Genomic DNA, 43,527 nt, shown 5'->3' with positions numbered 1-43,527 from the left:
CCCTGCCTCCCCTGCCTCCCCTGCCTCCCCTGCCTCCCCTGCCTCCCCTGCTCCCCTGCCTCCCCTGCCTCCCCATTACCCAAACAGAAAGCCGACAACCTCTTTTACGGAATGTCGGCGATTAGTGTGTTCCCTATTAATGACTCGGCTAGAGTTCAGTAATACTTAAATATTTACAAATTGGTTATATAAGTAAAACGATCTAAATCAATAAATTCAGTGATTCTTATCACTTAAGATAGAGAAATTTACTGCATTCATAGAAAAAATCTATTCCTAAAGATATATGACAACACATAATTTGGGACATTATTGTGACAGAAATTACACTTTTTAATTAAATTGAAACATTACCTTCGGACGAGGCTATGTCAGAAGGGGAAAGCGTGCGATCGCCTGTCTGATATCTTGCACCATTCTCAATAAACGTATTTTTGATATCTGAGGCACCCTACTAATATGCCAGTTGCGTCAGTCCTGTATCTGCCGGGGAACCCGTCTACCGCAGTGGCTCACCTCCTACCTCTTGCCTCCTGCTATACAATAATGCTCTGTACTATTGGTGCATTATTTCCATGACTGCTACATCTCCTGCTCCCTTTTCCCCTCAAGAAATTGCTGCTGAAGGTATTAAACCCGAAGAATATGCAGAAATTGTGCGTCGTTTAGGTCGTCATCCCAACAAAGCCGAACTGGGAATGTTTGGCGTAATGTGGTCTGAGCATTGTTGCTATAAAAATTCTCGTCCTCTACTCAAACAGTTCCCCACAACTGGCCCCCGCATCCTTGTAGGGCCTGGTGAAAATGCTGGGGTGGTAGACTTAGGTGAGGGACTGCAACTAGCATTTAAGATTGAGTCTCATAACCATCCCTCAGCCGTTGAACCATTTCAAGGAGCAGCTACCGGAGTCGGTGGTATTCTCAGAGATATCTTTACAATGGGGGCGCGTCCCATTGCTTTGTTAAACTCTCTGCGGTTTGGTTCTTTAGACGACCCCAAAACTCAAAGGCTGTTCTCTGGCGTAGTTTCTGGTATAAGCCATTACGGGAATTGCGTAGGTGTTCCCACTGTAGGCGGTGAGGTTTATTTTGACACAGCATACTCTGGGAATCCTTTAGTCAATGTCATGGCGTTAGGATTGATGGAAACACCAGAAATTGTCAAATCTGGGGCATCTGGTCTAGGGAATCCGGTGTTATATGTAGGTTCTACCACCGGACGCGATGGCATGGGAGGCGCGAGTTTTGCCAGTGCGGAATTAAGCGATGAATCTATAGATGACCGTCCGGCGGTGCAAGTAGGCGACCCCTTTTTAGAAAAGTCTTTAATTGAAGCTTGTCTAGAAGCATTTAAAACAGGTGCAGTAGTAGCCGCTCAAGATATGGGTGCGGCTGGTATTACCTGTTCTACTTCCGAGATGGCGGCCAAAGGTGGCGTAGGTATCGAACTTGACTTAGATAAAATTCCGGTGCGGGAATTGGGAATGGTTCCCTATGAATATCTACTGTCAGAGTCCCAAGAACGGATGCTGTTTGTCGCCCACAAAGGACGCGAACAAGAGTTAATTGATATTTTCCACCGTTGGGGACTACACGCCGTTGTTGCTGGTACGGTAATTGCAGAACCCATCGTCAGGATTTTATATCAAGGTGGAGTTGCAGCAGAAATTCCGGCGGATGCTTTGGCAGAAAATACGCCGCTTTATGAACGTGAGCTATTGACAGAACCACCAGAATATGCTATTAAAGCTTGGGAATGGTCGCCTGATACTTTGCCAACTTGCACCACAAACGGTATTGAAATTCAAGGTACTGTAAAAAGTTGGCATGACGTTTTATTAACTTTACTCGATACACCGACCATCGCCTCTAAAAATTGGGTGTATCGTCAGTATGACCATCAAGTGCAGAATAACACCGTTGTCTTCCCTGGTGGCGCAGATGCGGCAATAGTACGTTTACGTCCCCTAGAGAAGCAGGGGAGCAGGGGAGCAGGGGAGCAAGGGGGAACTGCTAATGCTCAAAGTGGTGTGGCTGCTACTGTTGATTGTAATTCTCGTTATGTTTACCTTGACCCCTATGAGGGAGCTAAGGCAGTAGTCGCAGAAGCAGCACGTAATCTTAGCTGCGTAGGTGCAGAACCTTTGGCGGTGACAGATAACCTGAATTTTGGCAGTCCCGAAAAACCCATTGGTTACTGGCAATTAGCAGAAGCTTGTCGAGGTTTGGCGGAAGGTTGTCGAGAATTGGCAACTCCGGTAACAGGGGGTAATGTTTCGCTGTACAATGAAACCCTTGATGCTCAAGGTAATCCTCAACCGATTTATCCAACTCCCGTTGTGGGGATGGTAGGGTTAATACCTGATTTAACCAAAATTTGCGGTCAAGGTTGGCAAGCTAGCGGAGATATCATTTACCTTCTGGGTTCATCTCCTAGCAGTTTGGGCGCATCTGAGTATTTAGCTAGCATTCACGGCACTGTCGCAGGTAGACCAGCTAAGGTAGATTTTGAATTAGAACGTCGTGTCCAAAAAGTTTGTCGTGAAGGTATCCGTGCTGGTTGGGTACGTTCAGCCCATGATTGTGCTGAGGGTGGTTTAGTTATTGCTGTAGCAGAATGTTGCTTGGCTGGTAAGTTGGGGGCGCAAATTTATCTAGAAGCCACTCAGTCACAACGTTTAGATGAATTACTTTTTGGTGAAGGTGGCACAAGAATTATTGTGTCTGTATCCCCTGCACAGCAAGAGATTTGGGAATCCTATTTACAGGAGCATCTAGGTGAAGAATGGCAACAATTGGGAACAGTGGGTAATATCGACACAGGATTGGGGGTTTTGACCACTGATAACCACAGCATAATTCAAGTTAGTATCGAACAGATGAGCGATCGCTATCAACATGCGATCGCTAGACGGTTAATTTATCTAAGAGAGTAGAGAGTAGGGAGTAGGGGAGATGAGGGAGGTGAGGGAGATGAGGGAGACAAGGGAGAAATTCTTTCCCAGTACCCAGTCCCCAATCCCCAATCCCCAGTCCCCAATCCCCAGTCCCCAATCCCCAGTCCCCAATCCCCAGTCCCCAGTCCTCCCAACTATTGATTAATTCCCTCAAACCAATAGCAACTTTGGACACATTTAAGGTACTGTTTTAATGGATGGTTAAAGATTTATTAAGATTAGCACCACTATCCGGTTCATAAAAATAATCCCAGTGACTTGACACCCCAACCAGGAGCAAAGCTAGCATGATTCCCATTGATTCCGTCACTTTGGATGAGTACGCCCAACATACCAACGACTCAATCAATAGTTTGGAAAATCGTCCTGACAAGCCAGAAGAAGCTTGCGGCGTTTTCGGCATCTACGCACCCGGACAAAATGTTGCCAAACTGACCTACTTTGGATTGTATGCCCTCCAACATCGGGGTCAAGAATCAGCCGGCATTGCCACATTTGAAGGGGAGCAAGTCCATCTACACAAAGACATGGGCTTGGTGTCTCAAGTGTTTAGTGAATCCATTTTGGAAGAGTTACCCGGTAGTATCGGCGTTGGTCATACTCGTTATTCCACCACCGGCTCTAGCCGCAGAGTTAACGCCCAACCTGCTGTAGTGGACACACGCTTGGGTAAAATAGCTTTAGCACATAATGGCAATTTAGTCAATACAATAGAATTACGAGAAGAGTTACTCAAGACCAATTGTAACTTAGTGACTACTACCGACTCAGAAATGATTGCCTTTGCGATCGCACAAGCCATTAACACAGGTGTAGATTGGTTAGAAGGTGCGATTCAGGCATTTCATCGCTGTCAAGGTGCGTTTAGCTTAGTAATCGGGACTCCCGTAGGTGTGATGGGTGTGCGCGATCCTAATGGCATTCGTCCCTTAGTCATTGGAACATTACCTAGTAATCCCGTCCGTTATGTTTTATCTTCCGAAACCTGCGGCTTAGATATTATTGGTGCAGAATATCTCCGCGACGTAGAACCAGGAGAAGTAGTTTGGATTACCGAAGAAGGTTTAGCTTCCTTCCACTGGAGTGAAAAACCCCAGCGCAAGCTGTGTATTTTCGAGATGATTTATTTTGCCCGTCCTGATAGCCAAATGCACAACGAGAGTCTGTATAGCTATCGGATGCGTTTAGGGCGACAACTAGCGAAAGAATCCTATGTAGATGCTGACATCGTTTTTGGTGTCCCTGATTCTGGCATACCTGCGGCAATTGGATTTTCTCAAGCTTCTGGTGTCGCTTACGGTGAAGGATTGATCAAAAATCGCTATGTTGGGCGTACCTTTATTCAACCAACCCAAACTATGCGCGAGTCGGGTATTAAAATGAAACTTAACCCGCTTAAAGATGTACTCGCGGGTAAACGGGTGATTATCGTTGATGACTCAATTGTGCGGGGTACGACAAGCCGCAAACTGGTTAAAGCCTTGCGTGAAGCTGGTGCAGCAGAAGTACACATGAGGATTTCTTCACCACCTGTGACTCATCCCTGCTTCTATGGTATTGATACAGATACCCAAGATCAGCTAATTGCGGCTACCAAATCTGTAGAAGAAATAGCCCAGCAGCTAGAAGTAGACTCACTAGCATATCTCAGTTGGGAAGGGATGCTAATAGCCACCGGAGAAGATACCAATAGTTTCTGTTCTGCTTGCTTCACCGGAGATTATCCGGTAGCGATTCCTGAACAAGTGAAGCGTTCTAAGTTGATGTTAGAGAAGGTGGTAGTTTAGGGACTAGAAAAGTAGGTTGGGTAAACTGTAAACCCAACTCGAACCATTAGCATCAATGTTGGGTTTGTAGTGAGGACTTTAGTCCTCAAAATGAAATCACTAAAGTGCTGACTACAAACCATAACTCTAGTCCAAAATTGCTACGCTCATCTGTGCTGGAGAAAATCCACTTTAGGTAACAACGGATCAGTTACAACACCCACACCAGTAAAACCCCAGCGTTGAAGCAAACTGCCTAACTGTGTACCAGGAATAGACTCTACAGCAAAGCGGTTTGCTACTTCTGCGGCGTGGGTATTGAGATAGGTTAAAGCGTCAAAATTTTCCCGAAATAGTAACAAATAACCCGATGTTTCCTCACCGGGGCGGGCTGTAAGATAACGACCGTCAGCTTTTGAACGTACTAGGTAATAGACTTCGGACAGCATGGGGAGGAATCAATTAAAAATTCAAAATTCAAAATTCAAAATTAAAGAATCTCTGGGACTGGGTAAGGGAGGTGAGGGGAATGAGGGAGCAGGGGAGCGGAGGAAGAAAAACTAATAACTAATGAATAATGGCCATTGACTAATGACTAAAATTATGCTTCAAGACGGATGCGGGGGTCGGCTACTTTCAGTAATAAGTCTGCCATTAAGTTGCCTACATTCAACAATACGGCACTCATGACTAGACTAGCCATGACTAAATATTGGTCTTTGGCAATTACCGCCTGTAAAGTTAATCTACCTAAACCCGGCCAGTTAAAGAACTGTTCAGCGATAAATGCACCACCTAATAAGCCGGCTAACTCAAAACCCAACAAAGTAATCAGGGGGTTGATCGCATTACGTAGCGCATGAACGTAAATCACGCGATTTTCTGGTAGCCCTTTGGCGCGTGCAGTTTGAATGTAGTCTTGCCTTAGCACATCTAATAATTCGCCGCGCATGATGCGTTGTAACCCAGCAAAACTGGTGATACTTAACGCTATAGTCGGTAAAATCATGTGCCAGCCAATATCTAGGATTTTACCAAACCAAGATAAATCAGCGTGATCAATGCTGGTCATACCACCGACGGGAAATAAAGGCGTGGTGTATTGGGCAAAGATCAGGAGAAACAGCACAGTTATAAAGCTGGGGAATCCTTGTCCGGTGTAGCTAATCACTTGTAAAATTCTGTCAGTGGCTTTATTTTGCTTGACAGCCGCCACGATACCCAAGGGAATTGCGATCGCCCAGGTGACAAATAAAGAAGCGATCGCCAACATTAAAGTAGCGGGTATTCTTTCCCATAGCAGAGACGCAACTGAACGCTGATAAACAAAACTCGTGCCAAAATCACCCTTGGTAAAAATCCGCCACAACCACAGCCCATACTGTTCTAGCCAAGATTTATCTAAACCAAACTGTCTTTTGAGTTCATTAATACGTTCCGGGGAAATTTTGGGATTTTGTCGCAGCGTATCTACATAGTCACCTGGTGATAATTTCATGATGAAAAACGACAACGCCGATGCTAACAATAAAGTTAACAACGCTTGTAAGATTCGCTTAATCACATAAATAAACGTTTCGCTGGTGACAAACCTGATCAACCAGTCCCAACTTCTATCCCAAGAAATTCGTGTAGATGTCACGTCGCTTCGCTCCGAATTCAAAATTCTCTCATTCAAAATTAATCAATGTGTAATCGTCATTAGTCAATTGCTAACTTTGAAACTATGGGTTATGGAGTATGAACTGTTGACTGTGGACTAATCATTAATATTCAACTACGGAAATAATCGGCACATCTGGTAGATATTTGCGCCCTTGTAAATCCCGTAGCTCGATGATAAACCCAAACCCGACTAATTCGCAGCCGATTTGCTGGACTAACTTAGCTGTAGCACTGGCTGTACCACCTGTAGCAATCAAATCATCTACAATCAAGACTCGGCTACCTGGATGTAAAGCGTCTTGATGCACTTCCAAACAGTCAGTACCATACTCTAGTTGATATTCAACCGAATGAACTGCTGCTGGTAGCTTACCTTTTTTACGCACAGGAATAAAACCAGCCCCTAATTTATAAGCCAAGGGGGTGCCAAAAATGAACCCCCTTGATTCCATACCCGCAACATAATCTATAGTCAAACCAGTCTCAATACATTTTTCTGCTAAAAAGTCAATAGTATATCGCAATCCATCGCGATCGCGCAGTAAAGTAGTGATATCACGAAACAAAATTCCAGGCTTAGGAAAATCAGGGATGTCGCGAATAAGAGATTTTAGATCCATAGTGCTGAGTTATTGGGTATTGGGTATTGGAGACTGGGCTGGGCATCGGGCAGAAGGCAGAAGGCAGAAGATTTTCCCCTGCTCACGGCAGTCCGCTCAAGTCGGGAAACCCGCCCACGGGGCTGCCTCCCCTGCTTCCTCATCTCCCACCCTACGGGTGAATCCTACGGAGACGCTACGCGTTCGCGTAGCGTCTCGTAGAGAACGCGGTAGCGTCTCGTAAGAGAAGCAAGCTACATCTTCCTCATCCCCAATCACCAGTCCCCATTCACCTGAAAAATCGTACACTATAATGTCATACGCTTGGGATCAATGCCTAGGTTTCGCCATCTATTGACGATACTGAGAATTTAAACCAAGCTAAGAGATGGATTTATACTCAAGACATAAAAGAGTAAAATTATGCTTTAAAAACTGAAATTTACGTATAGAACAACTTGAGAGTAGAACAACTATGTAAATGTATATATCTAGTAGCCTGACTACTGCCACCAGTTTCATCTTGCTGTTTGGCTAGATATCCTAAAGTTAGTTCTCCTAGTTTTATTTGATTTATTGGAGCCGCACAAGGTATTTGATCGAATGAATGTTTCTGCCAGCTTAACGCCGTTCAACAGTCCAACCCCCCCCTCATTACCGATGATTTTGGACGCTCTACCAGATCCTGCCATTCCTGGGCAGGGATGTCCGGCTAGAACTAGGATGCAAATTGATCTGATTTTACTGGCGATCGAAGCTTTAGAATTGGGTGGTTCGGAAGCCATCCTAGCTTTTGCTGAAGAATTAGATTTAAAAGGAATTATTAAAGACAGAGTGAACTTGTGGCGGATGCGCTCTTCTAACCCCATCCGCAGAGCGCATATTCGTCGCCCTTTAACCATTATGGAGGCAAAAGCCTTAGTGGTGATTGCCTGTTACATAGCACGGCGTTTAACAGTAGTTATCCGCCAAATGCTGATCATTTGTCAACAACTCAACGAAAAGCAAATTCCTTTAGAACAAAATTTACGCTTATCTACTTACCTAGAAAGGTTTAGAGCGCATTTTAAAAGCAGAATGAATGCTCGGCGCATTGGTGCTTTAGCATTAACTTCTGATGAAAAATTAAATGAATTAGCTATAAATCTCTTAGGACAACTGCTATTTTGTACTGGCACAGCTGGAATGCAGCGATTCTGGATCAGTCTATTTGATGGGGAAGTAGAATGAACATTCAAAGGAAGTACAGTTTACCTAATTGTACGGTGCTGTTAGAAGGATTAAGTGATGCTAATAGGGGCGCACAATTTCAGGAATTGCGCCCTGAACTGTCAATATTGGTAAATGCAGAATGTTATATATCTGGACACACCCAGCCTTTAGTGGGGGGAAGAGAATTTTTTGAAAGTTTGGTGCGGGCTGTGAGTGGTTATGCTCAAGAATTTTTAAGTAATGTGCCGAATCCACAAGCACATAACCAAGATTCTGAGTTAGTGGAGTTACAAAAAATCGACCATAACCGACATAGGCTGATAGTACATTATGAGAATGCACCAGAGGAATTTAATTCTCAGCATCAACAACCGATGCAAATAGATTTAAATACGGTACAGTTGTTTGATTTAGTGGAAGCTGTAGATCAGTTTTTTGCTGACACGCAAACTTTACCGGAGTTATCACTAGAATTACAACCAGTGACTAGACGTTATGGTGGTACCAGTCAAGTTGTATTAAAGCAAGCAGTACCCGCAACTGTTGGTGTTTCTAGTTTAGCTGTGGCAGCGATCGCCTTTAGTTTTGTTCCTGCCCCAGAAATGCGTCCCCCAGAAACCAAAACAGAGGAGCAAAGTTACACTACTCCGACAACCAATCCAACCACAACACCCACAACCACACCCTTAGCTGAAACAACACCAACCGCCACACCTACACCAACCACCACACCCTTAGCATCTGCACAACCCACACCAAACTTTCCCACAACTGCGACAGCTGCCACACAGCCGACAGTTCAAGATTTAGAAGCACTTTTAAATACAGTTAATGAAATAACCGATCCGTCTCAACTCAAAGCTTTAAATCGTCAAGTTTGGAACCAAATTGATCCAGTTTGGAATAGCCGTTCAGGAATTAATCAGGATTTAGTTTATCGCGTGGGTGTAGCTGCGGATGGTGCGATTGTGGGATATAAAGCAGTCAACCAACAGGCAAACACCGCTATAGAATTAACGCCTCTGCCTAACTTACTATACAATCCTGCTAGACGTACTCCCATCGCTAATGAGCCAATTGCCCAGTTTAGAGTAGTTTTTACTAGCAAAGGTGTGTTAGAAGTCAGTCCTTGGCGGGGTTATGCCAGCACACCCCAAGTCATCGGGGCTAAAATCACTGAACCGAATGCTATCAAAGCTTTAAACACCAAGCTATATGATACACTCCGGCAAACTGCAATTAGCACTCCCAACTATACCAAAGACTTAAAGTATCGGGTGGCGATTAATCAAGAAGGCACAATTGCCGATTATGAGCCACTCAATCAAGTCGCCTTTGACTATTTCCGCGAAACACCTTTACCAAAGATGTTTCAAGCAGTCTATGGCTCAAATGCAGCCGCTCCCAACAGTAGCGAACCTCTAGCTCACTTCCAAGTGATATTTAAACCTAATGGACAATTAGAAGTCAGTCCTTGGCAGGGATACGACTAATTGAGGAAGCAGGGGAGGCAGCCGCGTGGGCGGGTTTCCCGACTTGAGCGGACTGCCGTGAGCAGGGGGAAAAACTAATGACTAATGACTAATGAATAATGACTAATGACTAATGACTAATGACTAATGAATAATGACTAATGACTAATGACTAATGACTAATGACTTCAACGTGTAATTCTCCTCATATAATTTCCCCATAATTGGGCAGCTTGCGCGCTGCTCCCAGAGGTGGGAGAATTATCATCATTGCCGAGCCAGATACCTGTGGCTAATCGGCGACTGGGAATAAAGCCGATAAACCACAAGTCAACGTTTCTATCGGTTGTACCTGTTTTGCCTCCTTCCCCCAGTCCAATGGCCGCACTGCGTCCAGTACCCCTTGTGATTACCTGCTGCATCATATTCGTCATTTGAGCAGCAACACCTGTAGGTAGGACTTGCTTGTTGGCTTCTCGATTTTGGTCGAAGGAGTAGATGACACGGCAGGTTTTTAAATCATTGCGATCGCTACAATCACCACTATCTAAAATTCTACTAATAGCATGGGGAGGATTCCACACGCCACGATTTGCCACCGCCGCAAAAGCCCCTGTCATCTCTAATACATTAACTACACTTTGACCCAATATCAAACCGGGTACTGCTTCCAGTGATGACTTTACCCCCATGCGATGGGCTAAAGCTACCACCTTATCCAGCCCGACTTCCCTACCTATCCGCAGGGCTATGGGATTTTCTGAAAGTGCGTATCCCGTAATCATGTCTAAACTGCCACCAGCACCAGAACGACAGGGACGATAAGTAAAGCCTTGCCAAGTCAAAGGAGCGCAAGAATAACTCCTAGATGTTGGTATACCTTGTAACAGTGCCTGAGTGAAAGGAAAAATTTTAAAAGTAGAACCGGGTTGTCTTTTAGCTTGCACAGCCCGATTAAACTGACTGCGGCGATAATCAGTACCGCCCACCATGGCCAAAATACTACCTGTTCTGGTGTTCAGTGTCACCATTCCGCCCTGAGAAAACCGAAAACTAGCACCGGCGGTGTTGACGGCATTTTGTAAAGATGCTTCCGCCTGTGCTTGTATTCTTGGGTCTAGCTGAGTTTCAATTATGAAGTTTCCTTCCCTAGCTGCACCTTCACCGAGTATCTGTTCTAGTTCCTGAAACACATAGTCATAAAAATAAGGAGCGATAGTTTTAGCTTGCTGCTCACATACTTTTGGACTAACTTGGACAGTGGATCTTCTAGCGCGGTTGGCTTCCTCTGGGGAGATTTTGCCCATTTCCAGCATCCGTTTAATTACACGGTTGCGGTAGTCTGCTGCATCTAGCCGCCTGGGGCTATTCCCACAAAAATTAAATCCGTTGGGAGCCGGTAAAATTGCTACCAATGTTGCTGCTTCCGCTAGAGTTAAGTCTTTAGCTGACTTCTCAAAGTAATATTGAGCCGCATCCTCAAAACCAGAGGTATCTGCCCCTAGAAATACCCGATTTAAGTAAGTCAGCAGAATTTCATCTTTGCTGTAAAAAGTTTCTAATTTGAGGGCAACAATTGCTTCTCTTAACTTACGTCCTAGGGAGTCTTGCGCGCCTACATAGTCACGAAACAAACTACGAGCCACCTGTTGGGTAATGGTGCTAGCACCTTGCTGCACACCTCCGCTACGAGTATTAATGAACACTGCCCGTAGCACACCCAAGGGATCAACCCCAAAGTGCCAATTATAGCGACTATCCTCAGAAGCTATGACTGCCGCAGGTAAATAGGGGCCAAACTCTTCTAAATTTTTCTTGTCTACGTGTGCCACAATCCGAGGCTGACGTAAAGGAGTGCTACCATCGCCAGCATAAACGACTATAGGCGCGCGGCTAGCTGTAGGTAAAGGACGCACAGAAAATTTCAGCCATTCTACCCCAATCACCAATGCTAATAAGGCACTAACGCCACCAAGCCCATAACCAGCCCAAGTTGCGGCTTTCACATACAAAGGTGGTGGATCGAAATATTGCAATCTCACTGATGCTGCTAGTTCTGGGGGGCCTAGGGTGAAAATATCGCCATGACGTAGTTCTAAACTCTGAACTCGCCGTTTACCGCGATAGATACCATTTGTCGAGTTTTCGTCTTTGATCACAAACACGGGGGTACGTTGTGACGAATCCCGTGTTAAGGATAGATGAATTTGGCTGACAACTGGGTTACGAACGACGATATCACAGGATTTGGAACTGCGACCGAGGATATAGCGATCGCCCAACAATGGATAAGTTTCCGCCTTATCTGCCCCTGCATCCTGCACCCAGAGTTCTGGTACTTTGGCATTAGGCTTGAGTGCCAGTTTAGAAAAGTCAACCCTAGCTTGAATAGTATGTACAGCTTGAGTCAGTTGACCTAGTATAGTTTGTGACTTGTGGGGAGGTTGGGGAGAGTTCATTGGCTGTTTACATCACAGTTGTTAGACAAGAATCAGGTAAATAGCAGTTTTGATATTTGGTCTTACACCATTTTACTCCTCAGCCAAAAAATTAATTGGCTATACGGAATTATTCCCGATTTAATCTTACATCAATAGACTATATTTCTAGTAAATTTACTTACTGATTTCCAGTACCTGTTAATATAGATAAAATTCTTGATGCCGAACTGACAATGCTGATTGTCTCTAATGTGAATTGAGGCATCACCAGATATGGCATTTTGATTTTGGTATTGGGGAAAACCTCCTATCAATAAATCTGGTATTGAAATTTGATTGCTGTGAGATATGGCCATCCTATTTGATTGTTGAACAAGACTCAGTACACACCGAAACCCTTTTTTCCTGTCGCCTGTTGCCTGTTGCCTGTTCCCTGACCACACAAATAAATTCAAAAATCAAACCGGATGACTATATCCACATACTTTACAACACAAAAAACGTAGACATTTCGGAAGATTGAAAAAAAATCTCTAATTAGCTTTCAATGCGGTGGATTCACCGAGACCGGCGATGAGAAGTCGGTGTTTTTTGGAACGAGGCGATGAGTAGACAAACAATACCAATGCTAATGAATGAATCTGCCATATTAAACACAGCAAAGTTAATCAATCGAAAATCGAGAAAATCAACTACGTAGCCTAAAACAAACCTATCAATACCATTACCCATCGCTCCACCTAAAATCAAGCCGTAACCCAGCTGATCCCAGAGGCTTAACATGGGGCCAACAATTGCTACAGCTATTAAGACTAAACTGACTCCTAAAGATAGCCAACGCAACCACTCTACTTTGCCACTGAATAAACTAAAAGCTGCACCAGTATTAGTCACATAGGTAAAGTGAAATATACCTGGTAGTAGTGGTAGTGTCTCTCCTAGGCTAAAGGTTTGCACTACCCAGTATTTTGTCAGTTGGTCTAGGAAAAAAGCGATAAAAGCAGCTATCCAGAAGAGGCGATTTTTAAAACGCATGAAAGAAATTAGGGATTGGGGATTGGGGATTGGGGACTGGGGACTGGGGATTGGGGACTGGGAATTGGGGATTCAAGAAGAACTCGAAAGAATATCAGCATCATGACACTTTTTAGCCTCTAGCCTCTAGTCCCTAGCCTCCAGCCTGTCCATAACTAATAAAACATTAAATGCCGTAACAGATATGCTACTACGGTGACAGCACAGACTACAGCTAATTGCCCTGGGATGGCAAGCCAGGAGTAGGTGAGGATGGCTTGCATTAAGGGTATGCTGTCTGTAGTTTGCCACTGGAAAAAATCACTAATGACTAAATAAGTAATTCCGCAAATATGGACAGTTAACAAGCCACAAATACAGCTAAATGTTAGCGTTTCCAGCCTTGGTCTAGCGATAAAGGCTAAAAAGCCACAAATCCATGCACCAGGGATAAAACCTAGTAGATAGCCAAACTGAGACAACTTGATATAACCAAGACCGCCACCATCATAAAATACAGGCAGTAAGGTTAAGCCCATGACTAAATAAGCAATTTGTGACAATGCACCAGCATTCTGACCCCCTAAGCAGCCTACTAATAGTACCGCGCCAATTTGATAGGTGACACCTAAAGAAAAAGTTTGAATTCCATGCTGACCCCAACTCCAAGGTAATGTGATACTGTGGGCTTCGAGAAAGGTACCACCAATTGTCAGAAGTAAGCCAATCATAGACCATAGCAATTGATTGGAAGCGGCAAACATTGATTATGAGGCTCAAGGGAAAACCAACAGCAACCAGTATAGGCATTAATTTTGCAACTGGGACTCGTATTTACAGTCACGATGGTGATGTTGTCTGATTATGATAACTCAGATAAGATAGTCATATAATTAACATTAATACTGGGGTTTATGCGGACTTATCAGTTGGTTGATGAATGAATACGAACTGGATCAGCGATGTTTTGTGAACTTGTTGGAGGCGATCGCACCTCTAAATTTTTCAGTTTTCCGGTTTGGCTATTTTCATGAATATTTTTTCAAATCTGCACCGCATACCAGTCAAATCCGCGATCGCTACAGCCAATTATTGATTCCCATCCAATGATAGAGTTTTGTAAATGCTGATGATAGATGGTAGGAAGCATCAACAAATACATTGTTTACTGAAACTTTGTATAAAATTTAGCATAAAAATCATGATACCCTCATGGTAATTAAGTCTGAAAAAAAATCTGTTTTTTTTTCTTTTATTAACCTCACCTTAACCTTAAGTCCTACCTATAAGGAGTAGCTTAGAAAAGCCTATGTGGAAATTTACTCAAAACTGACAGCTATGCTTTCACATCTAAATTCCCCAAAAATGAACCGCATTCCAGCTATTGCTTCAGTATTTGCACTGACAATTAGCCTCGCTGCTTGTGGTGGACAGCAAGCCTCAGACAATAGTGCAACTAATGATGCCACCTCTGGGGTTGCTAAAGATGCTACAGCCTCCAGCCCTGCCAAGTTGGATCTTGGTGGTAATGTGGCATTGACAGGAGCAGGTGCATCTTTTCCGGCTCCCTTATATCAAAGCTGGTTCACAGACTTAAACAAAAAATACCCCAATTTGCAAGTCAACTATCAGTCAGTGGGTAGTGGTGCCGGCGTTGAGCAATTTCTCAAAGGTACAGTAGACTTTGGTGCCAGCGATGTGGCGATGAAGGATGAAGAAATCCAAAAAGTAGCGGCTGATAAAGGTGTGTTATTGCTGCCGATGACAGCTGGTAGCATTGTTTTGGCTTATAACCTGCCTGGTGTACAAGAGTTAAAGCTCCCACGGCCAGTTTATGTTGATATTCTCTTGGGTAACATCAAAACTTGGAACGACCCCAAAATTGCTGCTGCTAACCCCGGTGTCAACCTTCCCAACCAACCCATCACAGTAGTACATCGTTCTGATGGTAGTGGTACTACTGGTGTATTTACCAAACACCTGAGTGCGATTAGTCCTGATTGGAAATCCAAAGTAGGTGATGGCAAAACAGTAAACTGGCCAGTAGGTGTTGGTGCTAAGGGTAATGAAGGTGTTACCGCCCAAATTCAACAGACTCAAGGTGCAATTGGTTATGTTGAGTATGGCTATGCTAAACAAAATCAACTCAATGTTGCTGCTTTAGAAAACAAGAGTGGCAAATTCGTCGTACCTACAGATGAGTCAGCTTCTAAAACTCTAGAAGCAGTAACTTTACCAGAAAACCTCCGCGCCTTTATCACAGATCCAGAAGGTGCTGACTCATACCCCATAGTTACCTACTCGTGGATTTTGGCTTATAAAAACTATCCTGATGCCGCCAAAGGCAAAGCGATGGAAGCGATGATCGAGTATGGTTTGACTGAAGGACAGAAAGTTGCAGCCGAGTTAGGATATGTTCCTTTACCTCAAAATGTAGTTCAGAAAGTGGCGACGGCGGCAGATCAAATCAACCCAGATTACAAAATTGCTGTTGGTGGTAGCACCAGTGCTAGCAAGTAGGCTGACAAGATGAGTTAAACTCAGTCAGGAAAATCTGCATTTAGCATATTCAGCTATAGCCAATTTGGGAATAATCAACTCATCTGGTTGATCCCTGGCTAAACATTAACAGCCACAAAGCCGGAACAGCCTAGGTTGTACAAATCTCACATTAGGCGGCAAAAATTTGCTTTAGCTGGTTGCTTCTCACATTTATCTCGGATTTAATTTTTACAATCAGTAGTCATGGCGACAAATTCCTCAAATCTGCCATCAGCGATTAAAAGTCGCTCGGAATTAGAACAGTCTTTAGATCGAGGCTTTATTTGGCTGACGCGGATTTTTGCGCTAGCGATCGCTGGCACTTTATTATGGATAGCGTTGCAAGTCACTATTGAAGCTTGGCCTGCCATCAAAGAATTTGGTGCGAGTTTCTTAGCTAAAAGTGCTTGGAACCCAGTCAAGGAAGAATATGGGGTACTACCTCAAATTTATGGAACTCTGGTCAGTTCTTTTCTGGGTCTGTTACTCGCCGTGCCAATAGGTGTTGGTACAGCTATATTATTGAGTGAAGATTTTCTCCCACTGAAAATCAGAACGGTATTAGTGTTTTTAGTAGAACTGCTGGCAGCTATTCCCAGCGTTGTGTATGGTATCTGGGGGATTTTTGTGTTAATCCCGATCCTCACCGACTTGGGAAAATGGCTGCATAGTGCTTTTGGCTGGTTGCCAATTTTTAGCACTCCTCCCACGGGGCCGGGAATGTTACCGGCGGGGGTGATTCTGGCAATTATGACATTGCCCATCATCACAGCCATATCCCGTGATGCCTTAATTTCTGTACCGCCTAGTCTGCGGCAAGCATCTTTAGGACTGGGGGCTACTCGCTGGGAAACACTTTTACAAGTGATGATTCCGGCTGCCTTTTCTGGCATTGTCAGTGCTGTCATGTTAGCACTAGGACGAGCAATGGGTGAAACAATGGCTGTCACCATGTTGATTGGTAACGCCAACAATATCAACATCTCCCTGCTAGCACCAGCCAATACAATTTCTTCTCTATTAGCAAACCAGTTTTCAGAAGCGAGTGGTCTACAAGTAGCAGCTTTAATGTATGCTGCTTTAGTTTTGTTTGTTTTGACTCTGGCAGTCAATATTTTAGCTGAGTTGATCGTGCTGCGAGTCAAGCGAATATAGCAGAGTTGTGGATAAAATTATGACTGCTGATTTTCCCAAAAGGACTTTAACTCGCGCCTCTACTTCTCCCCGGACAATGTTTAATACTGCGATGACGGTATTGGCATTTATTTGTGGAGGATTGGCACTTTTGCCTTTATTGGCTGTACTTTCTTACGTGTTGATTCAAGGTTTTAGCAGCTTGAATCTGAGCGTATTTACCGAACTGCCACCCGCACCTTTAAGGGAAGGTGGAGGTTTTGGTAATGCGATATTGGGAACTTTATTAATGGTAGGTATTGGTGCATTAATTAGTATCCCAGTGGGTGTGATTGCGGCAATTTATTTAACAGAATTTAGCTCCGGTAAATTAGCAAGATGGATACGCTTTGCCACTAATGTTTTAAGTGGAGTACCTTCGATTATTGCTGGTGTATTTGCCTATGGTATTGTGGTATTGACATTAGTAAAATTTAATCTAGGTTCTTATTCTGCCATAGGCGGAGGATTTGCTTTATCAATCTTGATGTTGCCAATTATAGTTAGAACTACAGATGAAGCCTTACAGTTAGTATCCCAAGATTTGCGACAAGCATCTGTAGGGTTGGGAGCTACGAATTTTCAAACTGTTACCCAAGTTGTTTTACCTGCGGCCTTACCAGCAATTGTCACTGGAGCCACACTAGCGATCGCACGGGCGGCTGGAGAAACAGCACCTTTATTATTTACTGCTTTATTCTCGCCTTTTTGGCCTGATAGCCTGTTTAAACCCACAGCATCCCTCGCTGTTTTAGTCTATAACTTTGCTATTTCTCCCTTCAAAAATTGGCAATCTCTAGCCTGGGCTGCTTCGTTGATTTTGGTATTGATGGTGCTGCTCACCAGTATCATCGCTCGCTGGGCAACCCGGCAAAAAGCTTAAAGATTAATTCTCTCATAGCTGAGTCAGATTGCTCACTTATCCCTAAAAAGTAAACTAGACCATTTATGCCTACTCAAATTAGCACAGTGAACAATACAGAAACCGTATTAAAAACGGAAAATCTCAATGTCTACTATGGCAAGTTTCTGGCTTTGCAGAATATTTGGCTAGATATACCAAAAAATAAGGTGACAGCCTTTATTGGCCCTTCTGGTTGTGGTAAAAGTACATTGCTGCGTTGCTATAACCGTTTGAATGATTTAATTGAATCATTTCGGGCAGAAGGGAAAGTTTTTTATTATGACAAAAACTTGTATGCGCCGGATATCGATCCAGTAGAGGTACGTCGGCGGATTGGCATGGTATTTCAAAGACCAAACCCATTCCCCAAATCAATTTATGAAAACATTGCTTTTGGAGCTAGAATTAATGGCTACAAAGGTAATATGAATGAGTTAGTAGAAAGGAGTTTGCGCCAAGCCGCATTATGGGATGAAGTCAAGGATAAACTGCGGCAAAGTGGGTTATCTTTATCTGGTGGACAACAACAAAGGTTGTGTATTGCACGAGCGATCGCTGTACAGCCGGAAATTATCCTCATGGATGAACCTTGCTCTGCTTTAGACCCCATTTCTACCTTGCGAGTTGAGGAACTAATTCACGAACTCAAAGAACGCTACACCATTGTCATTGTCACCCACAATATGCAACAAGCTGCCAGGGTTTCTGACATGACAGCCTTTTTCAATGTCAGGTCTACAGAAACAGGTGGACGTATCGGCTACCTAGTAGAACACGACGCAACAGAAGTAATTTTCAACAACCCCAAACAGGAAGACACTAGAGACTACGTTAGCGGTAGATTTGGCTAAAAATTTTCAGTGTCTCATATTGCCAGATTGAGGGTTAATCAACAGGAATCAATCTGCTAACTATCGCTCATCTTTCTTCACTTTCCTTGACAACCCACGAATAAATTCACGCAATACATCCAATTTGGTTCTTGAGGTTTGTTGACAGTATGCCTCAAGAACTTCTAATTTTTGCTCATCTAATTACTTTAAATAATGTCCGGCTAATTACTTATGATAAGTTTTCGATGCTGATCTTTTCTTGTTCCCTGTTAAGAGTTCCCTGTTCCCTACCCCAACAGATGTTATGTTTGTGATGATAGCTGTTCATAATCATGCCTCAAGATTGATTGTTTTAAGCTTCAAATCAAACTTGCAACTTTTCGGATTTTTTTTGGCAAAGTTTGGCCGCGATCGCTCATCAAAGATGATGCCATATTAGGGCGATCGCGCACATAAAATGTTGCCTCTAACACTCCTGCTTTAAAACCTCAGACAGAATATCTAAAGCGGTGTGAATTTGCTGACTGTCAATCACTAAAGGTGGACAAAAACGAATAGCCGCTTTACCGCAACCGAGTAATAATAAACCACGTAAGAAGGCAGCTTGAATAATGCGATCGCGCAATCTGCTATCATCATGTCCTGCACCATCCAATAAATCCACAGCTACCATCAAACCTTTACCCCTCGGTAAAGACATCCTGGGGAATTTTTCATGCAGTCGAGTCAGTCCAGCTTTTAAGATTTCTCCCATTTGGGTAGCATTGCTCATCAAACCACTATCTAATAGTCGCAGCGTCGCAATAGCCGCCGCACAAGCTACAGGATTGCCTCCAAATGTGGTAGCGTGAGCACCAGGCGGCCAAGTCATCAACTCAGGACGGGCGATTATCGCACCTAAAGGTAAACCACTAGCAATTCCTTTAGCTGTAGTCATAATATCAGGCATCACACCCCAATGCTCAATGGCAAATAAGCAACCTGTACGCCCCATGCCTGATTGCACTTCATCGACTATCATTAATATGCCGTGACGATTGCAGATATCTCGAATTCTGGGCAAAAATCCGTCTTCCGGGACGATGTAGCCGCCCTCCCCTTGAATCGGCTCAACTACAATTGCTGCTACTTCCTGGGGCGGTAGGATGGTATTAAATAACTGTTGTTCTAAATAATCCAAACTGGCGTGAGTACCATAGGGAATATGTGTCACCCCAGGAACTAACGGCCCAAAATTAGCGCGTTGTACTGTTTTAGAAGCTGTGAGGGACATTGCGCCATAGGTGCGTCCGTGAAATGCTCCTAAAAAAGCGATAATCAGCGATCGCTTAGTGTAATATCGAGCTAATTTCATCGCCCCTTCATTAGACTCTGCGCCGGAATTGGTGAAAAATACCCTCGCACCATGAGGAAAAGGGGCGCGAATCGCCAAATGTTCCGCTAGTTCCACCATCGGCTCATAATAAAAATCTGTCCCCGACATGTGTACTAACCGCGCCGCCTGGGTTTGAATTTCCTTGACTACCTCTGGGTGCGCGTGTCCGGTGGCGGTGACAGCGATACCTGCGGTCATATCCAGAAATACATTACCATCTACATCTTCTAACATACAACCCTGACCGCGTGCTACAACTAGGGGATAGTCACGGGTATAAGAAGGAGACGTAACAGCGCGATCGCGTTCTATCATAGCCAAGGCTTTCGGCCCCGGTAAAGATGTCACTAAGCGAGGGTGATGAGGTAAAGGTCGATTAATCGGAACACTTAACATATTGTGTTAATCTTTTCCAAAATACGGATAATTTAACTGCGATGTGCAAATATTAACAGTAGCATTTGATGCTTTTTGGCTATAAATTACGCATTGACAACCTGATATTTCTATGTATTAGCGATTGTGCAGAAATCCAGCCAATTTTTCATTAATCCTGAGAAAGATATAAACTGAACTTTTGGTATAAGCATAGTAATTATGAGTGCAAGTTATAATGCACTGTTAGGTTGAGTTTCTCCCGAAGAATGGAAGAGGTTTCCAGCCTAAAGATATGCGTATTTAACGCATGAGCAGATTTATATTGCGAGATTCTTGACTAAATTATGAGTAACTTATTCAGCCATAAACTCAGACTAATAGTAGGTGTTGCTACAATATCAATTATAGGTTTGGCTAGTAGTTATCTATATCAGCAGACAAAAAATCACGATATAGCCACACAACAGCAGAATCAGCAAAAATTAAATTTAAAGCAGTTAGCTAATTTTCCTATCACTTCCGCAAACTTTTCTCAAACTTCTCTGCAATCAGTTGCTTTCACTGGGAATTTTTCTCAGAGTAGTTTAATTACTAATTCATCAAAATCTACTGAAAGTATCACGCAGCACCAAACACCGAAACCTGACCAAAATTTAGCAACAACATCAGTTAAATATCCAATTATTGATGAGTGGCGAAACTATAAATTTAGTGTCAACGGTAATCAGATTTTATCACCCGCACAACTACCAACAAAACAAGTTAAATTTAATCAATCGGATTTATTAAGCGTTCTTGTGAATACTAGAAAATATTTTCAAGAACACGGTGAAGATGATCCAGATATTTTACGCCCTGGACTCCTGAGTACCCAAAAAGTTACTACTAAAGATATACTGAAAACTTTAGATTTTATGATTGATGTTCTCCAAGAGGACATTGCTAACAATCGCATTACTCGCTTACAAAACCCGAACTTTATTAATAGACATTTTCGCGTCATCAGATGGAAACCATATAATCCCGCAAAACCTCACCAAAAGCAACTACGCCTGACTAAATATGCAGTGTTTACTCATCCAGGTTCACGCCAGAGAACCTCAACCTATAACACACCACTCTACAGTTTAAAAGATAATTCAACAGAAGATAAATTTTACACCAAGTATACAAAGCAAGATGTCTTATCGGGTATTTATGAACCCGGAGGTAAAGAATTCGGCAAAGTAGAACCATTAGCTTATTTAACCCGGAATGGTTTAGAAGAGGCGTTAATGCAAGGAACCATCCTCATCAATTTTTTAGATGGTTCCAAGGGCTTTTTTAACGTAGATAGAAATAACGGAATGTCTTATATCAAGGGTTTAAGGGCGACAGCACAAAAACGCTATTGGTATTTTAGACAAGTTGATGCTATCAAAGGCTATGGACACAAAATAGATGCGAAAATTTCGATTAAACCCGGTGTTACCTTTGCCGGTGATGTGTTAAATATTGGTTTAGGTAGAATCGTTGTCCTTGAGCATAATCAAGGAGGACGTAAACAGCTACAAATGGGAGTGATTGCAGATACAGGCGGAGCATTTTTACCTAACTTGTATCAACTCGATTTTTTAGCCGGTATTTTCCCCAATCAAACCGCTTTTCGCCGACATATCCGACAATTACCTGAGTATGCTAACGCCTATTTTTTGGTAAAAAAGTAAGTAGTTCAACTTAAAAAAATGTCAACACCAGATACCCGACTTCTTTGAGAAGTTGGGTATCTCTCCCATAATCGAGCAACAGCAAATAATTTTCGCTGCACCAACGCAAATTGGCAACTTCCATCTTTGACACTGACAATGGGATGAATTAAACTACCCCTTGCAAGCCGCACAAAACTCTCTGTATATGCACCAAACTGGACAAACTGCTACCCCAACCCGTGTGATAGGTTTAATTAGTGGCACATCTGTCGATGGTATAGATGCGGCTTTGGTGGAAATTTCTGGTACAGATTTGGATTTGCAAGTAGAGTTACTAGCCGGGGAAACCTATCCCTATCCTGAACAACTGAGAACAAAAATCTTGGATGTTTGCGCTGGTGCAGCCATTTCTATGGCAGAATTAGCAGAATTAGATGATGCGATCGCTCTGTGTTTTGCCCAAGCTGCCGAAAATATTCAAACAAAACACAAACAAGCAACTTTGATTGGTTCCCACGGTCAAACCGTATATCATCGACCGCCTGAGTATGGGAAACTGGGAAAAAATTCCCTTGGTTATACTTTACAACTCGGTCGTGGTTCCGTGATTGCCCACTTGACAAAAATTACCACTATTAGTAATTTTCGAGTAGCGGATATTGCTATCGGTGGTCATGGCGCACCCCTTGTACCTAGAGTAGATGCGTTTTTGCTCAGTCATCCTCAAGAGGGACGTTGTATACAAAATGTCGGTGGTATAGGGAATGTGACTTATATTCCCCCGCGTCGTGATGACTGGTTGAATAAAATTCGCGGTTGGGATACTGGCCCCGGTAATAGTTTACTAGATTTAGCCGTACAGCAATTAACAGACGGTGCTAAAACCTACGATGAAGATGGTAAATGGGCAGCTAGCGGTACTCCTTGCTATCCTCTGGTAGAGAAATGGCTAAATCAAGCATATTTTCACCTACATCCGCCTAAATCCACAGGTAGAGAGTTATTTGGTCTAGATTACCTGCAACAGTGTTTTCAAGATGCCGCACCCTATCAATTGAGTCCATCTGATATGCTGGCAACACTGACAGAACTAACTGCGGCTTCCATTGCCCATAGTTACCGCAGCTTTTTGCCAGAAATGCCCAACCGTGTATTTTTATGTGGCGGTGGCAGTTGTAATCTGTATTTGCAGCAAAGGTTACAGTTTTTGTTGGGAGAAGTACCAGTTTTAACTACCGATGATGTTGGCTTGAATGCTAATTTTAAAGAAGCGATCGCCTTTGCTGTTTTAGCTTATTGGCGACAACTGGGTATACCTGGCAATTTACCCGCAGTCACAGGCGCACCCGGTGAAGTCTTATTAGGAGAAGTTCACCGCATTGATGCTGAGTAACTCTACTCCCCAATCCCCACTCATCTGATACCTGACATTTGTGCAGTTACAAATATATCTTTGTAGCTAAGGACTACTCGTTCAAAGTAAGGAACACACAAGGTGGCTCATACTTTTTTATTGCAACCAGGACGCTGGACAATTCAAGGCAGTTGGCTAGAACGTCATGGACTGCCAATTAATGTGAAGGGTATGACCTTGGTAGCTTGGAATCGAGATAATTGGTTTACTATGGCTACAAAACTCATATTTCCAGGGAGCGATCGCCCAGATATATCTTTACAGTATAAGGGACGATTGCATGAGGGAGAACGTCAATATACTTTTTTAGTTCAGCATAGTATTTTAGGTCAGATTGAAGGTGAAGGCTGGATTGGGTTAGATACCATTGTGCAACGTTACTGGGTGATTAGCGATCGCCACCGTCGTAGTGGATTTGAAACCATGCACCGCAATTCTGATGTCACATATTCTCTCAGTAGCGGTGTCATGGCAGGTCATTTTTTAACCAGTACAATGGAAGCCAAACTAGAACTTCAACCCCTAAATAATTAGAGACTGAGGATAAATTCAGTTATCTCGTGCATCAAAATTGGGCAAACTAACATTACATCACAAGTGCAGAACATGAGGATACATCTATTGATATCTCGCACCATTCTCAATCAACCTAGGGTTGGCAATGCCCACAACGTAAAATTCAGGGTTTGAGCGAATTTTTAGGAGTGCATCGCCGCCGTGTAATTGCCATAACGCAACTGGTGCAAGATGTCAGTCTACTCATTTCCATCTTTAATTGCACTTTTCCACCCCAGCACTTCACACCTACTTCATAGGTAAGTGTAATTTACATTTGTTGAACATTGGAGTCGAATTTTCTATGTCAGACCCCAACATTGGTCGTGTTCTTAGCAACCGCTACCAGTTGCAAGAATTAATTGGCACTGGAGCAATGGGTAGAGTATATCGTGCTAAAGATGTTTTGTTGGGAGGCGTACCTGTTGCTGTCAAGTTTCTCGCCCTGTCTATGCAAAATGAAAAGATGCGACTGCAAGAACGTTTTGAGCGAGAAGCAAAAACCTGTGCTTTACTTGGGCAAAAAAGTATTCATATTGTGCGAGTCATGGACTATGGCCTAGATGAAAATCAAACCCCCTTCTATGTCATGGAATATCTACAAGGTCAAAGCCTCAACCAAATCATCCGGCAACAACCATTATCTTTACCTAGATTTGTGAGTATGGTACGCCAAATCTGCCTAGGTTTACAGTGCGCTCATGATGGTATCCCAGTTGATGGCTCAGTTTGTCCGATTATTCATCGTGATATTAAACCCAGCAATATGCTAGTCCTCCAAGATGCCAGTTTTGGGGAATTAGTGAAGATTTTAGACTTTGGGATTGCTAAATTATTACAGAGCGATGGTGATCACACAAAATTTTATTTGGGAACGCTGGCTTATTCATCCCCAGAACAGATGGAGGGCAAAGAACTAGATAATCGTTCTGATATCTATAGTTTGGGTGTAATGATGTTTGAAATGCTGACAGGCAAAATGCCATTACTGGCATCCACCCATTCTTTTGGCGCATGGTACAAAACACATCACCAACAACCACCACGCACTTTTAGAGAGGTTGCGCCTCACTTACTCCTGCCTCAAGAAGTGGAAAATTTGGTAATGAGTTGTTTAGCCAAAAAAGCCCAGGATCGCCCACAAAGTATTAGCGAAATCCTGCAAATTATCGAAAATATCGCCCAGCACCATCAAACTCGCCCCATTCCAGACGAGCATCCTCAACCTACTCATACCATCACCATTACGGCTGAACCTCAACAAAAGACAAAAGTTAACTCACCATTGCAGTTAGCTCCTGCCAAACTTAAAATCAGTTCTAGCAATTCTTGGCCGCAAAATAAACCAATTGCCAATATTGTTTTTCCTCAACCCATCAATGTTAATGGGGAGGTTGAACCAGCCCTATGGGTGATGCTACCACAACAGGACATTCTCAATTTTTTTGTTTGCAATCGCTATAATCAATTCCTCTTGATTACTACACCGCACCCCATGTTACTGTGGATTACTGTTCTCTACAACCGCCAACATGGTACTAAGTGGTTGCCTTATTACCTTGATCTGAAAACGAGTTTAGGTCAAGATACCGTCAGCTTACTGTCCCAAGTAGGTCATTATCGTCTCCTGTTCTTTGCGCGGGAATCCCCCCATCGCTCTTTTCATGTTCTAGTTGCTAGTATCGCTACTGCTCAACGTCAACGACTGCAACAGTGGCTCAACACAGCCAAAACCTTAGCCGGTACTGCTGAACCCCAACTGAGTAAAAACCTGCTGAAACAGGAATATGAAAAGATTAAGCCCCAAATTTTAGCCAAGCTAGAAGCCATTGACACCGATTCTGCCTTTGATATCTCTGGTTAGAGAATACTTGCTGCTGTTTGCCTTGACCTTGGCAGGATAATAAAATTGTGTTTTCTAGAAAAATGTAAACTTTTATAAAAATTAAATATATTTAGGTTGTAAGCACTATTGGGAATAAATATAATAAGCATTAGTGCTAGCTGCCAAACCGTGCCTAGTTACAAATCAGCAAGTTGTTGATCGTGCTTATAAACATTTGAGCAGTAAGGGTTCATAAGTACAGGTTCACAGTTGATTAGTAGAAAGTAACTAATGGTTGCAAACTACTGCTTTGGCAAATAAGTCGAAAGTCAGTGAAAACGCATGGAAATTACTAGCTAAATCAATTGCTGTTTTGCGCTTTTGGTTATCAGCTTTTCCTAGGTTGAGTTGAATTTGCTTGGAGTTGACGCCCCAGCATCCCCAGCCCCTTTCCTCTCTGGAACCGAGCAAGAGAAGGAGGTCGCCCACTGCGACACAAAAACTACTCTATGCCATAGTGGAGCCAGAATCTAAGCCCCACTGATGCTTCAGTAGCTCCTGATAAGTTGCCTCGCGCACGACCATTTGCTCATACAACTTCACCAAGAAGTCTTTAGCCTGCTCATGGCTCATGTTTTGCACCTGAGTAGCAAATGACCGAATGCTGAATTGCTGTTCCAATGAGAGTTGAATGGGTTGATTCATGGTTAGACTCCTAAACAGACAACGCTTAAAGTAAATTTCGGTGACAGAAGTCCTACAGGTATAGGGCTAGATTTATGGTCTGTCCCATATTTGTCTCTGTATTAAGAAAGATAACAATTATTTGACAGATTGCCCATATCCTTTGTGCGGAGATTTCTACTGTCGGGATATTTTGCACCTGAACCTACTGACATATAACCCAAGTCTGCCGAGGCAGTCTCAGGCTGAATTGTAGTTGGTGGCAGGTGTGAATCTACCTCTAGTCAACACCTGGAACTGGAAATTGCTCCTGGATGGAGATGTCCATCCCAAGGTGAAAAAACAAAGGTATTAAGATCGCATTATATGCGTCTTATATTATGAGGTGCAAGATGTCAACCGACCAAATTGTGTAAATATAGCCGCCAATTGGGAAATTTTGGTGGCTAAGAGTATTTGTATCAAGAGGTAAAGAGGAAAAATGCTCAAATTGAACAAAATGTTGAGTATTTTTACTTGAATAAGTCAAAATTCCCTGGCAACAGGTGTTATAACTATTCGTCGTTTTAATCATAAAAAATAGTAAAATATAGACAAATCTCCAAGAGCTAATGACTATCAAACCGAGGGGTGAAAGTCCAGCTACTACAAGCTTCCTGCGTATATCGCTAAAAAAGGAGTCAAGCCTAGGTGCAAGAGCCAGAAAACGCGGTTGATACGAGGCAATCAAAACAATTAGGAGAAGTGAAAAAGTAGTCCCATCGGCTTTTAGCTTAGGGATAGAGGGTATTGTAGTTTGCCCATTCTGGGTAACACCGGGAAAAGTAGCTTGAGGATATTTGTCCATAAAACTACTAACTGTACTAATGACTAATGACTAATGACTAATGACTATTGGCAGAATTTCATTCAATAGCCACAATCACGACAGTGATGTTATCGTGTCCACCTTGTTCTTTAGCGGCTTCTACCAGAGACTTAGCAGCTGTATCTAAAATGGGAGTGTCATAGAGACAAGCAGCGATTTTTTCATCAATCAGTTCTTCAGTCAGACCATCACTGCATAACAGTAAGCGATCGCCAATAGTCACATCTAACTGGTGGATATCCAATTGGGATAAGTCGTCCCGACCTAAACACCGGGATAAGACATGGCGAAACGGGTGAATGCGGGCTTCTTCGGCGGTAATATCGCCGACTTTAATGGCTCTAGCTACCCAAGTATGGTCTTCTGTAATTTGTTCTAATTGCGACTTTCGCAACCGGTACAGCCGAGAGTCTCCGACATGGGCGCACCAAGGCGCATCATGATAAAAAATGACGACAACGGCTGTTGTACCCATATCAGCCCGTTCAGGATGACTTTGCTGATCCTGTAAAATGGCTTCATTAGCCTGCCATAAAGCTTGTTCTAGCAACTTTTCCGGTGACTCAGAGGCATTCCAGTTAGCCAGCAAATACTCTTGAATTTCCTTGGTGGCAATGCGACTTGCTTCTTCACCTCCCGCATGACCACCCATCCCATCAGCAACGATGAAAAATCGCCCTTCTGGGTCGATGTAGTAATGATCTTGATTATTAGAACGCACAAGTCCCGGATCACTAAGACCCGTGAAGTTAAGTTTCATAGCTTTTTGATGCCAAAATTAATACATACGGTCATAACGGTCGAGGCGGAGGAGCAATCGGATGAGTGTGACGGAGATGGCGGCGGCAATTAAACCAGCCAGCCCTGCTAACCATACATAATGATTAACTAATAAAATAGTAGCTGAAAGGGTAAATCCACTGATGATTAAAGCATAGCTCATGCCCAGCTGAATATTGCTTTGCCGCCTGAGTAAACGTTCGGTTTCGATAGAACGCACCCGCAGGCGCATATCTCCCCGTTCTAGTTTTTCTAAGGTATCTTCTAATCTCCGTGGTAAGCCGAAGGCAGTGGTACTAACTTGTACTGCTTGGCGGCTTAATTCATTAAGTAAACTATTGCTATCTGAACTACTCATATTGTTGATCAGCTGCATTGCATAAGGTTGGGCAACTTCCATAAAGTTAAAATCTGGATCTAGACCTTTGCCTACTCCTTCTAGGGTGGAAAAAGCCCGCATCACAAAAGTAAAAGTTGCAGGAAATCTAAACGGCTGATTATAAGCTATTTCGTATAAATCATCACTAATTGCTGCTACTGATTGGGCTTCAAACGGCTTATCCATGAAATTGTCCAGCATATACTGCACAGAACGCCGCACCGGCCCCATGTCATTCACGGGTGCGATCGCACCTAAATCGATCAGAGACTGGACGACGCGATCGCCATCTTTTTGGGCGATACCAAACAGCGTTGCCATTAGCCCCTCACGGACATTAGATTTAATCCGCCCCATCATCCCAAAATCGTAGAAAATCAGCGAGCCATCAGGACTCACCGCAATATTGCCAGGGTGGGGATCAGCATGGAAAAAGCCATCATTGAGTAATTGCATGAGGTATGCTTGCGCCCCTTGACGCGCAATTACCTTACGATCTAACCCGGCTGCTTCCAAAGCCTCATATTGGCTAATTTTAATCCCCGGCACATATTCTAAAGTCAGTACCCTTGGCGACGCGTAACGCCAATACACTTTCGGGACTTTTACCCAATCATAGCCGCGAAAATTTCGGCGAAAGGCATCAGCATTTCTACCTTCATTGAGATAGTCAATTTCTTCCCAGAGAATGCGACAACATTCTTCATAAATACCAATCCAATCTCGCCCCGGCCCCCATTTGGGATGATTTTGGAAATAGCGAGCAATCCCCTTGAGAATTTGTAAATCAATTTCAAATAACTTTTTCAGTCCAGGACGCTGTACCTTGACAACGACTGCTTCGCCGCTATGTAGTACCGCTTTGTGTACTTGTCCCAAGCTAGCAGCTGCCAAAGGAATCGGTTCAAAACTTTGAAAAAGTTCAGGAATTTTCTTACCTAGTTCTTGCTCAACAATCTTTTCTACTTGTTCGTAGCTAAAAGCAGGTACTTTGTCTTGAAGTTTTGCCAACTCTTCGACATATTCACTAGGGAATATATCAGCGCGGGTAGAAAATAACTGTCCCACTTTAATAAAAGTCGGCCCCAACTCCAGCAGAGTATTACGAATCCAGACAGCTTGAGCTTTACGCCGCGCCGCCTGTTTAGCTTCAGTCACACCGCCAGGATAACTCCAAGATTTGTTGTAACGCCACAGTTTGAACATTAAAGTCAAGACAAATGACCAAATGTCTACAAACCGACGCTTACTAGAGTAGTTTTCACGATTCCAACGGTATGCTTTATCTGAATAACTGGTTTCCATATTGTGTGCGTACCGTTGTTGATTTACTGAATCACCTGGAACAAAAGACACTCTTAACCCTAAACTGTTTTTTACAAAGAGCTATTTGTCAATTATTTGCGACTATTGACTATTGAGCAAATGTATCAAGAACTGCTGCGATAACGTTGTAATTCGGTTCGCAATAGGGCAATTTCTGCTCGCAGTTCATCAACTGTTGCTTGTAAGTCAACTGCACCGCCACCTGCTGGTTTACTGCCTGTAGTAGTTTGTCCTGTTTGAGCCGCATCTGCGGCGCGGTTTGCCCGTTCTAGAACTTCTTCGGTAAATTGGCGTAGCTGTTCTCTAGCTTCTGCATCAAATTTACCTATTTCGCTCAAAGCATCAGTCAAAGCGACTTCTAGGCGTTCATTCACTACTTCTGCTAAGGCTCTGCCCACGAAAAAGGCTTGTAAAAGGGGATTACTCATAAATTTTTGTTACGCTCGTCCGCAAAAGAATTATAACTTGCCCGTATGCTTTGCGGCTTCTTTCTGAGAGTGTGCAGTTAGGTTTACAAGGTAGTTATTTTGCGATTCATTCATTATAACTACATAGGAATATAACAATTAAATATTAATCAAGTTGTAGGACTGACGCAAGGGACATGATGAATCTAGCTAGTGTGTAAGTTGCTATTGTTACATTTTGTTATGGAATTACTTAAATGACGATAGGCGATCGCCTCCCATAACATTGCTAAAATAAACTCATCAACACTTGATGCCGTATACATTCTATGACCATAGCTTCAGAATTAGAATCTCAAACAGGCATCTGTTCAGATGTGACATTTCCCCCTAGTGATTTATACAGTGACGAGCCTCCCTTGGAAACAGAACTACATCTGCGACAAATCATCCTACTGTTAACCTGCTTAGAATTGCTGTGGCGAGAGAGAAATGATTTTTATGCCGCAGGAAACCTGACGATTTATTACAGTCCCCACCAACGTAAATCAGAATACTTTAGGGGGCCTGACTTTTTCGTAGTGCTGGGAACAGAACGCAAAACTCGCAAAAGTTGGGTAGTCTGGGAAGAAGACGGAAAATACCCCCATTTTATTTTAGAAATTCTATCAGATTCCACAGTGAATACTGACAAAGGTTTAAAAAAAGAAATATATCAAGATACCTTTCGCACGCTTGATTATTTCTGGTTTGATCCCTACACTTTGGAATTTGTAGGTTTTCATTTAGTAGATGGCAAGTACGAACCTCTACAAGCAAATGAACAAGGACATTTGTGGAGTCAACAATTAGGGTTGTATTTGGGAATTCATCAGGGACTATTACGGTTTTTCACAGCAGATGGGGAAATAGTCCCGACACCAGAAGAAGCAGCACAACAAGCACAAGACAAAGCGGAACGTTTAGCAGCAAAACTGCGGGAGTTAAATATCGACCCAGATTTAATTTAAGGAATGGGGTTAAATGTAGAGATGTTTCCTGCAACGTCTCTATATTTTCTTAACAAACATTGTCTAATAATGCTGGGCTAAAAAGGCTTCTGCTTCCGCCTGATTTTTTATTACACCATCCAAAGTTGCGGCGAGTAAATCATCTAGCATTTGTCGATATTGTGGCCCTGGTTTGTAGCCTAATTTCTTTAAGTCATTACCATTGATAATTGGGTGGACATGAGCTAAAGTTGTTAAATAATGCCAGATTTGCTGTCTGATTTTTCTCTGACTGTGCAAGGCAATTAAAATTAACATTTCTAAATCGTATTTGCGGAGTAGCTGCACTATTTGACTGGGGCGTTCACATTCAGGTAAGGATGTAATGACTTCAGTTTCAGCCGTGGCTAAGTTCTGCAAGCGTTTGATACTGTCATCTTGCAATTGTAAATTTTTCGCTACTTTATGCCGATATTTCGGGGCTAGGTGGGCAATTAATACTTCTAAACGCATTTGCCAAGGTGTGAAAGTTTGGGCAGGATCAAACTTGTGCAAACAGCGTTGTAGTAAACGTAATTGCCGGATAAGTTGATAATCGAGTTTTAGGGTGGGATGGATGCACTGTAAAGCCCCTAAATTGTCGAGTAATTGTAAAGCTGGTTGCCAGTAGGGGGCTTCCAGGATGTGTTTCAGTTCGGCTTTGAGTCGGGTTTGTAGGGCTGGGGTTTTGCTGTTAGTTTGGGCGGTGCGATCGTAAACTCCACTGTTGATAGCATAGTGGATATACTCTTTGGTGCGTCTTTCAATGTCAAAGCCAAAACGCACGGCAAAACGTACACCACGATAAATCCTGGTAGGATCTTCAATAAAACTGTTGGCGTGTAATACCCGAATTTGCTGGGCTTGTAAGTCTAGCAACCCACCGAAGAAATCGAGTAGTTCACCAGCACGGGGTGAAGTGAGGCGCAAAGCTAAAGCGTTTATTGTGAAATCTCGACGATATAAGTCTTGACGAATGGAACTTGCTTCTACTTCTGGATTGGCGGCGGGGTAAGGATAAAATTCGGTTCTGGCTGTGGCAATATCCACCCACAAGGAATCTAATTCTACGTCTTTGTGCCACAACAAAGCCGCAGTTTGAAAAGCCCCATGTATTTCTAAGCGGGCGGCGGGGTAAATTTCCTGTAGGGCTTTTGCTAGTTCTACTCCTGCACCGACATCTGCGGCTTGATGAAAGCCATCAACTACTAAATCAATATCTGTAATCATTAAACTGCCATTTGCGGCTTCGGCTAAGAGTAAGTCTCGCACCGCACCGCCGACTAAATACAGATGCCAACCGCGTTTTTCTGCGGCTTGGGAAGCTGTGCTGAGTAGTTGCCATAGCTGGGGAGTGAGGCGATCGCGCAATTCTGCTAATGTAGGTATTCTAACTTCTCTGTCTCCCCATCTTCCTGTTTCTCCCTCCTCCCACCTATCTCTTTCTTCATAGGCTTGATGTAATTCTCGTAAAACATCAGTTCGAGTTACAATCCCTACTAACTGCCCATGATCTAACACTGGCAAACGTCCAATATCATAAGTCACCATTAAAGACTCGATGTGTGGCAGTGTGGTATCTGGGGTAATTGTTTTTAAGTCTGTGGTCATGTAACCTTTAACTGGCGCATGACTAAAACCGTGATGCAAGGCGATATCTAAATCACGCCGGGAAATAATTCCTACCAGTTGCCCTTGTGTATCCACCACAGATAAGCCAGAATGACCATAACGTAACAAAATTCTTTGTGCTTCAGCAATGGTGGTTTCTGGGCGAATGGTGCGAACTGGGGATGACATTAAATCTCTAGCTGTCGGTGGGTGGGGAATGGTTGTTTTTATTCCCTCTAAAATTTGTTGCAGCACATCTTGGGTATTAGCACCCCGTAAGTTGAGAGATGAGGCTTGAGAATGTCCGCCACCGCCAAATTTTTGAAATAATACGTCAAGATGTACGCCAGGGATTTGCGATCGCCCAATCACTGTTAACCTAGATTCATCTTCACTTAAGGGATATTCCGCCGCTAACAATAACGCATCAATTTCTGTTAATTCTATTAATTGCGATGCCAAACTTGACAACCCTGGGACAAATTCTTCTGTCTTTAAAGTTACCCAAGCAATAGTATAACCCCGTATACAAAGATATTCTAATTTTTCTAGTGCTGTAGTTAACAGGCGTTGTAATTGGCGAGATAAGCCGGGATCACGGTAATTAGAGATAACTGATAAACTCGCGCCTTGCTGCATCAACCAAGCTAAAGCTAAAGCATCCCGTGGTGTAGATTGGTCATAGGTAAGAGAACCTGTATCAACATGAATACCCAAAGCCATGACTGTGGCTTGAGCAGCAGTCAGAGTCATGTTATTTTTTTGTAATTGCTCGGCTATCAGAGTTGTGGTAGCTCCTACAGCATCAATATAAAATTTCTGGGCAGGAATATCAGAATCTTGACCGAGATGATGGTCATAGACGGTAATATTTTTGACATGAGGTAAATCAAACCACTCAGCAGCCTTACCCAAGCGATCGCGCTGTTGGGTATCGACAACTGTCACAGAACGAATTTTATCAGGATTTACCGAACGTCGTTCAATCAGAGGATATTCATCCCGATACAGTGCCAAAAAGTCCCGCACAGGTGGATGTGCGCCACCACTCAAGACAATTTTACTTCCCGGTATCAGGCAAGTTAGCCCCACGGCTGCACCTAAAGCATCAAAATCGGCTGTAGTGTGACAAAGAATTAAATCCATAGTTATTAGTCATTAGTCATTAGTCATTAGTCATTAGTCATTAGTCATCAGTCATCAGCAACCATCCACCATTTACAAATCTTCACAATTATGAACTATGAACTATTGACTATGGACGATTACCTAAATTGTGACAATTTCTGCTAGGTTACAAATAAGGAAAAATCACAGTGTCGTCCTTGAGGATATTCTTACTTTAGTATTTCCTTAAGAATTCTGCTGTCTTGGGAGAAGTAAAAATGACCATAATATTTCAATTTGCTCTAGTAGCTCTTGTAGCCATGTCTTTTGTGCTGGTTGTTGGCGTACCTGTCGCCTATGCAACTCCTCAAAACTGGGTTGAATCTAAAAAACTCCTCTGGCTTGGTTCTGGAGTTTGGATTGCTTTAGTGCTTTTAGTTGGGCTATTAAACTTTTTTGTGGTTTAAGGCAGCACTTGTCTGGAGGGTATCCAGTAGCAACAATGCGATAAGAGCAGGAGCAACACGAGATTAGGTATGCAGACACCAGATAAATTTAGCAATTTTTCTGGGTTCGTTGTCCCTAATTGTGTTTTCCTGCTCTTCTACTTTTAAAGAAGAAATGTATATTGACAAGAGTATCGTTAATCTAAGAGGCAGTCATGGCAGTTTTTGAGGGAACATTCACTCAAACAGAACCTTTACGTTTGGCAGTGGTGATTGGTCGATTTAATGATTTAGTTACCGGAAAACTGCTGCAAGGATGTCAAGATTGCTTGAAGCGTCATGGTGTAGATCCTAACCCTCACGGTGATCAGGTAGATTATGTTTGGGTTCCAGGGAGTTTTGAAGTCCCCGTTGTGGCTCGTCAACTAGCTCTTTCTCAGCGTTATGATGCAGTAATTTGTCTGGGTGCTGTGATTCGCGGGCAAACACCCCATTTTGATTATGTGTCTTCAGAAGTAGCTAAAGGCATTGCGGCTGCTAGTTTTCAAACTGGTGTACCAGTGGTTTTTGGCATTTTGACAGTAGACACGATGCAGCAAGCTCTAGAAAGGGCTGGAATTAAAGCTAATCACGGCTGGGATTATGCGATGAATGCCCTAGAAATGGCTAGCCTAATGCGGCAATTGCGCTCTAGCTTCACCGATGGCTATGCTCACAATACCCAATCCTTACCAGCAGCTTTTAGCAATGCCAGCGTTGGCAAATTAGCCTCAGAGTCCGAGGAAGTGGGCTGAGAGTGATGATTGCTGGATTCTGATTCTAGGGAACTCAGCAATCAAAAAAAATTTTTTTCATGGGAGTAGTTGACAAATCTAAAAAAATTTGGCATATTAAAAGGGTGAGGTTTGCGGGTATAGCTCAGTGGTAGAGCGTCACCTTGCCAAGGTGAATGTCGCGCGTTCGAATCGCGTTACCCGCTTGAAATAACAAGCATATCATAAATCCGCTAGAGAAGAAATTGACCGGAAGCATATCACTCAACCGGTTGATTTTTTTTTAACAGTTAGTAGGGTGCTTCAGTATGAATATTTTCTTGGTATAGCTAGGGTTTCTCGTACTGACGCACCCTACATTTTGGATGTTTTTTATCTGGAAGTCCTTAACCCTGTTGTCAGGTGTAGTTAGTAGGGTGCGTCAGAATTAATATTTTCTTGGTGTAGCTAGGGTGACTTGTACTGACGCACCCTACATTTTGGATGTTTTGTTATCTGGAAGTCCCTAACCCTGTTGTCAGGTGCAGAAGGTTGTTTGGCAGTCAACTTATCAGCAAAACAAATAGTTGGCTCTTAGAAATATCTTGACTACATGGGTTGTCTTGAGAGTGTTTGCCATCTAAGCTGAGAAGTATATCTAACACGCTCATGCAGTCTATGTTAAAGAAATCTAGATACATAAAATTTGTTAGTTACGATGAAAATACAGAAAATTTTAATCAAGGTTGCTACCTGGCAGGAAGGTTAATCAATAGCCTCAGTTAGCAGCATCTGCCACTACACTGAAGATAAAGAGTTATTTGGAGAGGTAGTATCCCCGATGTTTGATCTGATTTTTTAACGCAGAGTCACGCATTCGCGTAGCGTCTCGCTCCAGAAGGTTCACGCAGAGGAACGCGGAGGTTTAAGTTAAGCTTTGTGTTTGGTGTGTGAAACAATAGGGATGCTCTGAGTAGGAGAGAAATATATAGAACTCTCACAATTTGTAGACAACACGCTCAAGTCAGTAGAACGGTTGTGCCATCTAAAAAACCTGAAAAAATCGATTTAAACTCTGAATATATCTGTCCCTGTCGCCGTCGGGGGCGGTTGATTCCGATTACACTGACAGAAGCATTTGGCTGCGATCGCTGTCAGCAAATCTTTGTCGTAGAAGATAATGGTTATATGCTAGAACAATTGTCAACCACCTATCCCTATAAGCGTGCTTGGCGTTGGACAGGGAGTGGGTGGAATGTTGTCCATCCTAAATTGCGCGAAAGTTATTTACCTATAGCGTTGGGGATTATTTTCGTGCTAGTGATTATATGGCTACCATTAGCACTGCGACTAGCCAATGGTTCTAGTATTATTGCTTGGGCAATGGTGGCGGTATTGTTGGCTATCCTGCCAGCATTCATGGTCTGGCTTACCTACAGACGATAATTTCATGACTGTTCCACCTTTGGATGATTCCCCCGAAACAATGAAAAGTGCCAAACGCGCTTATCAAGCTTCCCTGAAATTAGGCACTACTAAGGGAACTGATCGCAGTCGCGCTGTGTTGGCAATGGCACAGGCTCTAGAAGAATCCTTTGACGACATTTTAGAAGCCAATACTTTGGATTTGGAAGCAAGTCGGGAAATGGCTGTGCCAGACTTGATTTTAGATTGGCTGAAGTTAACTCCCACTCGGTTAGCAACTACTGTGGAAATTCTCCAAAAGTTGGGGGAAGTTTCAGATCCTCTAAGGCGGGTAAGAAACGCTGATTATCAACCGGAAGATTCTCAAAGTTATTCCCAGTTAATGCCTTTGGGGGTGATTGGCTTTATTTATGAGGCGTTTCCCGATTTGGGAGCGATCGCCGCCGGTTTGTGTATGAAAACTGGCAATAGTATCATCCTCAAAGGCGGTACAGAAGCCAGTCACTCTAATGCTGCCATTGCTGAAGTTCTCCAAAGTGCGATCGCTGAAGTTGGTTTACCACCAGGTTGCATAGAACTGATTACCGCCGAACATGGGGCTTCCATGCGGGATTTAATTACTCAAGACCAATACCTAAATTTAGCCATTCCCTACGGGCGTTCTAGTTTGGTACAGCAAGTCATGCGACAAGCTACTTGCCCTGTGTTAAAATCCGCTATGGGTAATTGTTACCTTTATTGGTCGCTCAATGGCAGTCTGGAAATGGTGCGCTGGATGATTCTGGATAGTCATGAAAGTGAACCAGATCCGGTGAATGCTATTGAAAAAGTTTTAATTCATCGTCAAGCTATGCCTTCATCTTTGGCGGTGTTATGGAATAGTTTGATAGAAAAAGGTTTTGAAATTAAAGGCGATGAGGAGTTAGTAGAAGCTTTTCCCCAGTTACAGCTAGCAAAAGATGGCGAATGGAGTTCGGCTTATTTAACTAAAACAGTGGCGTTTAAATTGGTGGATAGTTTAGAAGCGGCGATCGCTTGGATTAATCAATATAGTAGCGGTCATGCTGACTCTATCGCCACGGAATCTTATCAAGAAAGTCGCCAGTTTGCTCTAGGGGTGAACAGTGCTGCGACTTACATTAACACTTCTCCGCGTTTTTCCCGCAACCCGGCGCGGGGCGACTCAGTATTTTTAGGGATGTCTAATCAAAAAGGCCACCGTCGGGGGTTTATTAGTTTAGAGACGCTAACTACTGCTAAACATATTATCCAAGGGAATGGGAGATTTTAGGATGGTAGGATTGTAGGGTGGGATGGTAGGCGATCGCTCTGTGATTGAATATTTTGCCTTTTTCCTCCCGACATTTCTTTTAAAGTTCACGCCTACTGCAAGTTGAACCGCTTACTGTAGGCGCAAATAACACCCCTAGAGGTAGCACGCAACTTATTCAAATATAGGTGGCCATAACTCAGAAATAGCAATTTCCCAACCAGGAAATAACTCATTAATAGTTAACTTATCATCACAACTTAAAACTTTCACATCACCATGCGGACGATAAATACTTACAGTTAACTCATCTGGATTAATTAATAATCCTACCCTTGCACCTAACTCTAAAAATAATTTTAGTTTATCTTCTAACTTAGAAATTCTATCTGTTTTTGAATTTATTTCAACTACTAAATCAGGGACTAACTCAGCAAAATCTCTGATAGTGCGTTTTAATCTTTCCGCCGCTACAAAAGAAACATCAGGGGCGCGTAAATCAGTATTCGGCATAATAAACCCGCCACTTGAGTCAAATATCCGCCCAAGTTTACGGGGTTTTATCCAATTACCTAGTAACCTAATCAACTCAGCCCCAATTTCACTAGATTGAATATCTGATGGCCCCATAACTAGAATATTTCCTTCTTGCAGTTCTATTTGGTAGTCCTGCTGTTCTTCTTCTAGCTTTTGTTGTAGCCTTTCTACATCTTCAATAGTGAGAGTCATACAAATTTGAAAATATACTTCACTTTACAGTTATGTTAACCTAACTTCTCTAATTCAAAATCATATAATGTAGAGACGTTTCATGAAACGTCTCTACATATTCCCCCACTATCTTGTAGGGAAGGGTGGGAAAATTTGCTAAAAAAAGTCCGCCAAGGCGGACTTTTTTTATATAACTTCAGACTTTGTGAGCAGCAAATTACTGATGATTAGAGGTATAGTAAACCTTACCCCCATTATCCGGTACAAAATGACAGCTAAGGGCAGAACGCCATAATGCTTTCCAAATGGGTTCTTCAGACTTGCGGTAATACTCACCCATCACAGGTTTAATCGCCTCAGTCGCCTTCAGCAAATTATAGTGAGGCATATTCAAAAAGATATGGTGAGCTACATGAGTACCGATATCGTGATGAATGTGGTTGAATATACCATAATTGCGGTCAATGCTGGAAATTGCACCTTTGAGGAAAGTCCAATCATTGCCACGATACCAAGGAATATCAGGCTCGGTATGATGCAAAAATGTCACCAAATCTAGCCAAATTACAAACACAATGTAGGGTGCAGCGTAGTATTTAAGCAACCACATCCAACCCCATTGATAGGTAAGGAAGCCTAATAAACCTACCATCCCAATCCACAGCACGGTGCTAGTAATAACATCCCATTTTTCCGAGGGTTTAAACAATGGGCTACTGGGTGAAAAGTGAGAACCTTCTTTATTAGGAGAACGCTTAAATAAATACACTGGATAAGCCAATAAAAAGACATAATATCGACCTATCTTTTGTAATAAAGGCATCTCCTTATATTGTGATTCTGTCACAGGATACCAGCTTTCATCATTATCGATATTGCCAGTATTTTTGTGATGGGTTCTGTGGCTAATGCGCCAACCATGATAAGGAACTAAGATTGGTGTGTGAGACAGATGCCCAATCAAATCATTCAACCATTTATGCTTAGAAAATGATTGATGTCCGCAATCATGCCCAACTACAAACAAAGCCCAAAACATTGTGCCTTGCATCAGCCAAAAAACCGGCCAAAAGTACCAAGAATCTAAGTAGTGAGCTACTGCATACAGTCCACCAATAATTAGGATATCGCGGAAAAAATAAAACAGTGATTTACTCACATTTGGTTGAAAACATTCTGCGGGAATAGCAGCTTTCAAATCCTGAAGAGTAAAGGGCAGTGTAGTTGTACCCTCAGAAGGCTGACTGGGAGGAGAATTATCGAAGTTAACAGTAGTGGATTGCACGGGATTAGTTCAATTAGAAAGGAAATCAGACTATGTTGGAGACTGTCATACTTGCAGTGCTAAAAAAGCCCGCAATCAAATAAATATCTGGCAATTTATGAGGCAATATTCATGTAAAAAATTGCCAGAATATGTACTACTTTTCAGGATAATCAGCACGCTACATACTAGCGATGCTAAAGAAAATGAAGTTTATTGTCCTGCGCGATATTCGTCAAAAGTTTGATAACCAACATCGGTTACATACAGTTGACACTGATTAGTAATTTGCTTCATTAAAGGCCAAGAGAACTTCAATTCCTCATGGAGATAATCACCCCAATTTTCTTTGATGCTGCTATAAGCTAGGCGCAAATTATAAGAGGGGATTGCAGTAGACAGGTGATGGGGAACGTGGACATTAATATCGTGACAGAGAAATTCTACCCAACGGGGATAATCACAATGGATAGTACCGAATAACTGTGCCATTGCCTCATTCCACTTATCTGCTGCCTTAAAAGGAACATCTGGGTAAGTGTGGTGAACAATGGTGAAGGTACTCATCCAGAAATGATAAACCAACCAAGGCACAAACCAAAATTTCACGAATCCCCAAACACCAGTGGTAGCTATGAGTAGTGGGAAAACAACTGCTGCAAAGATTACGACTACAGCCACAGAAAGTTTAACATCGGCTTGATCTTTGGCTTTGAATTTCCGTGCATCAAAATGCACAACAGCCCAATGTCCAATAGAACCTACCCACCAGAGGCGTTTCCGCATAAACAACTCAAAAGCAGACTGACGAGTTTTATTCCAACTTCCAAAAACCTCTGGTCTGATGGGATGCCAAGCATTATCTTCATCTAACTTATTGGTGTGTTTATGATGATGGTTATGCTTAATCCGCCAACTATGAAAAGGATATATTAAAGGCATAAAGACTAGGTGTCCCACCAAATCATTTACCCAACGACGTTTGGCAAATGAACGATGTCCACAATCATGACCAATGACAAAAAAACCTGTTAAAGCAGTCCCGGTAAAAATCCAGGCGAGTGGTAAAAGAAACCAGGGAGAAATTGCCAAACTATAGTAGCCTAAACCTACCATCAACACATTGATGATGACTGTTGTCCAAGCTTTGCGACGATTTAACTGAAAACATTCCCTTGGTAGAGTTTTGATAATATCTTTCAGCCTTAGTTCGGAATTACCAAGGTCATTATTTATTTCTTGCGTCTTGATTATTGATGTAGTCATGAAAACCTGAAAAACAAACAGAAACCCTAATCAAGTCACTCACAAAGTAACTTGCCGCAAAGTTTAGAGACATTATTCGTTCTGGATTATAGCAACCTTAGTTACCTAAGCGCAGACCTAAATAACTTTTGAATGCTATTTCAGAACGGAAAAATGGATGGATTGGTTGCGAAAAAATTATTAGTCACCAGTATGAAACATGAGACTAATGACTAATAATAAATTACTTATTGCTTTTTGTCTGCAAGTTTCACATTAGTAGCCAGACCAAGCACTTGCAACAATTGAATTGTCATCCAAGTCAAGTCAATTTCCCACCATTCCAAACCGTGACGAGCCGAATATTGGAAAGCATGGTGGTTATTGTGCCAACCTTCACCAAACACCAGTACAGCTACCCACCAGCAATTGGTGGAGTTATCACCAGATTCATGGCTACGGTAGCCAAATTTATGGGTAGCACTGTTAACCAACCAGGTGCAGTGATAAACCCAAACGATACGGGCGAAAATTCCCCAAACTACGAAAGACCAGCCACCCAGATATAGTAGCAATAAACCCAGAGCAATCTGGATCAAAATGAAATATTTTTGCAAAAACTGATAAACTGGGTCTTCGGCAATGTCTTTGGTGAAACGAGGAACATTAGCGTGAGCAGGAGAGTGGTAAATCAACCAACCGATATGACTCCACCAGAAGCCTTTATTGGAATCATGGGGATCGGGGTCGGTATCGGAATGTAAATGATGAATGCGGTGTGTACCGACCCACTCAATTGGCCCTCCCTGACAAGCCAGGGTTCCGCAAAATACCAAGATATACTCCAACCATTTGGGAGTCTGGAAACTGCGGTGGGTGACGAGGCGATGAAATCCTAGGGTGATACCTAAGCCGCCAGTTACCCAGTAAAGGAATAAAGCCAAACCGACTGCTTTCCAGCTAAAGTTACCAGGCACAAAAGCAAAGAGTGCGCCGAGGTGTAAACCAATGAAAAACAGGGTATTGACCCAATTGATTTGAGGTTTAGTAGAAGTAGCAATTGTCATGCAGTAACCTGTATTGAAATTGTTCAGCCTAATCTGCGCGAACCCAAAATCCGCATATCTATAAATTTTTGTTAACGAGGAAGTAATGAACAGCTTGGAACAGCTGCGGCAAGCAGAACAGGCACTGTTAGAGATTTTTTCTGGAATTGACGCTCAGGTCAAGCATAATCTCAAAAGAGTGCTGGAAGCCTTTCGTAATCAGCGTGTAGGGGCGCACCACTTTGCAGGTGTAAGCGGTTACGGTCACGATGATTTAGGTAGAGAAACTTTAGATAAAGTTTTCGCGGAAGTGATGGGTGCTGAAGCGGCGGCTGTGCGAGTGCAGTTTGTTTCGGGGACTCATGCGATCGCTTGCGCTTTATTTGGTGTACTCCGCCCTGGGGATGAAATGCTAGCAGTGGTCGGTTCTCCTTACGATACACTCGAAGAAGTGATTGGTTTGCGGGGTCAAGGTCAAGGTTCCCTTATTGAGTTTGGCATAAAATATCGCCAATTGGAGCTAACACCCCAAGGGACTGTAGATTGGGAAGCTTTAAGTCACAGCGTCACTGATAAAACAAGATTAGTGTTAATTCAGCGTTCTTGTGGCTATTCTTGGCGACCAAGCTTATTAATTAGCGATATAGAGAAAATTGTACATCTAGTTAAACAACAAAATCCGCACACCGTTTGTTTTGTTGATAACTGTTATGGGGAATTTATCGACACCCAAGAACCCACCCACGTTGGTGCTGACTTAATGGCGGGGTCATTAATCAAAAATCCCGGTGGTACTATCGTCACGGCAGGCGGTTATGTAGCAGGTCGTGCTGATTTAGTAGAAGCCGCCGCCTGTCGCCTGACTGCGCCGGGGATTGGTAGCTTTGGCGGTGCTACCTTTGACCAAAATCGGCTTTTATACCAAGGGTTATTTTTATCGCCGCAGATGGTAGGCGAGGCGATGAAAGGCACTTATTTAACTGGTTACGTATTTGACAAGTTGGGTTATCCAGTCAATCCTGCACCCCTTGCACCCCGTGGCGATGTGATTCAGGCGATTAAATTGGGTTCAGCAAAAAAACTGATTGCCTTCTGTAAGGCGATACAACAGCATTCTCCTGTGGGTTCCTACCTAGACCCTGTTCCGGATGAAATGCCGGGGTATGAGAGCCAAGTAGTGATGGCTGGGGGAACGTTTATTGAGGGGAGTACGTTGGAATTCTCGGCGGATGGGCCTTTGCGTGAGCCTTATGTGGTGTATTGCCAGGGGGGGACTCACTGGACTCATGTAGCGATCGCACTTGAGGCGGCGATTGACGCTGTGGGGACTGCTTGAGGATGGTTACACAGGTTACATGAGTTATGA

At 43.0% G+C, this 43,527-nt stretch carries 36 protein-coding genes and 1 tRNA gene; 20 read left to right on the top strand and 17 right to left on the bottom strand.

From position 1 onward, the window contains the following. Positions 1 to 575 precede the first annotated feature (575 nt). Positions 576 to 2,936 carry a phosphoribosylformylglycinamidine synthase subunit PurL gene (purL, locus tag AACS98_RS15475; RefSeq protein ID WP_066381390.1) on the top strand — a complete coding sequence of 787 codons (2,361 nt, stop codon included), beginning with the start codon at positions 576 to 578 and terminating at the stop codon, positions 2,934 to 2,936. A 308-nt stretch (positions 2,937 to 3,244) separates the two neighbouring features. Further along, a complete protein-coding gene (gene purF / locus AACS98_RS15470; protein WP_066381386.1) occupies positions 3,245 to 4,744 on the top strand; it encodes an amidophosphoribosyltransferase in 1,500 nt (499 codons plus the stop codon). 146 nt (positions 4,745 to 4,890) lie between these two features. Here purF and AACS98_RS15465 read toward each other — a convergent pair whose 3' ends face one another. The 4 genes from AACS98_RS15465 to AACS98_RS15450 form a co-directional block, all read right to left on the bottom strand. Next, entirely contained in the window at positions 4,891 to 5,172 is a 282-nt protein-coding gene (locus AACS98_RS15465; RefSeq protein ID WP_066381384.1) for a hypothetical protein, read from the bottom strand. Between the two features lie 152 nt (positions 5,173 to 5,324). Next, positions 5,325 to 6,365 carry an ABC transporter permease gene (locus AACS98_RS15460; RefSeq protein WP_066381382.1) on the bottom strand — a complete coding sequence of 347 codons (1,041 nt, stop codon included), beginning with the start codon at positions 6,363 to 6,365 and terminating at the stop codon, positions 5,325 to 5,327. Between the two features lie 124 nt (positions 6,366 to 6,489). After that, entirely contained in the window at positions 6,490 to 7,008 is a 519-nt protein-coding gene (locus AACS98_RS15455) for an adenine phosphoribosyltransferase (protein ID WP_066381381.1), read from the bottom strand. Between the two features lie 96 nt (positions 7,009 to 7,104). Then, on the bottom strand, positions 7,105 to 7,296 hold the full coding sequence (locus AACS98_RS15450; protein ID WP_157087524.1) for a hypothetical protein: 192 nt from the start codon (positions 7,294 to 7,296) through the stop codon (positions 7,105 to 7,107). 294 nt (positions 7,297 to 7,590) lie between these two features. Between AACS98_RS15450 and AACS98_RS15445 the strand changes: the two genes are divergently transcribed. Further along, positions 7,591 to 8,217 carry a DUF3038 domain-containing protein gene (locus AACS98_RS15445; RefSeq protein WP_066381379.1) on the top strand — a complete coding sequence of 209 codons (627 nt, stop codon included), beginning with the start codon at positions 7,591 to 7,593 and terminating at the stop codon, positions 8,215 to 8,217. Then, positions 8,214 to 9,692 carry a DUF4335 domain-containing protein gene (locus tag AACS98_RS15440; protein WP_066381376.1) on the top strand — a complete coding sequence of 493 codons (1,479 nt, stop codon included), beginning with the start codon at positions 8,214 to 8,216 and terminating at the stop codon, positions 9,690 to 9,692. Before AACS98_RS15445 ends, AACS98_RS15440 begins: the two co-directional genes overlap by 4 nt. A gap of 167 nt (positions 9,693 to 9,859) precedes the next feature. On the opposite strand, the gene AACS98_RS15435 is transcribed toward AACS98_RS15440, so the two are convergent. The 3 genes from AACS98_RS15435 to AACS98_RS15425 form a co-directional block, all read right to left on the bottom strand. Then, positions 9,860 to 12,130, bottom strand: a complete 2,271-nt coding sequence (locus AACS98_RS15435) for a transglycosylase domain-containing protein (RefSeq protein WP_066381373.1) — start codon at positions 12,128 to 12,130, stop codon at positions 9,860 to 9,862. Positions 12,131 to 12,670: 540 nt separating this feature from the next. Continuing rightward, positions 12,671 to 13,147, bottom strand: a complete 477-nt coding sequence (gene lspA / locus AACS98_RS15430) for a signal peptidase II (RefSeq protein WP_066381371.1) — start codon at positions 13,145 to 13,147, stop codon at positions 12,671 to 12,673. 155 nt (positions 13,148 to 13,302) lie between these two features. Then, positions 13,303 to 13,890 (bottom strand): biotin transporter BioY, encoded by a 588-nt coding sequence (locus AACS98_RS15425; RefSeq protein WP_066381369.1) that lies wholly within the window; start codon positions 13,888 to 13,890, stop codon positions 13,303 to 13,305. Positions 13,891 to 14,062: 172 nt separating this feature from the next. On the opposite strand from AACS98_RS15425, the gene AACS98_RS15420 reads away from it, so the two are divergent. The 5 genes from AACS98_RS15420 to pstB all read left to right on the top strand — a co-directional run bounded on the left by AACS98_RS15420 (position 14,063) and on the right by pstB (position 18,595). After that, entirely contained in the window at positions 14,063 to 14,236 is a 174-nt protein-coding gene (locus tag AACS98_RS15420; RefSeq protein WP_156481571.1) for a hypothetical protein, read from the top strand. Between the two features lie 255 nt (positions 14,237 to 14,491). Continuing rightward, entirely contained in the window at positions 14,492 to 15,646 is a 1,155-nt protein-coding gene (gene pstS, locus AACS98_RS15415; protein ID WP_369815994.1) for a phosphate ABC transporter substrate-binding protein PstS, read from the top strand. 225 nt (positions 15,647 to 15,871) lie between these two features. Then, positions 15,872 to 16,822, top strand: a complete 951-nt coding sequence (gene pstC / locus AACS98_RS15410; RefSeq protein ID WP_066381365.1) for a phosphate ABC transporter permease subunit PstC — start codon at positions 15,872 to 15,874, stop codon at positions 16,820 to 16,822. Between the two features lie 19 nt (positions 16,823 to 16,841). Beyond that, the gene (pstA, locus tag AACS98_RS15405) at positions 16,842 to 17,723 is read left to right on the top strand and encodes a phosphate ABC transporter permease PstA (RefSeq protein ID WP_066381363.1); all 882 of its coding nucleotides are present in this window, start codon (positions 16,842 to 16,844) and stop codon (positions 17,721 to 17,723) included. A 65-nt stretch (positions 17,724 to 17,788) separates the two neighbouring features. Further along, positions 17,789 to 18,595 (top strand): phosphate ABC transporter ATP-binding protein PstB, encoded by an 807-nt coding sequence (gene pstB, locus AACS98_RS15400; RefSeq protein ID WP_066381361.1) that lies wholly within the window; start codon positions 17,789 to 17,791, stop codon positions 18,593 to 18,595. Positions 18,596 to 19,043: 448 nt separating this feature from the next. Here the strand turns inward: pstB and AACS98_RS15395 are convergent, their stop codons facing one another. Continuing rightward, positions 19,044 to 20,348, bottom strand: coding sequence for an acetyl ornithine aminotransferase family protein (locus AACS98_RS15395; protein WP_066381360.1), 1,305 nt, complete (start codon positions 20,346 to 20,348; stop codon positions 19,044 to 19,046). A gap of 326 nt (positions 20,349 to 20,674) precedes the next feature. On the opposite strand from AACS98_RS15395, the gene AACS98_RS15390 reads away from it, so the two are divergent. From AACS98_RS15390 to AACS98_RS15375, 4 genes are all read left to right on the top strand, one after another. Next, positions 20,675 to 22,036, top strand: coding sequence for a hypothetical protein (locus AACS98_RS15390; protein WP_066381359.1), 1,362 nt, complete (start codon positions 20,675 to 20,677; stop codon positions 22,034 to 22,036). A 187-nt stretch (positions 22,037 to 22,223) separates the two neighbouring features. Then, positions 22,224 to 23,411 carry an anhydro-N-acetylmuramic acid kinase gene (locus tag AACS98_RS15385; protein WP_066381358.1) on the top strand — a complete coding sequence of 396 codons (1,188 nt, stop codon included), beginning with the start codon at positions 22,224 to 22,226 and terminating at the stop codon, positions 23,409 to 23,411. Between the two features lie 102 nt (positions 23,412 to 23,513). Next, entirely contained in the window at positions 23,514 to 23,966 is a 453-nt protein-coding gene (locus AACS98_RS15380) for a hypothetical protein (protein WP_066381356.1), read from the top strand. Between the two features lie 325 nt (positions 23,967 to 24,291). Continuing rightward, complete coding sequence (locus AACS98_RS15375) at positions 24,292 to 25,851, top strand: serine/threonine protein kinase (RefSeq protein WP_066381354.1); 1,560 nt, start codon at positions 24,292 to 24,294, stop codon at positions 25,849 to 25,851. A 468-nt stretch (positions 25,852 to 26,319) separates the two neighbouring features. On the opposite strand, the gene AACS98_RS15370 is transcribed toward AACS98_RS15375, so the two are convergent. From AACS98_RS15370 to AACS98_RS15355, 4 genes are all read right to left on the bottom strand, one after another. Further along, positions 26,320 to 26,517: an NblA/ycf18 family protein gene (locus AACS98_RS15370; RefSeq protein WP_066381350.1), complete on the bottom strand. Its 198-nt coding sequence runs from the start codon at positions 26,515 to 26,517 to the stop codon at positions 26,320 to 26,322. A gap of 884 nt (positions 26,518 to 27,401) precedes the next feature. Next, a complete protein-coding gene (locus AACS98_RS15365) occupies positions 27,402 to 28,124 on the bottom strand; it encodes a Stp1/IreP family PP2C-type Ser/Thr phosphatase (RefSeq protein WP_066381346.1) in 723 nt (240 codons plus the stop codon). 18 nt (positions 28,125 to 28,142) lie between these two features. After that, a complete protein-coding gene (locus AACS98_RS15360; RefSeq protein ID WP_066381401.1) occupies positions 28,143 to 29,828 on the bottom strand; it encodes an ABC1 kinase family protein in 1,686 nt (561 codons plus the stop codon). A gap of 125 nt (positions 29,829 to 29,953) precedes the next feature. Continuing rightward, entirely contained in the window at positions 29,954 to 30,277 is a 324-nt protein-coding gene (locus tag AACS98_RS15355; protein WP_066381343.1) for a DUF6825 family protein, read from the bottom strand. A 308-nt stretch (positions 30,278 to 30,585) separates the two neighbouring features. On the opposite strand from AACS98_RS15355, the gene AACS98_RS15350 reads away from it, so the two are divergent. Beyond that, a complete protein-coding gene (locus AACS98_RS15350) occupies positions 30,586 to 31,266 on the top strand; it encodes a Uma2 family endonuclease (protein WP_066381341.1) in 681 nt (226 codons plus the stop codon). 63 nt (positions 31,267 to 31,329) lie between these two features. On the opposite strand, the gene AACS98_RS15345 is transcribed toward AACS98_RS15350, so the two are convergent. After that, positions 31,330 to 34,041: a CBS domain-containing protein gene (locus AACS98_RS15345; RefSeq protein ID WP_066381334.1), complete on the bottom strand. Its 2,712-nt coding sequence runs from the start codon at positions 34,039 to 34,041 to the stop codon at positions 31,330 to 31,332. Between the two features lie 239 nt (positions 34,042 to 34,280). On the opposite strand from AACS98_RS15345, the gene psbZ reads away from it, so the two are divergent. The 5 genes from psbZ to AACS98_RS15320 all read left to right on the top strand — a co-directional run bounded on the left by psbZ (position 34,281) and on the right by AACS98_RS15320 (position 37,916). Next, the gene (gene psbZ / locus AACS98_RS15340) at positions 34,281 to 34,469 is read left to right on the top strand and encodes a photosystem II reaction center protein PsbZ (protein WP_066381333.1); all 189 of its coding nucleotides are present in this window, start codon (positions 34,281 to 34,283) and stop codon (positions 34,467 to 34,469) included. Between the two features lie 194 nt (positions 34,470 to 34,663). Next, positions 34,664 to 35,242, top strand: coding sequence for a 6,7-dimethyl-8-ribityllumazine synthase (ribH, locus tag AACS98_RS15335; protein ID WP_066381332.1), 579 nt, complete (start codon positions 34,664 to 34,666; stop codon positions 35,240 to 35,242). Between the two features lie 113 nt (positions 35,243 to 35,355). Then, positions 35,356 to 35,427: transfer RNA gene (locus tag AACS98_RS15330), tRNA-Gly, on the top strand. Between the two features lie 811 nt (positions 35,428 to 36,238). After that, on the top strand, positions 36,239 to 36,646 hold the full coding sequence (locus tag AACS98_RS15325) for a hypothetical protein (RefSeq protein WP_066381331.1): 408 nt from the start codon (positions 36,239 to 36,241) through the stop codon (positions 36,644 to 36,646). A 4-nt stretch (positions 36,647 to 36,650) separates the two neighbouring features. Beyond that, a complete protein-coding gene (locus tag AACS98_RS15320) occupies positions 36,651 to 37,916 on the top strand; it encodes a glutamate-5-semialdehyde dehydrogenase (RefSeq protein WP_066381330.1) in 1,266 nt (421 codons plus the stop codon). Positions 37,917 to 38,069: 153 nt separating this feature from the next. Here the strand turns inward: AACS98_RS15320 and AACS98_RS15315 are convergent, their stop codons facing one another. The 4 genes from AACS98_RS15315 to AACS98_RS15300 form a co-directional block, all read right to left on the bottom strand. After that, a complete protein-coding gene (locus AACS98_RS15315; RefSeq protein ID WP_066381328.1) occupies positions 38,070 to 38,624 on the bottom strand; it encodes a Uma2 family endonuclease in 555 nt (184 codons plus the stop codon). Positions 38,625 to 38,823: 199 nt separating this feature from the next. Next, a complete protein-coding gene (locus AACS98_RS15310) occupies positions 38,824 to 39,891 on the bottom strand; it encodes a fatty acid desaturase (protein WP_066381326.1) in 1,068 nt (355 codons plus the stop codon). 192 nt (positions 39,892 to 40,083) lie between these two features. Continuing rightward, positions 40,084 to 41,136, bottom strand: coding sequence for a fatty acid desaturase (locus tag AACS98_RS15305; RefSeq protein WP_066381324.1), 1,053 nt, complete (start codon positions 41,134 to 41,136; stop codon positions 40,084 to 40,086). A 227-nt stretch (positions 41,137 to 41,363) separates the two neighbouring features. After that, positions 41,364 to 42,182, bottom strand: a complete 819-nt coding sequence (locus AACS98_RS15300) for an acyl-CoA desaturase (RefSeq protein WP_066381322.1) — start codon at positions 42,180 to 42,182, stop codon at positions 41,364 to 41,366. Between the two features lie 85 nt (positions 42,183 to 42,267). Between AACS98_RS15300 and AACS98_RS15295 the strand changes: the two genes are divergently transcribed. Beyond that, positions 42,268 to 43,497 carry a methionine gamma-lyase family protein gene (locus AACS98_RS15295; protein ID WP_066381319.1) on the top strand — a complete coding sequence of 410 codons (1,230 nt, stop codon included), beginning with the start codon at positions 42,268 to 42,270 and terminating at the stop codon, positions 43,495 to 43,497. Positions 43,498 to 43,527 lie beyond the last annotated feature (30 nt).

Origin of the sequence: Anabaena sp. CA = ATCC 33047 (assembly GCF_963870205.1) — a bacterium.
In the GTDB taxonomy this organism is placed as follows: domain Bacteria; phylum Cyanobacteriota; class Cyanobacteriia; order Cyanobacteriales; family Nostocaceae; genus Trichormus.
This window is presented reverse-complemented; position numbering and strand designations above follow the sequence as displayed.

Bases quoted from the DNA above. Each gene is read 5' to 3' on its own strand.
- purL (WP_066381390.1), top strand. From the start codon at position 576: ATGACTGCTACATCTCCTGCTCCCTTTTCCCCTCAAGAAATTGCTGCT.
- purF (WP_066381386.1), top strand. From the start codon at position 3,245: ATGATTCCCATTGATTCCGTCACTTTGGATGAGTACGCCCAACATACC.
- AACS98_RS15465 (WP_066381384.1), bottom strand. From the start codon at position 5,172: ATGCTGTCCGAAGTCTATTACCTAGTACGTTCAAAAGCTGACGGTCGT.
- AACS98_RS15455 (WP_066381381.1), bottom strand. From the start codon at position 7,008: ATGGATCTAAAATCTCTTATTCGCGACATCCCTGATTTTCCTAAGCCT.
- AACS98_RS15445 (WP_066381379.1), top strand. From the start codon at position 7,591: ATGAATGTTTCTGCCAGCTTAACGCCGTTCAACAGTCCAACCCCCCCC.
- AACS98_RS15440 (WP_066381376.1), top strand. From the start codon at position 8,214: ATGAACATTCAAAGGAAGTACAGTTTACCTAATTGTACGGTGCTGTTA.
- AACS98_RS15435 (WP_066381373.1), bottom strand. From the start codon at position 12,130: ATGAACTCTCCCCAACCTCCCCACAAGTCACAAACTATACTAGGTCAA.
- lspA (WP_066381371.1), bottom strand. From the start codon at position 13,147: ATGCGTTTTAAAAATCGCCTCTTCTGGATAGCTGCTTTTATCGCTTTT.
- AACS98_RS15425 (WP_066381369.1), bottom strand. From the start codon at position 13,890: ATGTTTGCCGCTTCCAATCAATTGCTATGGTCTATGATTGGCTTACTT.
- AACS98_RS15420 (WP_156481571.1), top strand. From the start codon at position 14,063: ATGAATGAATACGAACTGGATCAGCGATGTTTTGTGAACTTGTTGGAG.
- pstS (WP_369815994.1), top strand. From the start codon at position 14,492: ATGAACCGCATTCCAGCTATTGCTTCAGTATTTGCACTGACAATTAGC.
- pstC (WP_066381365.1), top strand. From the start codon at position 15,872: ATGGCGACAAATTCCTCAAATCTGCCATCAGCGATTAAAAGTCGCTCG.
- pstA (WP_066381363.1), top strand. From the start codon at position 16,842: ATGACTGCTGATTTTCCCAAAAGGACTTTAACTCGCGCCTCTACTTCT.
- pstB (WP_066381361.1), top strand. From the start codon at position 17,789: ATGCCTACTCAAATTAGCACAGTGAACAATACAGAAACCGTATTAAAA.
- AACS98_RS15395 (WP_066381360.1), bottom strand. From the start codon at position 20,348: ATGTTAAGTGTTCCGATTAATCGACCTTTACCTCATCACCCTCGCTTA.
- AACS98_RS15390 (WP_066381359.1), top strand. From the start codon at position 20,675: ATGAGTAACTTATTCAGCCATAAACTCAGACTAATAGTAGGTGTTGCT.
- AACS98_RS15385 (WP_066381358.1), top strand. From the start codon at position 22,224: ATGCACCAAACTGGACAAACTGCTACCCCAACCCGTGTGATAGGTTTA.
- AACS98_RS15375 (WP_066381354.1), top strand. From the start codon at position 24,292: ATGTCAGACCCCAACATTGGTCGTGTTCTTAGCAACCGCTACCAGTTG.
- AACS98_RS15370 (WP_066381350.1), bottom strand. From the start codon at position 26,517: ATGAATCAACCCATTCAACTCTCATTGGAACAGCAATTCAGCATTCGG.
- AACS98_RS15365 (WP_066381346.1), bottom strand. From the start codon at position 28,124: ATGAAACTTAACTTCACGGGTCTTAGTGATCCGGGACTTGTGCGTTCT.
- AACS98_RS15360 (WP_066381401.1), bottom strand. From the start codon at position 29,828: ATGGAAACCAGTTATTCAGATAAAGCATACCGTTGGAATCGTGAAAAC.
- AACS98_RS15355 (WP_066381343.1), bottom strand. From the start codon at position 30,277: ATGAGTAATCCCCTTTTACAAGCCTTTTTCGTGGGCAGAGCCTTAGCA.
- AACS98_RS15350 (WP_066381341.1), top strand. From the start codon at position 30,586: ATGACCATAGCTTCAGAATTAGAATCTCAAACAGGCATCTGTTCAGAT.
- AACS98_RS15345 (WP_066381334.1), bottom strand. From the start codon at position 34,041: ATGGATTTAATTCTTTGTCACACTACAGCCGATTTTGATGCTTTAGGT.
- psbZ (WP_066381333.1), top strand. From the start codon at position 34,281: ATGACCATAATATTTCAATTTGCTCTAGTAGCTCTTGTAGCCATGTCT.
- ribH (WP_066381332.1), top strand. From the start codon at position 34,664: ATGGCAGTTTTTGAGGGAACATTCACTCAAACAGAACCTTTACGTTTG.
- AACS98_RS15320 (WP_066381330.1), top strand. From the start codon at position 36,651: ATGACTGTTCCACCTTTGGATGATTCCCCCGAAACAATGAAAAGTGCC.
- AACS98_RS15315 (WP_066381328.1), bottom strand. From the start codon at position 38,624: ATGACTCTCACTATTGAAGATGTAGAAAGGCTACAACAAAAGCTAGAA.
- AACS98_RS15305 (WP_066381324.1), bottom strand. From the start codon at position 41,136: ATGACTACATCAATAATCAAGACGCAAGAAATAAATAATGACCTTGGT.
- AACS98_RS15300 (WP_066381322.1), bottom strand. From the start codon at position 42,182: ATGACAATTGCTACTTCTACTAAACCTCAAATCAATTGGGTCAATACC.
- AACS98_RS15295 (WP_066381319.1), top strand. From the start codon at position 42,268: ATGAACAGCTTGGAACAGCTGCGGCAAGCAGAACAGGCACTGTTAGAG.